This is a genomic window from Rhizobacter sp. (genome assembly GCF_032229685.1).
Classification (GTDB): domain Bacteria; phylum Pseudomonadota; class Gammaproteobacteria; order Burkholderiales; family Burkholderiaceae_C; genus LMDS01.
This window is the reverse complement of sequence record NZ_JAVTWP010000028.1, coordinates 1-52,432: the sequence shown is the minus strand read 5'-3', so window position 1 is coordinate 52,432 and position 52,432 is coordinate 1. Positions and strand designations below refer to the sequence as shown.

The window sequence follows — 52,432 nt, the reverse complement described above, 5'->3', positions numbered from 1 at the left end:
GCGCTGGTGCTGATGATCGACATCGACCACTTCAAGAAGGTCAACGACACCCACGGTCACCCGGCCGGTGACCTGGTGCTCAAGGCCGTGGGCCAGGCGCTGCAGGAATGCATCCGGCCGATGGACACGGTGGCACGTTTCGGTGGCGAAGAGTTCGCGATGATCCTGCCCAATTGCCCGCCGTCGTTCGGGCTCACCGTGGCCGAACGTGTGCGCCTGAAGGTGGCGGCGCGCAAGGTCGACATCGCCCCCGGCCAGCAGGTCAGCGTCACGGTGAGCATCGGCGGCGCTTTTGCCCCGCAGTGGGTGCGCTCGTCGGCGCCGCTGTGGGTCGAGCGTGCCGACCAGCAGCTCTACCGTGCCAAGGCCGAAGGCCGTGACCGCGCCTGCCTCGAGCAGCCGACCGTTTCCCACGTGAGTGCCGAAGAGAAGGGCTTGCTCTTCGGCACCTCGAAGTTTCAGGACCTCGAATGAGCCAGCCCGTGCCTCCGACCGAACCGGCCGTGGCCGACGCCGCGCCCGGCGTGGCCCGCCGCGCCCGCATCATGGCCATCACCAGCGGCAAGGGCGGTGTCGGCAAGACCTTCGTTTCCGCCAACCTCGCGGCCGCCCTGGCGCAGCGTGGCAAGCGGGTGCTGGTGCTCGACGCCGACCTCGGCCTGGCCAACCTCGACGTGGTGCTGAACCTGTTCCCCAAGGTCACGCTGCACGACGTGTTCACCGGCAAGAACACGCTCGAAGAGGCGATCCTGCCGGCGCCGGGCGGTTTCTCGGTGCTGCTCGCCGGCTCGGGCCTCGTCGAATACTCGCGCCTCACGCCCGAGATCCGCGAGCAGTTGCTGCAGATCATCGACACCGTGGCGCCGCGCTTCGACCACATCGTGCTCGACACCGGCGCCGGCATTTCCGACGTGGTGCTCTACGCTGTCTCGCTGGCCGACGACGTGCTCGTGGTCGCCACGCCCGAGCCCACGTCGATGACCGATGCCTACGCGCTGATCAAGGTGCTGGCCACGCAGCAGAAGCGCCAGGAGATCCGCCTCGTGGTCAACCAGGTCGGGCGTGCCGGCGAAGGCCGTGTCATCCGCGGGCAACTGCAACTCGTGGTCGACCGCTTCGTCACACCGCTGCTGCCACCCGGCACGCTCGCACCGCGCCTTGAACTCGTCGGCGAAGTGCCGCTCGACCCGGCGGTGCGCGAAGCCGTGAAGAAGCGCCAGCTGTTGCTCGAGCTCATGCCCGGCAGCAGCGCTTCGCAAGGCGTCGAAGCGATCGCAGCGCGGATCGACGTGTGAGGGCGCGCCGGTGATCACCGAACCGCTCAAGGGCCCGCCGGCCCTGCCTTACGACCGCGTCGGCGGCGAAGCTGCGGTCCGCGCGCTCGTCGATCGTTTCTACGACCTGATGGACCTCGACCCGGCCTACCGCGACATCCGCCGGCTGCACCCCGATTCGCTCGACGCTTCGCGCGACAAGTTCTTCTGGTTCCTGTGCGGCTGGCTCGGCGGGCCGCAGCACTACACCGATCGTTTCGGCCACCCGATGCTGCGGGCGCGCCACATGCCCTACAGCATCGGCATCCTCGAGCGCGACCAGTGGCTCGCGTGCATGCGCACGGCCATGCACGAAGTGAAGCTCGACCCGGCGTTCGCCGAACAGCTCGAGGCCTCGTTCTTCAAGACCGCCGACTGGATGCGCAACCGCGGCGTTTGAGCCGCAGGCCGGCGGCTTCGTTCAGGCGCGCCGGCCGTTCGCAGCGGCGCCGTGCACGCCGGTCTGGCCACGCAGCAGCACCATCAGCGCACCGTGGCCACCGTCGGCAGCGCGGGCCTGCGCAAAAGCCACCACCTCGTTCTTCTGCACCAGCCAGCTGCGCACCTTGGCCTTGAGCACCGGCTCGCGCCCGGGTGAACCGTGGCCCTTGCCGTGGACGACGCGCACGCAGCGCAGCCCGGCGTGGTGGGCTTCGCGCAGAAAGGCGGCGAGGCGTTCACGCGCTTCGTCGCGGCGCAGGCCGTGCAGGTCGAGCTGGGCCTGGATCGCCCACACCCCGCGCCGCAGCTTGCGCACGACCTCGGGCCCGATGCCGCGGCGGCGGAACGACAGCGCCTCGTCGGTCTCGAGCAGCGTTTCGACATCGAACTCGTCGGAGATCGCCTCGACCATCACCGCGGCTTCGTCGCGCAGGCGCTGGCGCGGGATCGGCGACGGGCGAACGGCCGACGACGGCGCGCGGCTCGGCTTCTTGAGCGGCGCCACCTCGCCCACGCTCAAGGCGAACAGGTTGCGTTCGCGGGCTTCACGCGCTGCGCGCTCCTGTTCGCGCGCCTGCAGTTCTGCCGCCTCCCGCGCGGCGAGCTGCAGCGCGCGCTTGAGCGGGCCGAGTTCGTCGAGGGCGCGCGCTTTCATCGGCGGCTCACAACAGGCCACGTTCGGCGAAAGAGATCACCTCGTGGTGGCCGACCACCAGGTGGTCGAGCACACGCACGTCGACCAGCGCCAGCGCACTCTTCAGCGTCTGGGTCAGCAGCTCGTCGGCGCGCGACGGCTCGGCCGCGCCCGAAGGGTGGTTGTGCGCGAAGATCACGGCCGAGGCCTGCAGCTCGAGCGCGCGCTTGACCACCTCGCGCGGGTACACCGCGGCCTGGGTCAGCGTGCCGCGGAACATCTCTTCGAGCTTGATCAGACGTGTCTGCGCATCGAGGAACAGCACCGCGAACACCTCGTGGCCGAGCGCCCCGAGCTGCAGTTGCAGGTAGGTCTTCACCTTGCCCGGCGAGTCGAACACCGGGCGCTGGTTCAGCTCGCGCGTGAGCGCGCGTCGCGCCAGCTCGAGCACCGCGGCGATCTCGGCACGTTTGGCCGGGCCCAGGCCCTTGATGCCTTTCAGCTCGTTCGGCCCCGCATGCAGCAGGCCTTGCAGGCCGCCGAAATGGTCGAGCATCTGCTGCGCCAGCTGCAACACCGACACACCCTTCATGCCGGTGCGCAGCAGCAGGGCGACCAGTTCGGCGTCGGCCAGCGAGGCCGGCCCGTGGGTGAGCAGCTTTTCGCGCGGGCGGGCGTCGGCGGGAATGTCCTTGAGCACCATGGTGGCCTTGCAGAAAGGCGCGTTCACGCCTGCTCGTAAAATCAGCGCCAGTCTAGGGCACCGCAGCGTGCACTCAAGGAAACCGCTTGAACCAAGTCGAACCCGGGTCTTTCCTGACCCTGCACTACCGCCTCGCCGGGCCTGACGGCGACGATCTCGTCAACACCTTCAACGACAAGCCCGCCACGCTCTCGATGGGCACGGGCGAGCTCGCGCCGGCGATGGAAAGGCGTTTGCTCGGCCTGCCGGAAGGCGCGCACGAGTCCTTCGAGCTCGAAGCGGGCGAGGCCTTCGGAGAGCGCAACCCCGACATGCTGCAGCGCGTGAAGCGCTCGCTGCTCGACGAACTGGGCGACCCCGACGAGCGCTACAGCGTGGGCGACGTGGTGCAGTTCCCCACACCCGACGGCAAATCGGCCTACGCCGGCGTGCTCCGCGAGATCGACGGCGACGTGATGGTGTTCGACTTCAACCACCCGCTGGCCGGGCGGCCGGTGACGTTCGAAGTCAAGCTGATCGGGGTGTTGTCATGAATGCCGATCTCGAAGAGATCGTGCTCGCCGAGCCGCGTGGTTTCTGCGCTGGTGTCGACCGTGCGATCGAGATCGTCGAACGTGCGCTCACGCGCTTCGGCGCGCCGATCTACGTGCGCCACGAGATCGTGCACAACACCTACGTGGTCAACGACCTGAAGGCCAAGGGCGCGATCTTCATCGAAGACCTGGCCGAGGTGCCGCCCGGGGCCACGCTGGTGTTCAGCGCCCACGGCGTGTCGCAGGCGGTGCGTGCCGAAGCGGCGCAGCGCGGCTTCAGCGTGTTCGACGCCACCTGCCCGCTCGTGACCAAGGTGCACGTGGAGGTGGCGAAGCTGCACAAGCAGGGCTACGACTTCATCATGATCGGTCACAAGGGCCACCCCGAGGTCGAAGGCACGATGGGCCAGTTGAACGAGGGCATCTACCTCGTCGAAGACGTGGCTGATGTCGAGCGGGTGCAGGTGGTGCAGAGCGACAAGCTCGCCGTGGTCACGCAGACCACCTTGTCGGTGGACGACGCGGCCGCCATTCTCGCGGCCGTGAAACAGCGCTTTCCGAAGGTGCGCGAGCCCAAGCAGCAAGACATCTGCTACGCCACCCAGAACCGGCAAGACGCGGTGAAGATCCTCGCGCCCAAGGTCGACGTGGTGATCGTGGTCGGCAGCCCGACCAGCTCCAACAGCAACCGGCTGCGAGAGCTGGCGCAGCGCCTGGGCACCGAGGCCTTCATGGTCGACGGCCCCGACGACCTGCGCGCCGAGTGGTTCGAAGGCAAGCGCAGCGTGGGGCTCACCGCCGGCGCCTCGGCGCCGCACATTCTGGTGCAGCAGGTGATCGAGCGGCTGCGCGCGCTGGGCGCGGTGGCGGTGCGCAGCATTCCTGGCGTGGAAGAGACGATCAACTTCCCGCTGCCGCTCGGCCTGGGTGACAAGTCGATGGCCGAAGCCGCGGCCGACAAGGCCTGAGCAACTCGCTCAGCGCCGCGCGCGCGGGTGGAAGGTGATGGCTTGCGGAGCCGCCGGGTTCGCGGCGGGCTTTTTCTCGGAGCGGTCGCAACCATCGCAGCCGCAGCCCGATACGGCTTGCACCACTTTCTGCAAACGTGCTTCGAGCCAGTGCGGCCTATGCGGCAGGCGCAGCAGGGCCGAGGCCATCGAGCGCCGCGCCGCCGAGGGCATCAGCGTCCAGATGGCGTAGACGCTGCAGGCGCCGACGAGCAAGGCAACGATCAAAGTCTGCATCGCCTCAGCCTCCGAAAAACAGCGTGAGCCGGTAGGTGGCGAACGCCGCCACGTAGGCCAGAACGAACAGGTAGGTGGCCATCGCCACCGGGTAACGCCAGGAGTTGGTCTCGCGCTTCACGACCGCCAGCGTCGAGATGCATTGCGGCGCGAACACGTACCAGGCGAGCAGTGAATAGGCGGTGGCCAGCGACCAGCCCTTGGCGATCACCGGCGACAGTGCATCGGCCACTTCGCCGCCGGCGGCCGACATCGAATACACCGTGCCGAGCGCACCCACCGCCACTTCACGCGCCGCGAGCCCCGGCACGAGCGCGATCGAGATCTGCCAGTTGAATCCGATCGGTGCGAACAGGTGCTGCAGCGCCTGGCCGAGCCAGCCGGCGAAGCTGTACTGGATCGCGGGGCCCGTCGCCCCGTCGGGCGGCCCGGGGTAGGTCGACAGGAACCACAGAATGACCATCAGCGAAAAGATGATGCCGCCCACACGCGCCATGAAGATGCGCGCACGCTCCCACAGCCCGAGCAGCAGGTTGCGCAGCCCGGGCACGCGGTAGGGCGGGAGCTCGAGCATCAGCGGCTGGTAGCGGCTCTTCATCCACACCCGCTTGAAGACCCAGGCGACCGCCATCGCTGAGACCACGCCGGCCACGTACAGGCCGAACAGCGTGAGCCCGCGCAGGTTGAAGATGCCGACGCTGCGCTCGGGCACAAAAGCGCCGATCAGCAACGCGTAGACCGGCAGGCGCGCCGAGCAGGTCATGAGCGGCGCGACCATGATCGTGGCCAGCCGGTCTTTCCAGTTGGCGATCGTGCGGGTGGCCATCACGCCGGGAATGGCGCAGGCAAAACTCGACAGCAGTGGAATGAAGGCGCGGCCCGAGAGGCCGACCTTGCCCATCAGGTTGTCGAGCAGGAAGGCGGCGCGCGGCAGGTAGCCAGAATCTTCGAGCAGCAGGATGAAGAAGAACAAGATCAGGATCTGCGGCAGGAACACGATCACGCCGCCCACGCCGGCGATCACGCCGTCGACGAGCAGGCTGCGCAACGGGCCGTCGGCCATGTGCGCGGTGACCCATTCGCCGGCCGCGGCCATCGTTTCCTTGATCGCGTCCATCGGCACGTTGGCCCACGAGAACACGGCCTGGAAGATCAGGAACAGCACGGCGGCCAGGATCACGAGACCCCACACCGGGTGCATCACGACCGCGTCGAGGCGGTGATGAAAGCGCTGGAACTGTGCCGCCCCGGGCGCGGCCAGTGCAAGGATGCGCCGCACCTCGCGTTGCAGCTCGGCCGACGAACTCGCTTCGGCGCTCGGCCGGGCGGGCAGGGCCGCAGGCAGCGGCGCGCCGTTGAGCTGGCGCTCGAGCAGCGCGAGCAGCCCGACGTGGCCGTCGTGCTTGACCGCGATGGTCTCGACCACCGGGCAGCCGAGTTCGGCCGCGAGCTTGTCGACATCGATCGCCAGGCCCTGTGAGCGTGCCACGTCGGCCATGTTGAGCGCGACCAGCATCGGGCGGCCGAGCTTCTTCAGTTCGAGCACGAGGCGCAGGTTCATGCGCAGGTTGGTCGCATCGACGACCGCCACGATCGCGTCGGGCGCGGCCTCACCCACGCGTCGGCCCTCGATCACTTCGAGCGTGACCTGTTCGTCGGGCGTGGCCGGCGACAGGCTGTAGGCGCCCGGCAGGTCGACCACCGAAACCGTCTGGCCGTTGCGCAAGCGCGCCAGGCCGACCTTGCGCTCGACCGTCACGCCGGCGTAGTTGGCGACCTTCTGGCGCGCGCCGGTCAGCAGGTTGAAGAGCGCGGTCTTGCCGCAATTCGGGTTGCCGACCAGCGCCACGCTCCACACGGCGGCGTGGTTCGGCGAATTCAGCGCGGTGCTCATCAGGCAACCTCCGTGCTGCGCACTGCGGTGTATGAGCCCTTCGGGCGGCCGTACGGGCTCATGACAGTTGCACTTCGATGCACTGCGCTTCGAGCAAGCGAAGGCCGAACAGCGTTTCGCCGATCAGCACCGCGAGCGGCTCGCGCCCGCCCGGGCCGCGGCGCAACAGTTGCAAAGGTTCGCCCGGAATGAAGCCGAGTTCGCCGAGTCGGCGCAGCGCCACCGCGTCGATGTCGGGCGACGCCGCGATCACACGCAGCACGGTGGCGTGCGCGCCGAGGGGCAATTCGTTGAGCAAGGTCATGGGGCAGGATCACGCCGCACAGGGCGCCGGGTCTTGAGCAATGTCAATGAGAATGATAATTGGTCTTGATTGAGCCTGCGATGAGTGGGTTTGCGCCATCAATGAGATTGATTCTCAGTCATAATTTGCCGGCTGGCAGGTGTGCGTCTCTCCATGCCGCGGCAGAATGGGGTGTCAAAAGGGTTGGCGAGGGGTCGTTGCAAGACGGTTGCCGCCGAACCCGCGCCACCGTCGAAACCACCAGGAGCACACCATGAAGGGTGACGCCAAAGTCATCGAGCACTTGAATGCTCAGCTGAAAAACGAACTGACCGCGATCAACCAGTACTTCGTGCACTACCGCATGCTCAAGCACTGGGGCTTCGACAAGTTGGCGAAGAAGGAATACGAAGAGTCGATCGGCGAAATGAAGCACGCCGACAAGCTGATGGAACGCATCTTCACGCTCGACGGCCTGCCGAACCTGCAGGACCTGGGCAAGTTGATGGTCGGAGAGAACGTGCCTGAACTGCTGCAGTGCGACCTGGGGTCTGAAACCGGCGCGCAGGCCACGATCAAGGCGGGGATCGCGCATTGCGAGTCGGTGCGTGACTATGTGTCGCGAGACCTGCTGCAAGGCATATTGGATGACACCGAAGAGCACATCGATTTTCTGGAAACCCAGATCGATCTCGTCGGCAAGGTCGGCCTGGAGAACTACCTGCAATCGCAGATGGGGAGCCCGAGCTGAGGTGTGAAGGCAGTGTGATTCCGGGGCGCTGGAGTTGTCATGATCGTTTGTGTTTGCCGCCGTGTTTCCGACCACCAGATCCGCCAGGCGGCGGCTGAGGGCGCGGTCAGTCTCGAATGCCTGCAATTCGAACTCGGCGTGGCCACGCAGTGCGGCCGCTGCGCCGATTGCGCGTCGCACGTGCTGTGCGACGCACGCGCCGCCAAGATGCAGGCGCATGTCGCGCAGCCGCAGCACCACGTGAGCCTCGGCCTGCACCCGCAGATCGCCTGAACGGCAGCGCGCAGGGCCGGCCCGCGCCGCTGCCTACAATTCGGGCTTCTCCAGCACCCTGCGGGGCCCGCATCGGCGGCCTGACCCATGCTCGACATCACTCTGCTGCGCAAGGACCTTGCGCAAGTCATCCAGCGGCTCGAAACGCGCAAGTCGCCGCAGCCGTTTCTCGACGTGGCGCGTTTCACTGCGCTCGAGTCGGAGCGCAAGACGATCCAGACCCGCACCGAAGAACTGCAGGCGCAGCGCAACAGCGCTTCCAAGCTGATCGGCCACCTGAAGGCCAAGGGCGAAGACAGTGCGGCGGCCATGGCGCAAGTGGCCGGCATCGCCGACGCGCTGAAGGCATCGGCCGAGCGGCTCGAGGTGATCCAGACCGAACTGCAGACCATGCTGATGGCGGTGCCCAACCTGCCCGACGCGAGCGTGCCGGTCGGTGCCGATGAACACGCCAACGTCGAGGTGCGGCGCTGGGGCACGGCCCCCGCATTTGCGTTCACGCCGAAAGACCATGTGGACCTCGGCGCGCCGCTCGGCCTGGACTTCGACACCGGCGCCAGGCTCTCCGGCTCTCGCTTCAGCTTTCTGCGCGGCCCGGTAGCGCGGCTGCACCGTGCGCTCGCGCAGTTCATGCTCGACGTGCAGACGCAGGAGCACGGCTACACCGAGTGCTACACGCCCTACATCGTGAACCGCGACGTGCTCGAAGGCACCGGCCAGCTGCCCAAGTTCAAGGAAGACATGTTCTGGGTCTCGCGCGGGGGTGCCGACGCCGGGCAGCAAGAGCAGTACCTGATCTCGACTTCCGAGATCTCGCTGACCAACACCGTGCGCGAACAGCTTCTCGCGGCGAGCGACCTGCCGATCAAGCTGACCGCGCACAGCCCGTGTTTCCGCTCCGAAGCCGGCAGCGCCGGGCGCGACACGCGCGGGCTGATCCGCCAGCACCAGTTCGACAAGGTCGAGATGGTGCAGATCGTGGCGCCCGATCAAAGTGACGCCGCGCTCGAGCAGATGGTTGGCCACGCCGAAGCCATATTGCAGAAGCTCGGCCTGCCCTACCGCGTGGTGCTGCTCAGCAGCGGCGACATGGGTTTTGGTGCGATCAAGACCTACGACCTCGAAGTGTGGGTGCCGGCGCAGAACACCTACCGCGAGATCAGCTCGTGCTCGAACTGCGAGGCCTTCCAGGCGCGCCGCATGCAGGCGCGCTACAAGAACGCGCAAGGCAAGAACGAGTTCGTGCACACGCTCAACGGCTCGGGGCTCGCCGTGGGGCGCACACTCGTGGCCGTGCTCGAGAACGGCCAGAACGCCGACGGCTCGATCACCATTCCTGAAGCCTTGCGGCCCTACCTGGGTGGCGCTGCGGTGCTGAAGGGCGAGGGCCGCGGCGCGTGAGATAGAATGCGCGGCTCGGCACAGACCCGCCGACGCAGTGGCCCGTGTCAACGGCCCGCTGCACTGCAGATACCGGAGAGGTGGCAGAGTGGTCGAATGTACCTGACTCGAAATCAGGCGAACCGCAAGGTTCCGAGGGTTCGAATCCCTCCCTCTCCTCCAGTATTTGTCAGACCGCTCAGGGCAGCAGGTGCCGCGTGAAATACGCCGCGGTCTTGCGGTCCACCTCCGGCAACACCCCGCGATCGAACCCGGGCGGGTCGTTCAGCATGTCGCCCAGCAGCCCCGTGAAACCCGGTGGCAGCGGTGACAGCAAGGCGCCGTGGCCGGCGTTGGGCAGGTCGGCGATGTGTTCGCAGTTCGTGCAGGCCTTCAACACCCGGTCGCTGTGAAAGCGCGGCACCAGCCAGCGGTCTTGCGCCAGAGTGATCAGGCCGAGCGGCACCGGCGGCGCGGTGAGCGTGTCCAGGTCGAAGTCGGCCGCGAACGGCGCACCGGCCACCACGGCCACCACGCGCGGGTCGGTGTGCGCCTGCGGGCGCTTGTCATCGAACTTGAAGCCGATCACCAGGCGCGCGACCCACTTTTTCAGGCCGTCGAGCGGCCCGCCGGTCAGCCGCGTGATCAGGCCGACACACGACTGGAAGTCTTCTTCCAGGTGCGCCTCGCAGTGCTGCCTGAACCGCTCTGGTGACCAGCGCCCACCGGCCAGGCTGAGGGCCGTGTGGCCACCCGCCGAAAAGCCGTAGACCCCGACCTTGTCGAGGCTCAGCAGGCCGGCGAAGCGCGTGTCGCGCCCGACGGCGTCGATCGCGCGCGACACTTCGGCCGGGCGCTGCGCCCAGCTTTCTGGGCCGGGGCGGCTGTCGTCCAGGTAGTTGTCGCCGCGGTGTTGCGGCATCGCCACCACGAAGCCGGCCTCCACCAGGGCGCGAGCCAGATCGGCATGCACCCAGGGCGCGGCGCCCGAGCCGTGCGAGATCACCACCAGCCGGCCGTTGCCTCGCGCCGGCGTGCCCTGCGGTGCCACGCTCAGCGTCACGAACCCGCGTTTGACCGGCTGCGCCGCGCTGCCCGAAGGGTAGTAGAGGGTCACCGGCCCGTCCTCGGCCGTCGCCGCGATCTCGCTCATGCCCATGCTGGCGTGAGCCCAGCCCGACAGCAGTGCCAGCATCACGCCGGCCAGCGTGCGGCGCCGTGCGGCGAGAGACGAAAACCTGAATGCGTTCATCAAAGTTGCTCCTCGACGAAGGCGAAGGCCTCCGGTGAGGTGCACGATGCCGAGTGGCCACCGCAGCGTCTCGCCGAAGCCTGCAAATGCAGGCCCGGCGCTGGCCGATTTCAGGAATCGGCCAGATGTTGCCTGCGAAACTCTGTCGGCGTGAGGCCGGTGGCGGTCTTGAACGCGCGGTTGAACGGGCCGATCGACTGGAACCCGGCGTCGAGCGCGATCGTGAGCACCGGCAGCCCGCCGCGCGCCGGGTCGGCCAGCGCGGTGCGCGCTTCGTCGAGCCGAAAGCCGTTGACGTAGGCGTTGAAGTTGCGGTGGCCCAGCCGCCGGTTGATCAGGCGGCGCACACGGTACTCGGGCGCCCCCAGGCGCGCGGCAAGGCTGGCCAGGCTCATGTTCTCGGCGCGGTAGGCGCGTTCCTGGGCCATCAGGCGTTGCAAGGCTTCGGCGAGGCGATCTTCGGCCGGGTCGGGCGGCGCTGTGGCCGCGTTCCCGAGATCCGTTGCAGCCGGCTCCGGCGGGGTTTCGCCCGGGCCGCTGCCAGTTGGTTCCAGCCCCGGCGCGGGCGGGAACAGGTCGGTGCCGGCCAGGCGCAGCAACGGGTAGGCCGACGCGGCCACGATCACCAGCAGAAGGGCCACGTCGATCGTGGCGGTCGCGCTCGAAAGCCTGCCTTGTGGCGAACCCAGCCGCGCAACGAGCATCACGAGCGTGTAGACCACGCCGGTCACGACGATGAAGACCCGCAGGCGGCGCCGCCCCTCGACGAGATCGGCGCGCCATTGCGACGCTGCTGCCAGCGCGGCCAGCACCGCGAAGAGCAAGGGCACGCTGCGCTGCAGGCCCATCGTGACCGGCGCCAGCACCGAGCCACTGCCCGCCGCCACGGCGCAGTTGAAGCCGCTCAGCCCTGCCACCGCCAGCCAGGCCAGCCCCTGCACCGGCCGGAACTCGAAGTCGTCGTCGAAAAGCGCCTGCGCGAAGACCCAGAACAACACCGCGTTGGCGACCGACACCCCCACCAGCGGCGCCTGCCACAGGCCCGGCACCCGCGCTTCGAAGAGCGGCGTGGAGCTCACGACCTGCACGCACAAGCCGAGCGTCATCGCCACGCCGGCCAGCGCCGCCGGCAGGCGCGGGCGGTCGCGCAGCAGCACGGCGGCCAGCAACAGCAGCAAGGCCACCAGCGTGCCACGCAACGCGGCGTCGACGAGGCTCAGGACAACAGGGTCGTGCATGCAGTTTCCGCAGAGTCGGCCCGCGGATTCTCGCGCAGCGATCAGCGGGCGCCAGGCTCGGCACACGCCCGGCCTTCACAGTTCTTTACCCCTCAGCCAAGCCGGCTTCACTGCCCGCAGCGAGCATCGCTGCATGGGCTCACGCCCCGGTCGTACCAAGGAGTGCACGATGTCGAAGTTGAAGTTGAAGTTTCTGTCGGTTCCGGCGCGAGGCGCCGGGGTCTTGCTGCGCTGGATGATGGTCAGCGTGCTCGTCGTCGCGGCTGCTGCGGTGGCGGTGTCGGCCGAAGCGCAGGAGCGCCCGCACGGCCCGCGCGGCGGCGAAGGCGGCCCGGGCATGATGATGATGTTCGGCGGCCCGCCCGCGCACATGGCCCGGCGCATCGACCACATGCTGGACGGCCTGAACGCGAGCGACGCGCAGCGCACCCAGATCAAGCAGATCGCCACGGCCGCCGCCACCGACCTGCAAGGCCAGCGCGAAGCCGCCAAGGGCCTGCATGAACGCAGCCTGCAGATCTTCACCGCGCCGACGGTCGACGCCACCGCCGCCGAGTCGGTGCGCGCACAAATGCAGGCTTTGCACGACCAGACCAGCCGCCGCACCCTGCAGGCCATGCTCGACATCAGCAGGGTGCTCACGCCCGAGCAGCGCGCGAAGATCGGCGAGCGCATGAAGCAGCGCAGCGCGAAGATGCAGGAACGCATGGACCGCATGCAGCGCGAGCGGCCGAAGCCATGATCGGCGCCCGGGCTATGCTTGGCAGCACGAGCGCGCTGGCGGCCATGGTGCTGCAAAGCGGCACTTTCCCTCACCAGTCCACGCCGAACACCCAACGCATGACTGCCCGCTTGCTGCTGATCGACGACGACGCCCGCCTCTCGGCGATGGTGGGCGACTACCTTCGCGGTTCCGGCTTCGACGTCGAAACCGCCGGCTCGCTCGAAACCGGCCGCGAGCGCCTGGCGGCTGAAAACTTCGACGCCCTGGTGCTCGACCTGATGCTGCCCGACGGCGACGGCCTCGACCTGTGCCGCGAGCTGCGCGCCGAAGCGCGCACCCGCCACCTGCCGCTGCTGATGCTCACAGCGCGCGGCGAGCCGATGGACCGCATCGTCGGCCTCGAGCTCGGTGCCGACGACTACCTGCCCAAACCCTTCGAGCCGCGTGAGTTGCTCGCGCGCGTGAAAGCGCTGCTGCGGCGCGCCACACCGCAGCCGGCGGCCGACGACGTGCTGCGTTTCGGCCGCCTCGAGGTCGATCTCGGTGCCCGCGTGGCGCGCCTCGGCGGTGTGGTCTGCGACCTCACCGGCCACCAGTTCGACCTGCTCGTCGTGCTGGCGCAGAGCCCCGGGCGTGTGCTCTCGCGCGACCAGATCATGGACTCGCTCAAGGGCCACCCGCTCGAAGCCTTCGACCGTTCCATCGACGTGCATATCTCGCGCATCCGTGCCGTGATCGAAGACGACCCGAAGCTGCCGCGACGGGTGCTCACCGTACGGGGTGCGGGTTATGTCTTCGCGCGCAAGCAAGACGCCGACGAGGCCGCCGCCTGAGTGTGCGGGGCTCAAACTGAGAGGCGGGCGCTCGGGCGCACGCCTGCGCTGATACTTGCGCCATGAAGAGCCTCTACCTGCGCATCTACGCCACCGTGGTGGTGTTCCTGTTGCTGTTCGCGCTCGCGTCGGGTTGGCTCTTTCAACGCCACATCGACCAGGAGCGCGAGCGGGCCGAGTCGGTGCAGACCGATCGCATGGGCGCCTGGGCCGAGCTGATCCAGCGCTCGCTGCCCGGCACCAGCGCCAGCCCCGACGAGCAGGCCGCAGCCTTGCGCGACTGGTCGCTGCGCCTGCGCCTGCCGCTGGCGCTCGACAGCCCGCAGGGCGAGCGCATCGGCGCATCGGAATCGTTCACGCGCCGCGCTGCCGAAGGCACGGTGCGCCCGCTGGCGCTGCGCCTCGAAGACGGCCGCACGCTGTGGATCATGCGGCCGGGCCTGCTGCGCCAGGGCGGTCAGCGGCTCGGCCCCGGCGGGCCGCCACCCGGCGTGCGTTTCGGCGGTGGCGAGCCGCCCCCGCTGGGCCTGCCGTTCGTGCCGCCGAGCTGGCAACGCGGCGTCGGCCTGATCGCGCTGCTGGGGGTCTTGTTCCTGGCCGTGGCCGCCGGCGCGTTCCCGGTGGTGCGCCGCCTCACGCGCCGGCTCGAAGCGCTCAAGCAGGGCGTCGAGAAGTTCGGAGCCGGGCAACTCGGCCACCGTGTCGAGGTGAGCGGCCGTGACGAAGTGGCGGCGGTCGCGTCGAGCTTCAACGTGGCCGCGGCCAAGGTCGAAACCTTGGTGCGCTCGCACCAGTCCCTGCTCGCCAACGCGAGCCACGAACTGCGCTCGCCGCTGGCGCGCATGAAGATGGCCGTGTCGATGCTCGACGATGCCAGCCCGGCGCAGCGTGACAAGCTCAAACGCGAAATCGACACCAACGTGGCCGAACTCGACGCGCTGGTCGAAGAAGTGCTGCTCGCCAGCCGGCTCGACGGCCCGCAGACGCTCGACCCGAACGAGCGTGTCGACCTGCTCGCCGTGGCGGCCGAAGAAGCGTCGCGTGTCGATGCCCAACTCGACGGCACGGCGCTCGTGGTCGCCGGCGACGAAAGGCTGCTCCGCCGTGCGCTGCGCAACCTGCTCGAGAACGCGCGCCGTTATGGCGGCCGCGAGGTGAACGTGGTCACCGAAGCGCACGCCGGGCGCGCACTGGTGCGGGTGTGCGACCGTGGCCCCGGCGTGCCGGAAGCGATGCGCGAACGCATCTTCGAATCGTTCTTCCGCCTGCCCGGCCACGCCGAGCAGGCCGGCGGCGTGGGCTTGGGGCTCAGCCTCGTCAAGCAGATCGCCGAACGACACGGCGGCAGCGTGCGTTGCGAGGCACGCGAAGGGGGCGGCAGTTGTTTCGTGCTGTCGTTGCCGCTCGCGGCCTGACGGGCCTCAGCCCGCAGCGCTGACCGGCGCGCTGCGCTGGTGCGAGCGGCGCAGCATCCACGCCAGGAACGCGCTCATGCCGGCGCCGGCGATCACCAGCCCGAGCGTGGCGGCCGACCAGAAGCCGAGCGCACCGCGCAACGCGACCGGCACCACACCGCTGCCGTCGAACGCGAGCGCATAACCGCCGCCCAGGCCCACGCCCCAGATCGCCACCGCGTAGATCACCAGCGGCACGGTCGCCACGCGGTAGGCCCGCAACACGAAGGCCGCGACCGTTTGCGCCGCGTCGGCAATGTGGAACACCGCCACCCACGCGAGCAAGGGCAAGGCCGCGCCGATGATGACGGCGTCGTGTGTGTACAGGCGCAGGATGTGTTCGCGCAACAGGTAGACCGCCGCGCCCATCGTCGCTGCGATCAATACGCCGGCTTCCAGGCCGTGCCAGCCGAGGCGCCGCGCGTCGGCCGCGTCACCGGCACCGATGCGCTGCGCCACCAGCGTGCTCGACGCGTTGGCGATCGCCAGCGGCATCATGAACATCAGCGACACCAGGTTGACCGCGATCTGGTGCCCGGCCACCGGCGTGGCGCCGATACGCGAAATGAAGAACGCCATGAAGGTGAAGCCGGTCACCTCGATCGCGATCGACAGGCCCATCGGCACGCCCAGGCGCAGCAGGTTGACCAGGCTGGCGCGCTGCGGCGGCGAGAGCCGCGCCGAGAATTCGAAACGGGCGTAGAACGGGTCGCGCTTGAGCAACTGCCAGGCGACCGCCATCTGCCCGAGCATCACGAGGGCCGTGGCCATGCCGCAGCCGGGCGCGCCAAGCGCGTCGAGCTGCAGCGTGCCCAGCGGCGTGGGCAGCGTGAAGCCGAACACGAGCAATGCCGTCAGCGGCAGCTTGACGCACAAGGCCACGAGCTGCAGCGCCATCACCACCTTGGGCCGCGAGACCGCGGTGTTGAAACCACGGAACGCGGTGAACAGCAGGGCAGGGGGCAAGGCGAACGCCAGCGCGCCGAGGTAGCCGCGCACCTTCTCGGCCACCTCGGGCGAGGCGCGCGCGAGGCTCAGAAAAGGCTGCGGGAACAGCAGCAGCGTGCAGCCCAGCACCGACAAGCCGAGTGCCAGCCACATCGCCTGGTGCAGCTGCTGCCCGCACTCGCGCAGCTTGCCGGCACCGAACAGCTGGCCGGCGATCGGGCCCACGGCCAGCACCACGCCCATCAAGCCGACGAAGACCGAGATGTAGGCCGAACCGCCGATCGCCAGAGCCGCGAGGTCGAGCGCGGAATGGCGCGCCAGCAGGATCGTGTCGATGGTCGAGAACGCCAGCACCGCGAGCTGGCCCACGAACACCGGCCAGGCCAGCGGCGCGATGCGGCGCGCGCTGTGCCACAGGCTGCTTCGCGTCACGCTGAAGCCACCGGCGGTGCGGTTGTTTGATCAGACCGTTCGTGTGCCCGTTCGGCGTACTTGTTGAAGCGCCAGGCGGTGGCTTCCATCGTGATGCGGCGCCAGGTGCTGCGCTTTTGCGCCGGTGTCATCTCGGTCCAGTGCTGTACCTCTTCGAAGGTGCGGCCGCAGCCCTTGCAGATGTTGTCGCCCTGGCTCGTGGAGCAGATCGCGATGCAGGGCGCGTCGGGTGTGCTGGCGTACCAGGCGAGCCAGGCCGCCAGCGCTTTCGGCGGCACGGCGTCTTCGGCCACTTCGGTCTCGTGGTAGTACACGAGCAGCGCGTACACGGTGGCCAGTGCGCGCACTTCGGCGCAGGCGGTGATGCCGTCGGGCGAGGGCGAGCGCTCGCGCCACCAGTTGATGGCGGCTTCGATGTCGGTGATGTGCAAGGCGGTCATGGGCGGGGCAAGCGGGCGCCAAGGATAACGCCGCCGGCGATGGCCGCAGAAGCGGCCACGACGGCAGACTTTGATACCCTGTGCCGGAGTTTTTCACCCACTCCGCGAGGCCCGCATGCTGCTGCTCAAACCCGGTTGTGAATGTTGCGACAAGGACCTGCCGCCCGGCACCGCCGACGCCCGCATCTGCTCGTTCGAATGCACCTTCTGTGTGGCGTGTGCCGAAGGCGTGCTGGCCGGCACCTGCCCGAACTGCGGCGGCGAGCTGTTGCCGCGCCCGCGCCGCCCGGCCGCCAAGCTGGCCGCCAACCCGGCGTCGACGCAGCGGGTCTTCAAACCCGCCGGGTGTGCGAAGCTCGCCCCATCGGCGGGTCTGCAGACCGTGCCCTGAACCTGTGCCCTGGAGACCCTGGAATGTCTGTCGCAATGATGAAGTGGTCGGCCGTCGGTGCCGTGCTGGTGCTGCTCGCCGCGTGTGCGACACCGCCGCGGCCCGAGCCCATGGTCGACCGCTACGGCGTGAACGTGACGGCCGATCACGCCGGCAGCAAGATCACGCTCGAGCCGGGCCAGGAACTCGTGGTGCGCCTCACGACGCTCGCGAGCCCCACCTCGGAGTGGACGCTCGTCGACTTCAAGCCGGGCGTGCTGACGGGCGAGACAGCGCCGAAGTTCGAGCGAGACATCGAAACGAGCAACCCGGTGCAGGCGGTCGGCAACGAGGTCTGGCGCTTCCGCCCGGCGGCTGCCGGCACGGTGACGCTGAAGTTCGACTACCGGCGCATGCGCACGCTCGACCCGGCCACGCAGACCGTGAGCTACACGGTCACGGTGCGCTAGGGCCGGGGCACATCGTCGGGGGGCACGCGTGATCTCCGACCTGACCCTGCGGCTGGCGCGCGAGACCGACGCGCTGGCCATCGCGCAGATGTCGCGCGACCAGATCGAGCGTGGCCTCGGCTGGAGCTGGACCACGCAGCGTGTGCTGCGCAGCATCGTCGACGCCGAGACCAACGTGGTCGTGGCGGTCGCTGCCGGCAAGCTGTGCGGTTTTGCGATCATGCGGTACCGCGACGACGAAGCCCATTTGCTGCTGCTGGCGGTGGCGCCGGGCGCGCGGCGCCAGGGCATCGGGCGCGCGCTCGTGGCCTGGCTGGAGCAGGCGGCATTGACAGCCGGTGTCGGCCAGGTGTGGCTCGAAGCGCGCCAGGGCAACGCTTCAGCGCGGGCGTTCTATCGCCAGCTGGGCTACCGCGAGATCCAGGTCTTGCCCGGTTATTACCAAGGCCGCGAGGCCTGCGTGCGCATCGCGCGCGACCTGTGGCTGGAACACTGGGAAATCGATTGAAGCGCCGGCGCTTCGCGCGCCAGCCAGAGCTTCAGGCCTGGAGCGAACTGCCGAGCGGGCTTCGATCGGCGGCGCCGAAGGTCGAGTACACCGCCGCGCTGTCACGCGGCAGCAAAACGTCGATCGCCCGGTCGAGCGCCGCCGTGGCGCGGGCCAGCGACTCGCGCTGAGCGGCGACCTGGCCGCTGGCGCTGGCCAGGCGCAAGCGCAGCGCCACGGGCACGCTGCCCGCGTTCGCGGCGCGTGTGAAGTGTTCGACGGCCCGCGCCAGAGCGCGGTGCAGTTCGGTCGCGTGCAGGTCGATGCCGGCGCTGTCGCGCGCGTGCAATGCCGAGCCCAGCGCCGACAGCCGCCCTTCGACGGCGGCCAGGGCAGCTTCCAGCTCGGGGCTGGGCAGGGAAGAGTGAGTGACCGGGGTGAGCATCGGCGGCGCGCGTCCGTGTTGGTCTGAAGGGGTGCCCGTGCGAAGCGGGCGGGAACAGCAAGCGGGGCCGCAGCGCAGCCCGCGCGTCATTTCTTGACCAGCAGCTCCTGCGCGTTGGTGATCAGCTTGTCGGCGATCACTCCGGCGTCGATCTTGAACGTGCCGTCGTCGATGGCCTTGCTGATGCGGGCCACCTTCTCGGCGTCGAATTCGGTGCTCGAACCACCCGCGACCAGGCTGGCGGCTCCGCTCGACAACGCGATCTTCGCGCTGGCTTCGGCCGTGCCCGGAATCGCGGTCGAGGCCTGGGCCTTGGCGGCGTCGTTGGCGGGTGCAGGGCTGTTCGCCGCGGGCAACGCTGCCGTTTTGTCTGGGTTGTGGCCGATCTTCATGGTGCTCTCCAAAGCGTCCGGGAGGGGCCCGGACCTTTCAACATGCACTGTGTATCGGTGCGGGCCAGACCGACTTTAGGCTTTTCTTGAGCCACCGCACGACCGAATGCAAATTTCACAGCGCCAGCTCCACCCGGCGCTCGCCGACGGCCTGGCCCGTGAGCACACGCCCACTTTCAGTTCGCACTCGCACGGGCTGTCCCTCGATGCCGTTGTTCAGGGCCTGGCCTTCGCCCGACACGCTGAACCCTGCACCCTGCGCCAACACCGTCACGGTTTCGCCCGCGGCGAACCACTGGCGCGCCTTCAGGTGTGACTGGCGCAGGCTCTGGCCGGGCTTGAGCGCCTGGGTCAAAGTGCGTCCCACGGCCATCCGAAGGTCGGTGACGGCCGGTGTGTTGGTTTCGGCCAGGTCGACTTCGCCTGTAGTCAGTTGGCCTTCATTCAACACGCTGCCACCGGCAATAGGGCCGGTCACGACCAGCCCCGGGCCGAAGGCCTTCACGGTGACCGGCAGGTAGACGTTCCAGCGGCTCGTGCCTTCGGTGCAGCGCAGCCCGATGCGAGCCTTGCCCCACAGCCGCATGCCGTCGGGAAGATAAGGCTCCACACGCGCGCAAGGCGCGAGGCGCAGGCGCGGGTCGAGCTGGCCCACACTCACTTCGAGGCGCGGCGCACCGGTGCCGGTGGCGGGCTGGCCCTGGGCGGCGAGCTGGCGAATCTGTTGCGCCAGGCCCGCGTCGATCGGGTTCGGCGAGTCGCTGCCGGCCTCTTGCGCGGCCACCAGCGTTGCGGTCAGCACGAGCAGGGCAGCGCCGAGCGCGCGCACGGAGGCACCGAACAGTCGAGGGAATGCGGGCAGGTTCTGCATGGCTGCCAATGTAGTTGCGGCAAGTCCAGCGCAAGGCCCGGAATTGGCTGCCCTTTGGGCCGCTGTTCGCGCTTATGTTTTCCGGGGCGCTGCCCACAATCCCGTCACATCGCCCATGGGCTCTTGCCTCGGGCACCACCGCAAAGGGCAGCCATGCTCAACCGACTGACCGAATCGCTCGACTTCCAGGCCCAGGCGCTCAGCCTGCGCTCGGAGCGCCAGCGCCTGATCGCCAGCAACATCGCCAACGCCGACACGCCGGGTTATGTGGCCCGCGACATCAACTTCGCGCAGGCGCTGCGTGAAGCCACCGGCAGCGGCGCACCGGCCGGCCTGATGCGCACGAGCCAGCCCGGGCACATCGGCGGCGGCAGTGCCAGCGGCGGCCGCACCACGAGCACGCTGAATTTCGCCGCGCCGAGCCAGACCAACCTCGACCGCAACACCGTCGACATGGACCGCGAACGCGCCAGCTTCGCCGACAACTCGGTCAAGTACGAAGCCACGCTGCGTTTCATCAACGGCAACGTGCGCACCACGCTCAGCGCCATCAGCGGCCAAGCGTAAGGAGATTTGAATGTCGATGATGAACATCTTCAATGTGTCGGGCAGTGCCGCCAGCGCGCAGAGCCAGCGGCTCAACGTGGTGGCCAGCAACCTGGCCAACGCCGACACCGTGGCCGGCCCCGACGGGCAGGCCTACAAGGCGCGCCAGGTCACGTTCCAGACCGAGCTGATGGGCGCGACCGGCAACGACGCTTCGAGCGCCGGCGTGCGCGTGAGCACCATCAGCGAAGACCAGACCGCCGGTCGGCGTGTGCACGACCCCAAGCACCCGGCCGCCGACGCCGAAGGCTACGTGACCTACAGCAACGTGAACGCGGTGGAAGAGATGGTCAACATGATCTCGGCCTCGCGCTCGTACCAGAACAACGTCGACGTCATGAACACGGCCAAGAGCCTGCTGCTCAAGACCTTGCAGATGGGTCAATGAGCATGGCAGCAGTCAACAATGTTTACGGCGGCTCGGCGAACAACGCGCCGGGTTCGGTCACCAACCCGTCGGACGCCGGCAGCCAGGACCGCTTTCTGAAGCTGCTCGTCACGCAGCTGAAGAACCAGGACCCGCTGAGCCCGATGGACAACGCGCAGCTCACGAGCCAGATCGCGCAGATCAACACCGTGACCGGCATCGCCACGCTCAACACCAGCGTGCAGGGGCTGTCGAGCCAGTTCCTGCAGATGCAGTCGCTGCAGGGTGCCACGCTGCTCGGCAAGGACGTGATCGTCGCCGGCAACCGGCTCGACATCACCGAAGGCGTGGCCCAGGGCGGATTCGAGCTGACGGCCGCGGCCGACGCCGTGAAGGTCGAGATCATGAACCCCGCCGGCAAGGTGCTCGACACCATGAACCTCGGCGCGCAGCGCACCGGCATGCACAGCTTCGACTGGCCCGCCGGCACTTACGACGGCACGAGCAAGCTCACCTTCCGCGTGACCGCGACGAGCGGCGCCAACACCCTGACCACCACCGCGCTGATGCGCGACAAGGTCACCGCCGTGAGCACCTCGGGCAACGACCTGGTGCTCGAACTGGAAAGCGGCGCGTCGGTCGCGTATTCGAGCGTCAAGGCGATCAACTGATATCCGCCCGCAGTCGCCCGCAGTAGCCGTTCACCCCCAACACTCCCCCACCAAGGAACACCCATGAGCTTCCAGCAAGGCCTGTCCGGTCTGAACGCCGCGAGCAAGAACCTCGAAGTGATCGGCAACAACGTTGCCAATGCCAACACCATCGGCGCCAAGGCCTCGCGGGCCGAGTTCGCCGACATGTACGCCAGTGCCATCGGCGGTGGCGGCGGCACCAGCATCGGTATCGGCGTGAACCTGAGTGCGGTGACGCAGCAGTTCACGCAGGGCAACATCACCAGCACCGAGAACCCGCTCGACGTGGCGATCAACGGCAACGGCTTCTTCCAGGTCACGAACGGTTCGCAGACGCTCTACACCCGCAACGGCCAGTTCCAGGCCGACCGCAACGGCAACATCATCAACAGCGCCGGCATGAAGCTGATCGGCTACCCGGCCAACGCGCAGGGCGTGATCCAGCCCGGCGCGGCCGTGCCGCTGCAGCTGCCGACCTCGGGCGTGCAGCCCAACCCGACCGGCCAGAACGTGGTCGAGATGAATCTCGATGCGCGCAAGGCCGTGACCGTGGCCGCCGCGGCGCCGCTGATCGACTTTGCCAACGCCAACACGTACAACGACGCGACGTCGGTGACGGTGTTCGACGCCAAGGGCCAGGACGTGGCGCTGACCTACTACTTCCAGAAGACCGCGACCGACACCTGGAACGTGTTCGCCACCGCCAACGGCACGCCGGTGAGCGTGGACGGCGCCGGCAACCCGCTGCCGGTAACGACGATCAACTTCCCCGGCAACGGCGGCACCCCCACCTCGCCGACGGGCACGGTGAACATCGACATCCCGACCACGACCAACGCCGCCGGCTCCGCCACGCTGGCGATCACGGGCGTGTCGCTCGACCTGACCGGCGCAACGCAGTTCGGCTCGCCGTTCGGCGTGACGCGCATGACGCAGGACGGCTACGCCGCCGGCCAGCTCTCGGGCGTGTCGATCGAAGACAACGGCGTGGTCACCGCGACCTACTCGAACGGCCAGTCCAAGCCGGCTGGGCAGATCGAGCTCGCCACCTTCCGCAACGTGCAGGGCCTGAGCCCGCTCGGTGGCAACCTGTGGGCGCGCAGCTTCGCTTCGGGCGATCCGACGGTGGGTGCTTCGGGCACCGCCAACTTCGGTGCGCTGCAGTCGGGTTCGCTCGAAGAGTCGAACAGCGACCTGACCGGTGAGCTCGTCAACATGATCACCGCGCAACGTGTCTACCAGGCCAACGCGCAGACCATCAAGACGCAAGACCAGATCCTTCAAACACTTGTGAATCTGCGCTGATCGCTTGACCCACTGAAAGGCCGCCATGGACCGCATGATCTATTTGTCGATGTCGGGCGCGAAGGCGACCATGCAGCGGCAGGACACGCTGGCCAACAACCTGGCCAACGTGTCGACCCCCGGCTTTCGCGCCGAGCTGCAGGCCTTTCGTGCCGTGCCGGTGCAAGGCAGCGGCGCGAGCACGCGCGTCTATGCGCTGGAGACGACCACCGGCTACGACGCCTCGCAAGGCCCGGTCACCGGCACCGGCCGCAACCTCGACGTGGCCGTCAAGGGCAACAGCTGGCTGACCGTGCAGGCGCTCGACGGCACCGAGGCCTACACGCGCGGCGGTTCGCTCGAACTCTCGAACGACGGCACGCTCACCACACGAGGCGGCCTGCCGGTGATGGGTGATGGCGGTCCGCTGCAGGTGCCGGCGAATTCCTCCGTCAGCATCGGCGCCGACGGCACCGTGAGCGCCAAGGGCGCCGACGGCCGCAGCACCGCGGTCGGCAAGCTCAAGCTCGTGACGCCCGACGCGGCGCTCACGCGCGGCGAAGACGGCCTGTTCCGCGCCGCCAGCGGCGACCTCTCGGCCGACGACACGGCCCGTGTGCAGGAAGGTGCGCTCGAAGGCTCGAACGTGAGCCCGGTCGAGACCATGGTCGCCATGATCTCCGCGGCGCGCCAGTTTGAAGCGCAGATGAAGATGCTGCAGACCGCCGAAGCGAATGAGAAGGCCGCTGCGCAGTTGTTGACGATGACCTGATCAGCGGCGCGCCGGCGCGGGTGGCTGCACCCGCTTGCGGCGCACGGCCACCGGCCTGCGCGACACGGGCCCGTCGCTGGCCGCCACCGCCGCGTGGCGCAGCCCCTCGAGTGCCGGCGTGATGACCGCCGCGTCAGCGCCATCGGCGAACACCGCATAGGCGGGGTAGAGAAATTCGGGCGCACCGGGGATCCGGTGCAACCGGCCGCTCTCGAGGTGGGCACGAACCACCGCGAGGCGGAAGTAGCCCGAACCCCCTGCCGCCAGCACGTACTCACGACCGAGCGGGCCGAGGCCGGCCATCACGCCCACGTTGCCGAGCTCGGGGAACGCCAGGCTGTGCTGGGCCGCGAATTCCGGCCCCCAGTCCACGTACACATAGTCGGCCGGGGTGGGCTTGCGCACGCCCTTGCGTGTGCTCACGAGCACCAGCTTTTCCTCGATCAGCAATTCGATGCGCAGACCGGGCCGCTGCTGCGGTGCATAGACCACGGCGATGTCGAGCATGCCCGAGGCCACACGGTCGACCAGGTCGGCCGGGAAGCCCACCTCGGTGCGCAGCGCGAGCTCGGGCGCTTCGGTTCGCATCCACAACAGCCAGTCGAGCAGCAGCGGGTCCCACAGGCTCTGCTCGCAGCCCACGGTGAGCACCGACCGCCGGCCTGGCGGAACGGCGACATGGTGCCGTGCGCGCTCCCACACCTGCACCAGCATCGATGCGTAGCGCACGAACTGCTCGCCGGCCGGCGTGAGCGAGGCGCCGGCCTTGTTGCGCACGAACAGCCGCGCGCCGACCTGCTCTTCGAGCGCCCGCACCCGCGCGCTCACGGCGGTCTGCGTCACGTGCACACGTTCGGCGGCGCGCACGAAGCTGCCCGTGGCAACGATGTCGAGGAAGGTGCGGGCCAGCGTGATGTCCATGGGGTTCGGGCGGTGTCGGCCTTGAATGCAATATTGTTGCATTCAAATGGCAATAAAACTCGCTTTACTTGCTGATCGCCAGCGCCGAAGATTTGTTCGACGGATTCGCACAGGGCGACCTTCGTACAGGAGTGAAGTGATGAGAGAACATGTCGTGAACACGGGCCTGGGCCAGGCGTCGTTGTGGAGCAACCTCAAGTCGTGGTGGTCACCGGTGTCGGGTGCGGTGCGTCATGTCGCGGCAGACCCCTGGTCGCCGAACCCGGCCGACGCCGCGATCCGCAAGACCTTGCTCGGCCGCATGGCGGGGCAGGCCTGGTGGCACCCGCTGGTCTCGAACGTGGTGGTCATTCGCGGCGCCGTGATCTACCAGGGCCTGTACTACGGCAACGACGACAAGCTGGCCGCGCGCCGGGCCGTGCAGGGCATCCCCGGGGTTCGCGAGGTGCGAGACGCCCGCGTTCGTGCCAGCGCATAGACGGCCACGGCCGGCCAAGGAGGAGTCGCCATGTTCACTGCCCGAACCGACACATGCCATGTCTGCGCCAGCTACGCCGGCCGCGCCATCGACGTCGACGTGCTGAAAGACATGGCCTGCGAGGGCAGCCACATCGTGGTCAGCATCGGTGCCGAGCCCACGGGTGCGGGCCCGCAGACGGTCGAATACATGACCGACCATGCGAATGTCGACGAAGCCCTCGAGGCCGGGTTGGAGATTGCGCGCGAGGTCATCGACCAGAGCCGGCGGCCGCAGCGCGGGCGCGCGCCCTCGTGATCGGCGGTGGCGAGCGCGCCAGTGCAATCGATCACGATCCGGCCCATTGCATCGGCATGACGTGAATTTGTGCGCCAACTTCGCGGCCCACCGCGAATGGCTGCCCCCCTAAGCTGCGGCGCGTTGCACGGGGCCCGGCATGTTGCTTTCGGCCCGCGCGCAAGCGCCACCGCCGAAAGGGTCTGCCATGAAAAAGAGTCTCGCCAGCCTGGTGTTCGCCATGGTCGCCGCGCAGCCCGCGCTGGCGCAAGACATCGTGGTCGGCCAATCGGTCGCGCTCAGCGGCTCGAACGCCGACATCGGCCGAGACATGCGCGATGGTGCGCTCGCCGTGTTTGCCAAGGTCAACGCCAGCAACGTGCTCGGCCGCAAGGTGCAGCTGGTGACGCTCGACAACGCCAACAACCGCCAGCGCGCCACCGAGAACACCCAACTGCTGCTCGGCCAGCACGCGGCGATGGTGCTGTTCGGCTACAACTCGGCGACCAACAGCCTCGACTCGCTGCCGCTCGTGGCGCAGAACAACATGCTGTTCTTCGCGCCCTTCAGCGGTGCCACCAAGCTGCGTGGCCACCCCAACGTGTACACGCTGCGCGCTTCGTACAAGGACGAAGCCGCCAAGGTCGTCGAAGCCAAGCGGGCGGTCGGCGCCGACAAGGCCGTGGTGCTCTACTACGACGACGAAGTCGGCCGCAGCAATTTCGAAGCCGTGGTCGCGGCGTTCGCCGACGCCGGGGTCGCCAAGCCGGGCGGTGTGGCCGTGAAACGCGGCGCCAAGCTCGAGCAGGCGTCGATCGACGCGATCGGCAAAGACGCTCCGCACTACGTGCTGGCCACCACGCAATACAGCGTGGTGAGCGACTACCTCAAGGCCGCCGGCGAAAAGGGCAGCCCCGTGCCGGTGGCCGCGCTCTCGTTCGTGAACCCCGACGAGCTGGCCGAGTCGGTCGGCCCGCTGGCGCGCGGCACGGTCGTCTCGCAGGTGATGCCTTCACCCCGCGCTTCGAACCAGGTCTCGATGCCGCTCGTGAAAGAGTGCGCCGAAGCGCTGCAGGCGCTCAACGGCTCGAAGCTGAACTACACCTCGCTCGAGTCTTGCATTGCCGCCAAGGCGCTGGTGGTTGCGCTGAAGAAGGCCGGCCCCAAACCCACGCGTGAGAGTGTGCTCGCGGCGATGAGCACGCTCGGCCGGGTCGACCTCGGCGGCTTTGCGCTCAACTACACACCCGGCAGCCACAACGGCAGCAGCTGGGTCGAGCTCACGATCCTGTCGCGCGGCAATCGTTTCGTGCAGTAACGCAAGCGACAAATCTTGCGGCCCCGGACTTCGGCAACTTTTCACTCCGCAGCGAACACATCGAGCGCCGACCGTGTGCAGGTGTGCGCTTGTGCCACCCGGCCGGTCGGCCCGCCTCGTAGAGTGAAGCTAACCACATGAAGTAGTGGTGTGCGGCGCAGCAGCAACGGCGCCTTCCGTCCCCTACCGACAACCGACCGGAGAAACCTGCCATGAACAAGTTCAATGCCTTCTGCGTCGCGGCCGCACTGGCCGCTTCTTTCGTTTCGCTGGGCCCGGTGGCCGTGGCCGCAGAACGTGCTGCCGCACCTGCCAACAAGGTCAGCGGCGAAAAGATCGACAGCGGCCTGGGTGACTTGCCGCACTACAGCCAATGGGCCAAGCCGGCCAACAAGGTGAGCGGCGAAAAGGTCGACAGCGGCCTGGGTGATCTGCCGCACTACAGCCAGTGGGCCGATCCGACGGGCAAGAACCCGTCGCAGCGCCAGTCGGTGCAGGTTTCTCAGGCCCGGTGATCCGGCGCGCGGCCGAGCCACGCCAGCAACGCCTGGTTGAACGGCTCGGGCCGCCGGCTCATCACCCAGTGCCCGGTCTCGAACGCGAGCACCTGGCAACCCGGCCGCTGCGCCAAGGCATCGGCCCAGTCCGGTGAATGGAACATGAAGGGCTTCTTCGTTCCGTAAACGTAGAGCATCGGGCAGGCCGGCACGAAGCCCGCTGCCTCAGGCTGCGCCGCACCACCGGTCCATTGCCGGTGGTACGGGTAGTTCATCTGCGAACCGATGAACGCCGGGTCGGAAGGGCAGTGCAGTGCACGTGCCATCCACCGCGTCATCCACTCGCCCGCGCGGCCACCGAGCCACCACGCGATCGCGAGCCAGCCCTGGTAGGCCGCGATCATCAGCTTGTCGACGAAGCGCAGCGAGCGCAGGTGCGCGCGCGAACCCGCGTCGCCGATGTCGACGCCCACGATCTTCGCGACCAGTTCGGGGTGCTGCGCCGCGAAGGCGTAGCCGAACACACAACCCCAGTCGTGCAGCAGCAGCGTGACACGCTGGCCCGGGCAGGTTTGTTCGACGATGGCCTTGAACGTGGCGACCAGCTCCTCACTGGCCCACGAGCGCCGCAGCGTGCCCGGCTCGAAACCCGGCAACGTGAAGCGAATGCAGCGGTGGTCGTTGCGCAAGGCCTGCACGGTGGCGTCCCACAGCCGGTGCGTGTCGGGCCAGCCGTGGATCATCACGATGCTCTGCGCGCCTTCACCTTCGATGAAGACCTCGACGCCGCCAATGCGGCGCGCTGCCGTCACGCAGCCGGCCGCTCGCCGAGCGCGATGTCGAGCATCATCTCGTTGGCCAGGCCCTCGAGCTTGCCGCGCAGCGCGTCGGAAGACAGCGCCTGCGGCACCAGCAGGTGCGCCAGCACCTTGAAGGTGGGTTTGCCCGGCCCCTTGCCGCCCGCGATTTCGGTGTGGATGTGTTCGATGCTGATGCCGCTCTCGGCCAGGATGCGCGTGAGGTTGCTGACGATGCCGAGCCGGTCTTCGCCCACCAGTTCGAGGTCGACACCACGCAGCCCGGGCGGCGCGCCGGCGCCGTCGCTCTTGGCGATCACGAGCCGCAGGCCCGACGATTCGAGCCCCTTGAGCGCGGTGGCCAGCGCATCGGCGTTTTCGCGCGGCACCTCGAAGTGCACCATGCCCGCGAACTCGCCCGCCAGGTTGGCCAGACGGCTCGCGGCCCAGCTGGCGCCGAAACGCTGCGCGCGGTCGGACAGAAGGCTCACGATGCCCGGCCGGTCGGGGCCCATCACGGTGACGACGAGCGAGGTGGTGGTCTGCGGCGCGTCTTCGGTCAGCACGACCGAGCGGCGGATCATCGGCGCCTTGGTGGCGAAGCGCTGGTCTTGCGTGTGCGCCGGCACCGTGCCGTGCACGCTGGCATGGCGCACCACCTGGCCCAGCAAGGCCAGGCCCATCGGCGCAAGCGCCCGTTCCCACAGCTCGCGCGCGGTTTCGCCCTTGGCCACGAAGCACCAGTCTTGCGCGGCCACGGCGCCGGCGTCCCAGCCGTCGGCCAGGTGGTAGACCGAACCACCGGCGACCGCGTCGCCTTCGAGGATCGTCCACTCCACCGCGGCAATGCCACGGTGCCGCGGCAGCAGCGAAGGGTGGTAGCCCACACCGCCGAGCCGCGAGCGCGCCAATGCTTCGTTGCTCACGCGCGCATGCGTGTGCGCGGCGAGGATGAGCTCGGTGCCTTCGGGGATGGCCTCACCCGGCACGATCTTCGGGTTGGCCATCACATGCACGTCGAGCCCCGCCGCGCGGCCGGCGATGGCCAGGCGGTCATCGGCCGCCGGCACCACGATGCGGGTGAACTCGGCAATGCCTTCCTTGAGTAGCGCTTCCAACACCGTGGCCCCGAAGTAGCGGGAACCCACCAAGACGCACTTCATCGAGAGACTCCTGAATGAAAACAGCCGGACGGACGACGGGCTATTCTGGCCGAGGCTGCGGCGCCTCGCCGCGTTGCCGGTAGGCGCCTGCCACGGCGCGGAATGTCGGCACGGCCTGGATCAGTTGCTCGCGATCGGCAGCGTCGGTCAACTCGGCGGCGTCGGCCAGCTCGCCGGCGCAAAACTGGACATCGGCGAACAGGGCGTCGAGCATCGGAGCCGCCCGCGCATCGCCCGCGCTCGCCAGCACTTGCTGGCAGGTCCAGCGCACATCGAGGTGCGTGCCCGGGTCTTCACTCGGATTCGCTGCCACGTAGGCCAGCACCCCTTCCACTTCCGGCAGCGCCGTGCCCATGTCGCCGAGGTGGGCCTGGCACAAGCCTACCGAAGCTCGCGCCTCGAAGACCTTGTGCACGAGCCCCAGTGTCTCGAACGCGGCACCCGACTGGCCGAACCAGTGCTGCGCCTTCACTGCGTCCTGCAGCGCCAGGTGCGATGTGCCCAGGGTGAACATCACGAAGGCCTCGAAGTACCGATCGCCGACGGCACGGGTGATCTCCAGCGCCTGCTCGCGCCAACGCACCGCCGCGGCATGGTCGTCACGCCCCTGTGCGGCACGCCCCAGTATCCCGAAGGCCTTGCCCACCATCGCGCGCAGGCCGGCGGGTTGAGCCAGCTCGCGGATGGTTTGCGCGCAGGCGGAAGCTTCGTCCCAGCGGCCCAGGTATTCGGCGAGCGTCGCCAGATGCAGAAGCGCAGAGATCTGCATCATGGAGGACGCAAGTTCTTCGCCGCGCGACAACACCGCACGCAGCGTTTCGCGCGCCACCGCGAACCGGCCGAGTGCGATCGAGACCTGCGCCGATCGGGCCATCAGCTGCGCCTCGGTGACGGCGCGCAGGTTGTCGGCACCCGGCTCGAGCCTGGCCGCCCACCGCAGCCCGATCTCGACATGCTCGAGCGCGCCCGCATGGTCGCGGTCCAGATGCTTCAGGTAGGCCAGCTCGTTCTGCGACATGGCCGCGGGGTGAGCCGCTTCGCAGCGCTCGGCCAGCTCGAAACTCTGTCGTGCCAGCCGGCCTGCAGCGGCGAAGTCGCCAAGCCGGTCGGCCAGAAGGGACTCGCTGAACCACAGGCGCGCCCGGTCTGCTTCGGCGGGGTGCCGGTAGAGCAGGGCCGCCATTTCCGCGTGCAGCCGGCCCTGGCCTTCCCGGTCGGCCACGGTATCGGTGATGACGGCCAGGCGATGCAGCAGGTTGAAGCGGCGGGGTGGGTCTGATTCACCGAGCAAGACCACCGCGCGGCGCAGCAGTGACGTGGCCGCCGCATTCGAGTAGCGCTTCTGAGCCTCCTTGCCGGCCTGCTCGAAGCAGTCGACCGCGAGTGCCGTGTCACCAGCCCGTTCGGCGTGCTCGCCGGTCATGGCCAGAAACTCTGCGCCGCGCCCCTTGGTGCGCTCGGCGAGCCAGCGCGCCGCGGCGCCGTGGCCCAGGACGCGCTCGGCCTTGAGCAGCGTGTCGTAGGTGACCTGGTGCAGCAGGTGGTGGTCGAACTGGCGCTCGGTGGTGCCTTCGAAGTCGCTCGCCTCGTGCGCACGTACGAAAGCGGCGCGCTCGAGCGCGGGAAGGGCTCGCGTCGCCTTGTCGTCCAGTGACTGAAGCGCATCGTCCCAGAACACATGCCCGATCACGCTGGCCTGGCGGGCGGCGAGGCGTTCGTGCGCGGGCAAGGCGTCGAGTCGGGCCTGCAGCAGGCCGACCAGCGTGCCCGGTAGTTGCAGGTTCTGCAGCCGCTCGCCCTGCATGCGCCAGTGCGTTCCATCCACGGCAATCACGCCGTCGTCGATCAGGCGGCGCACCAGTTCTTCCATGTAGTACGGGTTGCCTTCTGCGCGGCCGACGATGAGCTCGGACAAGGCCTGCGGCACCTCGTCCATGCGCTGCAGCAGCGCGCGCAAAAGTTCGTCGCTCTGCGCCTCGGGCAGCGCCGGCAGAGGCACGACCGCCTCTGCCGCGGCCCAATCGGGCCGGCGTGTCAGCAGCTCGGGGCGGCCACTCATGATCAGCGCCAGCGGCAGCTCGGCGGCGTGCGCCAGCCAGTCTTGCAGCAGGTCGAGCGAGCCGTCGTCGGCCCAGTGCAGGTCTTCCACGATCAACACCGGCAACACCTCGCCTCGGGTTGCGAGCGCTTGCAGCCAGGCGCGCAGGGCGGCGAACGCCTGGTCACGCAGCGAGCGCGGGTCGAGGCCACGCACGTGCGGGCTGTCACCGAAGTCCAGGCCCGACAACTGGCCGATGAGTTGGGCGCGGCGCTCGCCGTATTCGTCGAACCACGGGCTCAGCCCTTCGACCACCTTGTGCCGGGCCACTTCGGCGCTGTCGGTGTCGGCCACGTCGAACTGCGTGGCCAGCAGCGCGCGCACCAGGCCCCAGGGGCGCAGCATGCCGTCGGGCTGCGAGCGCAGCATCACCACCTTGCAGCCTTGGAGGCCCGCCACCAGTTCGCGCAGCAGCCGGCTCTTGCCCAGCCCGGCGTCACCCACGAGCGTGAACGCCTGCAGTTGCCGGGTCTCGCGTGCACGCGCCACCGCGCCCAGCAGGCGCTGCAGTTCGGCATCGCGGCCCACCATCGGGGTGCTCAGGCCTTGCACGCCGCGTTCGATGCCGGAGTGCCGGCGGTCGAGCGCCGCGCGCACCAGGTGGGTCTGCAAGGGCGCAGCGATGCCCTTGACCTGCAGCGGCGGCTGAACCTCCATGTCGAACAGGCCACGCACCTGGTTCCAGGTGTCGTGGCTGATGCGCAAGGCACCCGGCGGCGCGCTCTGTTCCATGCGCGCCGCGATGTTCACGGCCGTGCCGACCGCGCTGTTGTCGGCCTCGACGCCGGCACCGAGCACCACGTCGCCGGTGTGCACGCCCACGCGCAGCGCAAAGTCGGCCACGCCATGCAGACGCAGCGCCTCGCCAGCCAGTTCGCGCCCGGCGTTCAGGATTGCCAGACCGGCACGCACCGCCCGTTCGGCGTCGTCTTCGCGCGCCCGCTCCATGCCGAACGCGGCCTTGATGCCGTCGCCGGTGAAACGCAGCACGCGGCCTTGGTGGTCTTCGATGCAGCGGGCCATGCGCTGGAAAGTGGCATCGAGAAACTGCAGCCGGTCTTCGGCGTCGGCTGCCTGGGCGTTTGCGGTCGAACCGACGGCGTCGGCGAACAGCACCGTCACCTGGCGCCGTTGCAGGCCGGCCAGCCGTGCGCGCAGCGGCGCCACGGCCAGCTCGAGCACCGCGTCGCCGAGCGTGGCGCGCTGCGCTTCGAGCGCCGCGATGGCGGCGCGCAAGTCTTCGATGTCTTTGTCCTGCATGTGGGGTTGTGCCGTGCGAGACGAGGGTTCAGGCCGGCGCCTGCTGATCGCCGCGCCGCTGGTAGGCGGCCACGACGCCGCGAAAATCGGTCAGCGTCTGGATCAGGCGCTCGCGGTCGGCGGGGCCGGTGAGGTCGGCGGCGCTGGCCTGCACGTCGGCGTGCAGTTGTTCGAGCAAGGGGGCGGCGCGGGCATCGCCCAGCGCTTCGAGCACCTGCTGGCAGATCCAGCGCGGGTGGATCTTCTTGGCGGGATGAAACGCCGCGAGTTCGCCGTCGAGCCGGTCGAGCAATGCGTGCACCGCCGGCCGGGCCACTTCGGGCCGGCCGAGCAGAAGCTCGCAGCGCGCGGCATGCGCCGCGACCGCAATGGCCGACAGCGGATCGGACAAGCTCTGGTGCAAGGCCTGCGCCTCGGCACAACAGCGCGAGGCGGTCTCTGCGTCGCCTTGTCTCAGGTGCAGGTCGGCCAGGGGCTGGAGCGTGTACGCAACGAGGCGCCGGTCGCCGATGGCGCGAAGGATCGTCAGGCTGTCTTCGTACCAGCGGATCGCCGTGGCGTGGTCGCCCTGCGCCGCGGCACTTCTGCCCAGCGAAGCCAGCGCCCAGCCCACGCCACTCTGCACCCCCGCAGCGAGCGTGACCGTGTGCATGCGCTCGGCCCACGCACGCGACTCGTCCCACTGCCCGACGGAGGCCGCGATGTCGGTCAGCGCGCTCAGTGCGTTGATCTGCAGGCGCGGCGCGCCCAGTGCCTCGCCACGCGACACCACTGCGGTGAGCGCGCTGCGCGCTTCGTCGAAACGGCAACACCGTATGGCGATCTTCCCCTGCAGGGTCAGCAACTGGGCTTCGACCTTGGCCCGGTTGCGCTCGGCCGGCACTTTGGCGGCCCATTCCATGCCGATCTCGATGTGCCGGGCCGTGACGCTCTCGTCGGCTTCGGCCCGCATGGACAACCACGCCAACTGGCATTGCGACTCTGCGGCCGATTCGGCGGCGCCGCAGCGCTCGGCCTGTTCGAAGGTCTGCTGGGCGAGCCGCACCGAACCGGCCATGTCGCCGAGGTGGTCGGCCAGCAAGGCCATGGCCATGGACAAGCGGGCTTGGCAGGCGCCGTCGGGTTCGCGCTCGAGCAGCGTGGCCATTTCGGCATGCAGCGCTTTCTGGGTGGCGCGCTCGCCCGCGGCGTCGGCGATTCTTTCGAGCCGCGCCAGCAGATCGAAGCGGCGCAGTGGCTGCGAGGCCCCCAGCAGGCCCAGCGCTCGCCGTGTCCACGACACCGCCGCAGTGTTCGCAAAACGCGCTTTCGCTTCTTCGCCGGCCTGCTCGAAGCAGTCGACGGCGAGAGCCACCTCGCCAGCGCGCTCGGCGTGCTCGCCGGTCATCGCCAGAAACTCTGCGCCGCGCCCCTTGGTGCGCTCGGCGAGCCAGCGCGCCGCGGCGCCGTGGCCCAGGACGCGCTCGGCCTTGAGCAGCGTGTCGTAGGTGACCTGGTGCAGCAGGTGGTGGTCGAACTGGCGCTCGGTGGTGCCTTCGAAGTCGCTCGCCTCGTGCGCACGTACGAAAGCGGCGCGCTCGAGCGCGGGAAGGGCTCGCGTCGCCTTGTCGTCCAGTGACTGAAGCGCATCGTCCCAGAACACATGCCCGATCACGCTGGCCTGGCGGGCGGCGAGGCGTTCGTGCGCGGGCAATGCGTCGAGTCGCGCCTGCAACAAACCGACCAGCGTGCCCGGCAAGCGCACGCCCTGCAGGCGTTCCGCGTGAGTCGTCCAGTGGGGCTCGCCGACCATGATGACCGCGTCATCGATGAGCCGGCGCACCAGCTCTTCCATGTAGTACGGGTTGCCTTCGGCCTGGCCGACGATGAGCGCTGTGAGCTGGGCTGGCACCTCTGCCATGCGCTGCAACAAGGCCCGCGCCAACTCGTCGCTCTGAGCTGCGGCCAGTGCGGCCAGCGGCACCAGCGTGTCTGGCGCGCCCCAGCCGGGCCGGCGCTGCAGCAGCGCCGGCCGGCCGGTCATGATCAGCGCCATCGGCAGCTCGGCGGCATGCGCCAGCCAGTCTTGCAGCAGATCGAGCGAGCCGTCGTCGGCCCAGTGCAGGTCTTCGACGAGCAGCAGCGGCAGCGCCCCTTGCGTCGCCACGGCACGAAGGTAGCCACGCACGGCAGCGAAGGCCTGGTCGCGCAGCGCGCGCGGGTCGAGGCCCTGCACGTGCGGGCTGTCGCCGAAGTCCAGCCCCGACAGCTGCCCGATGAGTTGGGCCTGCCGTGCGCCACGCTCTGCGAACCACGGGCTCAGACCCTCGACCACCTTGTGGCGAGCCGACGCTGCGCTGTCGGTGTCGGCCACGCCGAACTGCACGGCCAGCAGGCTTCGCAACATGCCCCAGGGCCGCAACATGCCGTCGGGTTGCGAGCGCACGGCGATCACCTCGCAGCCCTTCGAGCCCGCCACCAGTTCGCGCAGCATGCGGCTCTTGCCGAGGCCCGCTTCGCCCACGAGCGTGAACGCCTGCAACTGCTGCGTTTCGCGTGCACGTGCCACCGCGCCCAGCAGGCGCTGCAGTTCGGCATCGCGGCCCACCATCGGGGTGCTCAGGCCTTGCACGCCGCGTTCGACACCAGCGACGTGGCGGTCGAGCGCCGCGCGCACCAGGTAGGTCTGCAGGGGCGCGTCCACACCTTTGACCATCAGCGGTGGCTGGGGCTCGATCGTGAACAGGCCGCGCACCTGGTTCCAGGTGTCGTGGCTGATGCGCAGCGTGCCGGGCGGCGCGCTCTGTTCCATGCGTGCGGCGATGTTCACGGCCGCGCCGCCGGCGCTGTTGTCGGCCTCGACGCCCGCACCGAGCGCCACGTCGCCGGTGTGCACGCCCACCCGCACCGCGAAGTCGGCGACGCCGCTCAGGCGCAGCGCTTCGTCGGCCTGCTCGCGCCCGGCTTGCAGGATGGCGAGGCCGGCACGCACCGCGCGCTCGGCATCGTCTTCGCGCGACGCGTCCATGCCGAACGCGGCCTTCACGCCGTTGCCGTTGAAGCGCAGCACCCGGCCCTGGTGCGCCAGCACGATCTCGGCCATGCGCCGCAGAGAGCGGCCCATCGTGTCGTCGGCCTCCGGGTCTTGCGCCACCGCGGCGGAGCCGACCACGTCGGCGAAGAGCACGGTGATCTGGCGCCGCTTCAGTCCGGCGGGCGGCAGCAGGCCGGCAAGGCGCGCGCGCAGCGGAGCCACGGCCAGCTCGAGCACGGCGTCGCCCAGTGTGTCGCGCTGTCCTTCCAGCGCCGCGATGGCGGCGCGCAGCGACTCGATCTCGGTGTCATTCATGCCGTACTGCGTGCATGGGTGGGTGTGCAGCCGAGTCTAGGGCTTGGGATAGACGTGCCCGACCATGGTGGGCATCGGCTGCCGCGCGAGTTGCGCCCAGGCCGTCAACTGATCCTGCGTGGTGTCCCAGTCGCGGCCGAACAGCGCCGGGCCGTGCAGGTACATCCACAAGGCCATTTCGGCCGAGGGCGCGTGCCCGGCATCGGCCAGGCGGATGAAGCGCCCATAGGCCTCGGGGAAGCGCGCCTGGCGGAACGAGGCCACGGCATTGGCGTGCAGGCGTTCGCTGACGCTCGGGGCCGGCTGCGCGAACGCAGCAGGCGCATGGCTGGCCAGCACAAGCAAGCCAGCAGAAATCCATTTGAAGGCGGTGGTCGACATGAGGTGATCTCCTGAACGGGTGGGGGTGCTGCCATCGGCGTGGCCTGGTGCAGGGCTGAAGGCATGTTCACGCATGAACGCGCACGCCGGCACGGCGAGTTCAATAGTGAACAGGCGGCCCGCGCGCGCCGCTACAGTCGCTGCATGGAACGCGCCCCAGGCGCGCCGACGAGCAAGGGCAGCAAGGGTGGAACAAGCAGACGAGATCCTGGCCGAGCTGGCCAAGCTGGGCGAGACGCGCACCTGGGAGCCCGGTGCCGCCGTCGTCACCGAAGGCGACGAGGCCGACTGCATGTACATCGTGCACGCCGGTGAACTGCGCGCGGTGGTGGCCGGCGAAGGCGGGCGCAACGTGGAGCTGAACACGCTCGGCGCGGGAGATGTCTTCGGCGAGCTGATGCTGAGCGGCGCGCGACGGGCTGCCACCGTGGAGGTGACGCAACGCGCGCAGCTCACCCGCGTGACGCGGGCCGAAGTCGAGCGTGTGCTGGCTTCGCGCCCCGACCTCGCCTTTCACCTGATCCAGCGCATGGTGCAGCGCGTGCGCACGCTCACGCACACCGTGAGCCGCCTGGCCTCGGTCGACGTTTACGGCCGCTTGGTCGGCCTGTTCGAGGCGCTCGCGGTCGACGTGGAGGGGCAGCGTTTCGTGCCCGGGCCGCTGAGCCAGGCGCGCATCGCCGAGCGGCTGGGCGCATCGCGCGCGATGGTCAACCGCCTGCTGCAAGACCTGACGCGGGGTGGCTACATCGAGGTTTCGCGCGGCCGCATCGTGCTGCTGCGCGAGCTGCCGCGGCGCTGGTGAGGCGTCCGCGAGGCGCCAGAAAGTCAGCTGACCAGCGCCGCGAGGTTGAGCGTGTGCGAGCGGCCCAGCCAGAGCGCAGAGTCGCGGTGGTCACGCAACGCGTCGCCAGTGTTGGGGTGCACGAACACGTCAAGTGCGCCATGGTTCAACGCGAGCCAGCCCACCACGTGGGCGAAGTGCCCCGCCGCGAACGCGAGCTGGTAGCTCCACATCGGGTGCGGGCCGACGGGCTTCTCGTGAAAGCGGCCCATCTCGATCCGGCCTGCCAACGCTGTTTCGATGATGGCCCGCAGGGCCCGGGCCGCATCGCGGCTGGTGGCGCCGAAGTACACGTGGGCATGCCAGCTGCTGATGGTGGAAGGGTCGAGGGTTGGCATGGCTGCTCCTTGGTGCAAGCGCCGACGCCAGGGGCGGGCGGCGGGCGGCGGGCGGGAAGCACAGACTTCGGGTTCGGGATGGCCCGGTGTTGTGCCCATCGTGGTGACGTTTTCGGTCAGTTTGAGTGCGTGGGGTGAGTGTGGCAAGTTGGATCGAGTCTGAATGCCCACCGAACGGCAGCGTTCGAACGTGAGCGGGCCGTCCACCTTCGCATCCGGCGTCGGCCTGCTGACGTTCATTCCCGACAGAACCTCAACCCCGAGGCCACTGGCTTGAGCGAACGCAGGTACGCGATCAGCGCCCCATCTTGGCATCACCGATGTTCTTGTCGAACCCGAAGGCCCTTGGCGGCCGGTACGGCTTGCCGTTGCGGTCGACGCCTTCGCGCCGGTCGCTGCAGTCGTCGCGCCGGTACGCTTTCTGCACGGTCGGGTCGAACGCTGCGGCGACCGGTCAGGCTGCAGCGCCAACGGCGCGCCGTCCGGCAAAGTCCGTCCAGCGGCGCGCCTCGAAGTCGTAGAGCTTGCAGTGCCGCGCGGTCTCGGCATACCACCGCCACGAGAAAGGCTGCACCACGATCGCGCCCGCCAGCCGGGTCTCGAGCAACGCCTGCGCGCGCTTCAACCGGTACAGCGGCACGCTCATGTCGACGTGGTGCGCGGTGTGCTCCATGATGTGGTGCAACAGCGTGCCCATCGCCGACCTGAACGTCAGGTGCACGGTGGTCGAGACGAACGGTTGCGAGGCCGACCAGGCCGCCTTGTCCTCGTACCATGCGACGCCCGGGTGCGTGTGGTGCACGTAGACGACGAAGCCGATCATGCCGTTCCAGACGATGAACGGCAGCACGAAGCCCACCGCCAGCAGCCACGCGACCGACTGGCCGGTCGCGGCGGCCGCGGCAACGAGCGCCGCAATCCACGCGAGCGCGAACGCCGAGACCAGCACGCAGTCCCACATGAAGACGGCACGCCGTGTCGGCATCGTCGCGCGGCTCGGAAAGAACATGCGCCGCCACCAGATCTCGACCAGGTAGTACAGCCACGGCGCCCAGCCGCTTCGGTAGACGCGCTCGAGCCCGCGCCGCCAGCGCGGCATCGCGCGAAACTCGGCCAGCGACAGCGGCTGCCAGACGAAGTCGAAGCCGCGCAGGTTGGTGTAGCCGTGGTGGACGACGTTGTGCCCCACCTCCCACAGGCTGTAGGGCGTCAGCGATGGCAGGAACACGAGGCGCCCGAGCCAGCGGTTCAGGCCTCGGTGCGGCGTGAAGCTCTGGTGGCAGGCGTCGTGGCCGAGGATGAACAGACGGCTGATCACGAGCCCGGCGGCGACGCCCGCGATCGCCTGCAGCGGCACGCTGCGCGCCAGGACTGCAGAGGCGAGGCAGGCCGCGAACAGGAGCACGTCCGCCACCACGAGGGCGAGTGCGAGCGCCGTGCTGCGCGCCGCGAGCGGCGCGAGCCACGACCGGATGACTTTGCGGTGCGGGATTGCCATCGGCTTCAGAAGCGCCATCCGATGCCGACGCCGAGCAGCCACGGGTCGACCTTGAAGGTGCCGACCTGGGTGCCCGCCGAACTCACGTCGGTGCGGATCTGCACCTTCTTCACGTCGACGTTGAAGTACGTGTTCTTCATGAACTCGTAGTCGAATCCAGCCTGCAGCGCGAGGCCGAAGCTGTTCTTGCTCAGGCTCGGCTGCAGCGCCGTCTGCACCGCCGGATCGAATCTCACGCTCGAAAAGCGCGTGTAGTTCAGCCCCGCGCCGACATAGGGCTTGAACGTGCCCAGCGTCGTGAGGTGGTACTGCGCGGTGAGCGTTGGCGGCAGGTGCTTCAGCGAGCCGATGTCGGTGCCGCCCGAGCGGATCGTCTGCTTCTGCGGGTAGGTCAGCACCAGCTCGACGGCCCAGTTCGGCGTGACGAAGTACGAGAAGTCGATCTCGGGGATCACCTTGTCGTTGATCGACAGATCGAGCCCGGTCGAATCGTTGTTGGCGCTGCGCAGATCGACAGCGCGCACGCGCACCAGCCAGGGCGCGTCCTGCGCCTGCGAGGCGAGCGGCAACGCTGCGCCGGCCGCCAATGCCAGGGCCATCGCGGCGCGATGGAAACGGGGGGTTCTCATGATCGGATCCTGTCGTGTGTTGACGAATGCTTGTTGACGACAGCGATTTCAGCGCGGCGCGCAGGCGCGCATGTTGCGCCGCGTCAAAGGTTGGTCGCGTGTGTCGCGCCTTCGACATATGACGGAGATCAAGGACGGCGGGTGCCTGCCCATTGCACGATGCGTCGACCCGACAATTGAAGGATCGATCCGATGAACCGACTGACATGGTCCGATGCGCTTTCGCTGAGTCTGCCGGAGATGGACGAGACGCACCGCGAGTTCGTCGAGATGCTCGCCGCGGTGAGCGACGCGCCCGACGACCGGCTGCTCGCCGCATGGGCCGCGCTGGTCGATCACACCGACCGGCACTTCGCGCAGGAGGACGAGTGGATGCGCCAGGCGCGCTTTGCCTCTGGCAACTGCCATTCGACGCAGCACAAGGTCGTGTTGGTCGTGATGCGCGAAGGGCTCGCCCTTGGCACCCAGGGCCGGCTCGATCCGATACGGCAGATGGCGAGCGAACTGGTGGACTGGTTTCCGAAGCACGCGCAAACGATGGATGCCGCACTCGCGCTGCACCTGCGCGGCATCGGATTCGATGCCGCCACCGGAGCCCTCGCCCGACCCGGTCTCCTGCCCGCGCAACCGATCACCGGCTGCGGGTCGGCCTCCTGCTCGCCGGCGGTCGCTGCGAGCGAGCTCCAGGGCGCCTGAGCCTGCGCTCTCGCGCCGGCAGCTCGCTTGAGCCGGGGGCGTCAGGCGATCCGTGCGTCGCCACGTGTTCCCGACCGAACGTCACCCTGAAGATCAACGCGCACCCGAGCTTTCTCGCCCGGCCGGCGGTGGGGTCCACCATCGTCAAGTCACCTGGCGCCAATACGGCTTCGCGGCCGTCCAGCTTCACACGCCAACGACTTTCTGTGTTGCCGAGCAGGTAAAAAGAAACTGTCGCGGCTGTGGGCGATGCCACGCGAGGTGCGCGCAACTTGCCCTGGATGGTGAGTTTGGGCGTCATGGTGTGTCGGTCAAGTTCTCAGAACCGCACGGAGGCGCCGAGCCCCCAGGCGAGACGGGGCGTCTCGTGGGTCAGGCCGCGAGCGAGCGACAGATCGAATTGCAACGTGTCGTTGACGAGGTGCGTGATGCCGGTGTCGAAGGTCACGACCGACCCGCCGTTCGCCGTCAAGGCGAGTTGCTGGCCGGCCAGTTCGACATAGCTGCGCCAGGCCGGTGTCCAGGCCTTGCCCACGGTGATGGCCAGGATGCCGGCGGCAAAGCGTTTGCCGGCCTCGTTGTTGCTGGCCGCGATGCCTGGCATCACGCCCACGGACAGGTCGTTCGGCAGGTCCCATTCGGCGACGAAGCGCAGCGACGGCCTCCAGCCCTGCGCGCGAAACGGCGCGCTGCCGGTGTCGCCATCGAGGTGGAAGAGCCAGGCCATGCCGGGCAGGCCCTTCGCTTCATCGCCGTCGGCCATGTGCCACTTGAGGCCGATCGATGCGTCGGCCCAGCCGCGTTTGCGAGTCTGCAAGCCGCTCGAATCTTCGGCGCGCGAAGTCGTTCGCCCATCGGTGTCGATGCGAAATTCCAGCGACTCACTGACGCCAAAGCGCAACAGCGTCGGTGAGGTGCGGGTCCGGGACTTGGCGCCTTCGGCCGTGTCGCGCTCCGACTGGACGCCGAACTCGATTTGAAACCGTCCCGGGCCGACAACATCGCTCGATTCGACGAAGTCCGGCCGGTCGGTCGAGATGGCATCGGCGGCGAACGCGTCGCTTTGCAAGAGCGACAAAAGAAGGGCGGTTGCCGGCAGGCGGATTGGGATTGAGCGCAAGGAAAGACTCCAGAGCAGTGAACCGTGGAGACCATCTCCGTGCGCTGTTTATCTGCCTGGCTCCCTTCGACTTGAGCGAGATCTCGCACGGGCCGATCCAGGCGACTGAACATCCTGCGCGTCGAAGCAGACCACAACGGCAAGCCGCCACCCGCAAAGCATCTCAACCCGAACGCCGACGGCAACCCCATCAAAAGAAAAGAAGCCCCCCAACCCCGCTCTTTTCAACGCATCCACCCCGCCACCGGCCCGACATCATCGGCACCATTGACCGGAGCCCCACCATGATGCGTTCCCTGTGGATTTCGAAGACCGGCATGGAGGCCCAGCAGACCCAGCTGGACACCATCGCCCACAACCTGGCCAACGCCTCGACCAACGGCTACAAGCGTTCGCATGCCGTGTTCGAAGACCTGATGTACCAGAACCTGCGCCAGGCCGGCGCCAACAGCAGCGACCAGACCACGCTGCCCACCGGCTTGCAGGTGGGCCTGGGCACCCGCGCCGTGGCCACCTCGCGCAGCTTCAGCCAGGGCAACCTGCAGCAGAGCAGTGGCCCGCTCGACGTGGCGGTGAGCGGCCAGGGCTTCTTCGAGATCCAAATGCCCGACGGCACCACCGGCTTCACGCGCGACGGCTCGTTCCAGGTCAACGCCACCGGCCAGCTCGTCACCAACAACGGCTACACCGTGCAGCCCGGCATCACCATCCCGGCCACCGCGCAAAGCGTGACGATCGGCTCCGACGGCACCGTGAGCGTGGTGTTGCCGGGCCAGGCCGCGCCGCAGAGCGTGGGCCGCCTCACGCTCACCAGTTTCATCAACCCGGCCGGGCTCGACCCGAAAGGGCAGAACATCTACACCGAGACCGCGGCCTCGGGCACGCCCAACACCGGCACGGCCGGGCAGAACGGGCTGGGCCTGATCCAGCAGGGGTTTGTCGAGACCTCGAACGTCAATGTGGTCGAAGAGCTGGTGGGCATGATCCAGACGCAGCGTGCCTACGAGTTGAATTCGAAGGCGATCAAGACCTCCGACGAAATGTTGCAGCGCCTGTCGCAGATCTGATGAGGTCGATGATGATCATGATGATGAACCACAACAGTCACCGCTTCACCCTGCTCGTGTGCGCGCTGGCCCTGGCTGGCTGCGAGATCCTCAACGCCCGCCCGCCGGTCGACATCGCGCAGCCCACGTCGGCGCGGCCGGCGCCCGTGGTGGCCCAGCCCGCTCCGAACAACGGTTCGATCTTTCAGTCGGGCCAGTACCGCCCGCTGTTCGAAGACCACCGCGCGCGGCTGGTGGGCGACATGATCACGGTGCAGATCGTCGAGAAAGTCAGCGCCACGCAGAAGAGCACGAGCTCCATCGACAAGAGCGGTGGCCTGTCGGGCGGCATCACCGCGCTGCCGGGCATTTCGGCGAACTCGTTCACGCCGGCGCGCGCCAGCGTGGGCGCCAACGCGAGCAACACTTTCGCCGGCAAGGGCAGCACCGAGAACAGCAACGACTTCTCGGGCACGATCACCGCCACCGTGGTCGAAGTGCTGCCCAACGGCCACCTCATCATCGCCGGCGAAAAGCAGATCGGCGTGAACCACAACGTCGACGTGCTGCGCTTTTCGGGGCAGGTCGACCCACGCGCCATCGTCAGCGGCAACAGCGTGCCCTCGGCGCAGATCGCCAACGTGCGCATCGAGCAGCGCGGCCGCGGCGCCCAGGCCGACGCGCAGGGAATTGGCTGGTTGGGGCGCTTCTTTTTGAGCGTTCTGCCGGTTTAAGTCTCTTCAGAATCGGGAACATCAACGGATGCTCCCACCATGCTCACCCCCTTTTCCGACCCCTCGGCCAGTGCCACCGACAAGCTGATCCGCGCACTCATCGTGCTCGCCACGCTGATGGCCAGTGCCGCGCTGTGGTGGCCGGCACCGGCCCACGCCATGCGCCTGAAAGAAGTGGCCAGCGTGCAGGGTGTGCGCACCAACCAGTTGATCGGCTACGGCCTGGTCGTCGGCCTCGACGGCACAGGCGACCAGACCACCTCGGCCCCGTTCACGCAGCAAAGCCTGAACGCGCTGCTGCAGCAAATGGGCGTGAGCCTGCCGCCAGGCACCAGCATGCAGCTCAAGAACGTGGCGGCGGTGATGGTCACCGCACAGTTGCCACCCTTCGCGCAGCCGGGCCAGCAGATCGACGTGAACGTCTCGTCGCTCGGCAATTCCAAGTCGCTGCGCGGCGGCATGCTGATCGCCACGCCGCTGAAAGGCGCCGACGGCCAGATCTATGCGCTGGCCCAGGGCAACCTGATCGTCGGCGGCGCGGGCGCTTCGGCCGCCGGCTCGAAGGTGCAGATCAACCACCTGAGCGCGGGCCGCGTGCCCGAAGGCGCCACGGTCGAGCGTGCGGTGCCCACGCCGCTCAACCAGGGCGACACGCTGCAGCTCGACCTCAATTCCAGCGACTACAACACCGCCCGCGAAGTGGCCCGCATCATCAACAAGAAGATGGGCGACGGCACGGCGCAGGCGCTCGACGGCCGGGTGGTGCGCGTGCGCATGCCCGAAGGCTCCGACGCGCGGGTGAGCTTTCTCGCCGAGATCGAGAACCTGCCGATCGAGCTGGCTGCGGCCAGCGCCAAGATCGTCATCAACGCACGCACCGGCTCGGTGGTCGTGAACCAGAACGTCACGCTCAACGCCTGCGCGGTGGCGCACGGCAGCCTGTCGGTCACGATCAGCACCTCGCCCGTCATCAGCCAGCCCGGCGCCTTGTCGGGCGGCGGCACGGTGGCGAAAGAAAAGGCCGACATCACGATCAAGCAGGACCCCGGCTCGCTGATCCAATTGCCCGCCGGCACCAAGCTCGCCGACGTGGTGAAAGCGCTCAACTCGCTCGGCGCCACGCCGCAAGACCTGCTGGCGATCCTGCAGGCAATGAAGACGGCGGGCGCCTTGAACGCCGAGATCGAGGTCATCTGACATGGGCATCTCGCGCTTGCTACCCAGCGGCATGGACGCCAGCGCCTCGCTCGACGCGCTGCGCGACCCGGCGGCCAATGCGCTGAAAGCGCGCGCCGCCAGCGACCCGAAGGCGGCCATCAAGATGGCCGCCAAGCAGTTCGAGGCGCTCTTCATGCAGCAGCTGATGAAGAGCATGCGCGAAGCGACCATGTCGTCGGGCATGCTCGACAACGCCGGCACGCAGATGGGCACCGAGATGCTCGACACCCAGTTCGCGAACCAGATGACCGGCCTGAAAGGCGGGCTGAGCGAGGTGATCATGCGCCAGCTCGAACGCCAGATGAACGGTGCCCCGGCGCCAGCGCTGGCCGTGCCCGCGGCGGGCGCTGCCGGTGCGCCGCAGCGCAGCGAGCCGGCCGCGGCCGACAAGCTCAGCAGCGCGCAGAGCGAGTTCGTGCGCGCCCACACGCAAGCGGCCAGAGCCGCCGAAGCGGAAACCGGCATCCCGGCCACCTTCATGGTGGCGCAGGCGGCGCACGAGTCGGGCTGGGGAAAGCAGCAGATCCGCAACGCCGATGGTTCGAGCGCGAACAACCTGTTCGGCATCAAGGCCGGCCCCGGCTGGAAGGGCGCCACCACCTCGATCACCACCACCGAAGTGGTCGACGGCCAGGCCCGCAAGGTGGTCGCGAAGTTTCGTGCCTACGCGAACGCCGAAGCCTCGTTCAAGGACTACGCGCAGCTGATGAAAGACAACCCGCGATACGCCGCCGTGGTGGCCGCCGGCAACAACGCCGACGGCTTTGCGCAAGGCCTGCAACGGGCCGGCTACGCCACCGACCCGGCCTACGCCGACAAGCTCACGCGCGTGATCAACACCACCTTGCGGCTGCAACGGGCGAGTGCCTGAAGCGGCTGACGAACAGATTCAACATCCATGAGTGGACTTCTTTCGGTCGGCAAGTCGGCGATGTTCGCGAACTACGCGGCCTTGCAGACCACCGGCAACAACATCGCCAACGCCAACACCGCGGGTTATTCGCGCCAGAGCGTGCAGCTGGCCGACGCGGCAGGGCAGTTCACGGGCGCGGGCTTCTTCGGCAAGGGCGTGAACGTGGTGACGGTGCAGCGCGCCTACAACGAGCTGCTGACGACCCAGGCCGGCGCCGCCAATTCGGTGGCCGCCGCCGACAGCGCGCGGCTCGACAAGCTGAAGCAGCTCGAAGGCGTGTTCCCGATCGGCAGCAACGGCCTCGGCGCCGCAGCGGGCAACCTGCTCAATTCTTTTGTCGACATCTCGAGCAACCCCACCGATTCTTCGGCGCGCCAGGTGGCACTGAGCGCAGCGCAGGAACTGGCCTCGCGCTTTCGCAACGCCGGCGAACAGCTCACTTCGCTGCAGGGCGGCGTGATGCTCGACATGCGCTCGGCCGTCACCGCCGTCAATTCGCTGGCGCAGCAGGTGGGCCGGCTCAACGAACAGATCAGCGCGCTCAAGGGCACCGGCCAGCCGCCGAACAACCTGCTCGACGAGCGCGACCGCGTCATCAGCGACATCGGCAAGCTCATCAACGTGACCACGCAGCCGGCCGAAGACGGCAGCCTCGGCGTGTTCATCGGCGCCGGCCAGAACCTGGTGCTCGGCAACGTGGTGAACTCGCTGAAGGTCGTGGCCGACACCTTCGACCCGGCCAAGGCGCAGGTGGCGCTGCGCGACGGCGCAAGCGACCGCATGATCCCGGCGTCGTCGTTCTCCGGCGGCACGATCTCGGGCCTGCTGCGCTTTCAGAACGAAGACCTGAGCGAGGCCACGCGCCTGCTTGGCCAGATGGCCACCGCGGTGAGCGGTGCGCTGAACAAACAACAGTCGCTCGGGCTCGACCTGGGGCAGCCGGCTGGCCGCGGCGCGCCGATCCTGGCGACCAGCGATGCGCGTGTCTTGGCATCAACGGCCAATGCCGGCAACGCCCAGGTGAGCGCGTCCGTGAACGACCCCGCACAGGTGCAGGCCAGCGACTACGAGCTGCTGTTCGACGGCGCCAACTACAGCATCACACGCCAGCCCGAGGGCCAGGCCGTGACCGGCAGCCCGTTCACGCCGGCGCTGCTCGCGGCCGGCGTCAACATCGACGGCTTGACGATCCGCTTGAACGCTGGCACCGCGCAGACGGGCGACCGTTTTCTCGTGCAGCCGGCGGCCACCGCGGCGCAGAACATGCGGCTCGTGTTGACCGACCCGCGCGGCCTGGCGGCAGCGTCACCTTTCACCGGCAGTGCCGGTGTCGACAACCGCGGCACCGCCACGGTCGCTTCGGTGTTGGCCACGGGCGCAGCGAACGTGCCCAATCTTTCGGCCGACTTCGTGTTCACTTCGGACACCGGCAACTACAACTGGACGCTCGACGACGGCACGACCGTGACCACCGGCACCGGCACCTGGACGGCAGGGTCGCCGATGACGCTCGGCGGGTTTGCGATGAGCCTCGACGGCGTGCCTCGCAGCGGCGACACGCTGCGCGTGGCCTCGACCGTCTCGCCGGCCGGCAACAACGGCAACGCGCTGGCGTTCGTGAAGCTCGGCGAGACCGCGCTCGTCGGCCGCAGCGCCACGCAGACCGGCATGAACATCACCGACGCCTACGCCAGCGCGCTGGCGAGCGTGGGCGTGCGGGTGCAGGGCGGCAGCATGGCAGCAAAGATCTCGTCGGTGCTGGCCGACGACGCCGAAACGGCACGCTCGAACGAGGTCGGCGTGAACCTCGACGAAGAAGCGGCGCGGCTGATCCAGTTCCAGCAGAGTTACCAGGCCGCGGCCAAGATCCTGCAGGTCGCGCAGACCATCTTCCAGACCCTGTTGCAGACCGGCGGCGCCTGACGCGCGCGGCCGTAGGACGCCCTGAGCAGAGAGATTCATCACCATGCGCATCAGCACTTCCAACGCGTACAACCAGTCGATCGACGCGCTGCAGGACCGGCAGGCCGCGCTCATCAAGGCCAACGAGCAGATGACCACGGGGAAGCGCGTGAACCGCGCCGGCGACGACCCGGCCGCGGCCGCGCGCGCCGAACGTGCACTCGCCAGCGAAGCCCGAATCACCGCTAGCCAGCGCGCCGTGGACGCGAGCAACAACGCCGTCACCCTGACCGAAGGTGCGCTGGGCGACGCCGAAGGGCTGCTGCAGCAGGCGCGCGAGCACCTCGTGGCGGCCGGCAACGCCACCTACAACGACGCCAACCGCGCGATCCTGGCCGACCACCTGAGCGCGATCCGCAACCAGCTGTTCGCGGTGGCGAACCGCGACGACGGTGCCGGCAACCACCTGTTCGCCGGCCAGGCCGTCGACCAGCGGCCTTTCGTCGATGCCGGCGGCGGCGTGCAGTACCAGGGCGGCGAAGGTGCGGCATTGGCCGGCTCCGGCGAAACGCTGCCGCTCAGCATGGACGGGCAGGGCCCGTGGATGCGTGCGCGCACCGGCAACGGTGTGTTCGAGACCCGACCCACCACCGCCACCGGCACCGCGTGGATCGACAGCGGGCGTGTCACCAACCCGAGCGCGCTCACCTCGTCGACCTACAGCATCCAGTTCAGCGTGGCCGCCGGCGTGACCACCTATTCGGTGCTGAAAGACGGCCTGGCCACGGCGCAGACCAACGTGGCCTTCACGCCAGGCCAGTCGCAGGCGATCCAGGTCGACGGCATGAGCGCCAGCATCACCGGCGCGCCGGCCAACGGCGACGCATTCGAGCTGCGCCCGGCGAGCAGCAGCCTGAGCGTGTTCGATGCGCTCGACCAGGCCATCGCCGACCTGAAGACACCTTCGCGCAGCGCCACCCAGATCGCGCAGAGCAATTCCAGCAACCTGTCGAACCTCGACGCCGTGCTCGGGCAGATCCAGGGCGGGCGGGCGCAGATGGGCACGGCGATGAACCGCGTCGAGGCCGTGACCGGGCGCCTGGCGTCGCAGAAGCTCGCCGCCACGACGGAACGCACGAATGCCGAGTCGCTCGACCTGACCGAGGCGATTTCGGACTTCAAGAACCAGGAGACCGGCTACGATGCAGCGCTGAAAGCGTATGCGATGGTGCAGCGCCTGTCGCTGTTCAACTACGTGAACGGCTGAGCCAACCTCCAACCACCGGGGAACGTTCTTGAGTGACCCTGCCATCCTGGGCCAGATCGCCCTCGGCTACTCGCCCTTCATCGACCGCAACCGTGCGGTCTCGGCCACCCGCCTCACGGTGTTCCCGTTGCGCCCCGACGCCGAGCTCGACGTGGCGCAACTGCTGCACGCGGTGGGCAGCGTCTGGCCGGCCAGTGGAGCACGGGTCTCGCTCAACATCGTCAGCGAAAGCCTGCTGCAGGAACTGCTGAAGTCTCAGCCCTCGGCCAACCTGATGGTCGAGGTGCCGGCCTTCATGGCCGCCGACCCGGCGAATTCGCAGGCCATCACCACGCTGCACGCGAGCGGCAGCACGCTGCTGATCAAGGGCCGGCCGCTGAAAGAATTGCCGCGCGAAGTGCTGCCTTGTTTCAAGTACTCGATCATCGACCTGTCCGACGAACGCCGGGTTCCCGACAGCAGTGCGCCGCCGGGCGTGACCCGCAGCATCCTGCACGTGCAATCGGGTGTGCGCACGATCGCCGACATGGAGACGAGCTTCGCGCGCGGCGCCGAAGCGGTGCTCGGCTGGCCCATCGACGACGCCGTGGTCACGAGCGGCAAGGCCGCTGCCGGCGGCAAGCAGGTGGCCGCGCCGGGCATGCAGGTGATCATGGAACTGATCCACCGCGTCGACAAGGAAGAGCCGATCGAAAAGCTCGAGAACACGCTCAAGCGCGACCCGCCACTCGCTTTCAAGCTGCTGCGCTACATCAACTCGCCGGCCTTCGGCCTGCGGGTCGAGATCAGCTCGTTCCGTCACGCGATCATGATGCTGGGCTACAAGCGCCTGAAGCGCTGGCTCGCACTCTTGCTGGCGACCGCGAGCAAAGAGGTCAACCTGAAGCCGGTGATGTTCGCGGCGGTGCGCCGCGGCCTGCTGATGGAAGAACTGGCGCGTGGCACGGGCGATGAAGAAACCCGCAACGAGGTCTTCATCTGCGGGGTGTTCTCGCTGCTCGACCGCATGTTCCAGCAGCCCTTCGAAGAACTGCTCAGCACGATCCCTGTGCCCGAGCGCGTTTACCAGGCACTGGTCGAACACGCCGGACCCTACGAGCCCTACATGAACGTGGTGCGTGCGATCGAAAGCGAATCGCTGTTCGACTTCCGCGAGGCCGCCGACAATCTGATGATGAGCGTGAGTGAAATCAACCGTGCCCAGCTGCGGGCACTGATGGCGGCCAGCGAGATCGAGTGACACCTGCGCAGACGTGGTCGAGCGCGCCGGGTTGGCGCGACTTCTTCGACCTGCTGTCGGACGCCGTCGTGGTGTTCGACCCGCAGGCGCGCGTGGTCATGCTCAACACCGCGGCACTGCGGCTCCTGCCCTGCGAGGCCGGCGCGTCGCTCGACCAGCTGAAGCCAGCGTTGGGCAGCGCCGCGACCCAGTGGCTCAAGCGCTCGGCGATGGGTTCTTTCCCTGGCACGGCCGCGCCGCTGGCGCGCCTGGCCGACGGCCGCAGCGCCACGATGGCCTGGCGCCGGCTCGATGCCCAACATTCGGTGCTGCGCCTGTCGCCCACGGTGGCACCTGCCACCGAGCCCGCGCCGGGCGTGCCCAACGTGGCCAGCGTGCGTGAGGCGCTCGCGCTGTTCTGGGAGTCGCCTTTTCCCGCGTCGCTGCAAGGCCCCGACTTTCGCCTGATCGACGTGAACCAGGCGATGCTCGACTACACGGGCTTTGCGCGCGAGCAGATGATCGGGCAAGACCCGCAGGCGCTGATGCCGCCCGAAGACCAGGAGGCTTACGCGGCGCGGCGCGAGCGCCTGCAGGCCAGCCCGGTCGACGTGAACGAGCCCGGCCTGAAAGACGCCCGCCTGTTCGACGCCAGCGGTCGCGAGCGGCGCTACCGCGTGGCGCGGCGCACCTTGCGCGGCGACGATGGCCGGCCGCTGTACCTGGCGGTGCTGCAAGACGCGACCGCTGAACACCTGGCGAGCGAGCGTGCCGACCGCTCGCTGCGCGAGCTCGACGACTGGTTCGACCTGAGCCCGGTGGGCATGGTGCTGTTCGACGGCAGCGGCCTGCTGCTGCGCACCAACCCGGCCTTCGACACGCTGGCCGGCGCGGTGCCGGTGGCACTGGCCGAGGCACCCGCCGGCCTGCAGCAACTGCTGGCCTGGGACGAAGGCGGTGTGTCGGCGCAACTGCTCGCGGGGCCGACCGCCCTGCAGCGCCAGGGTTCATTGAAGGCGGGTCGTGGCGCGCCGCGCTTGTTGCGCTCGGTCGTGCGCGGCTACAACACCTCGGGCGGCCAACGCCGCTACATGGCGGTGGTCGAAGACCGCAGCGTCGAAGAAGAACGCGACCTGGCGCAAATGCAGATCGGCGCGCTGATGGACACGGCCGGTGTGGGCCTGGCCACGTTCCAGGACTCGGGCTGGGTGCCGCAGGGGCGCGCCCCGCGCAGCGAACACGCCGGCTCGGCGGCGCTCGAGTCGATCGGGCGCGACATCGTGGCGGCCGAGTCGCTGCCCGAGTTCGAGAAACTCCAGATCGCCTTGCGCCGGGCCCAGCGGGCCGAAGTGCGCTACGCGATCGACCACCCCGAGCTCGGCCGGCGCTGGCTGCTCACGCGGGTGGAGCCGGCCACGCTCGCGTCGGGCAAACGCACCACCTCGGTCGTCACGCTCGACATCACCGAACAGCACCAGAGCCAGCTGCGCGGCGAACAGCTGCTGCACGAGCTGAGCACGATTCTCGAGAGCACGACCGCCGGCATCGCCTACCTTCGGGGCGACGCGCTGCAACGCTGCAACCGGCGCTTCGAGCTGATGCTCGGCTGGCCCGAAGGCGCGGCGCTCGGGCTCGGGGTGCAGGCGCTGTTCGCCCGCAACACGCAGGCCGCGCGCATCGCTGCCGATGCCGCGGCCGCGCTGGCCGAGAGCCCGATCTTCGAGACGGAATTCGACGTGCCCGCTGCCGGCGCCGACATGCCGCCGCGCTGGTACTCGCTCTCGTTGCGGCGCACCGTGGCAGCCGATGGCGAAACCGAGACCGTCGCGGTGCTGTCCGACGTGACGCGGCTCAAGACCCAGCAGAGCGAGCTGGAGATCCTGGCGCGCGACCGCGAACTGATGTTCAGCCTCTCGGGCGTGGGCATCGCTTTCATCCGCGGCCGCCGCATCCAGCGCGCCAACCAGGCGCTGGCCCACCTCGCCGGCTGCACGGTCGAGGAGCTGTCGATGCTCGACATCGCCGCGTTGTTCGCCGACCGCGTCGACTTCGAGCATTTCTGGCCCCAGGAAGAAGCCGAACTGCGCCAGCATGGCCGCTGGACCGGTGAGCGCCAACTGCGCCTGCGCGACGGCCGTCTGCGCTGGGTGCAGGTGAGCAAGCGGCTGGTCACGCAAGGCGACGTGGCCGGCGGCATCATCGCTTCGTACGTCGACGTCGACGCGCGCCACCGCGCCGAGCGCGCCGTGGCCTTGCAGGCCGACCGCACCCGCTCGATCCTCGACTCGGCGCTGGTCGGCATCGTGACCGTCGGACCGCAGGGCATCGAGTGGATGAACCGCTCGGCGCGGCGCATGTTCGCCGGCGAGCTGGCCGACTTCGTGAACCTGCCGATCTCGACCGTGGCGACACCCGAGCCCGACCACCCGTTCCGCCGCACGCAGTACCTGACCGAGCTCGTCGAAGGCCAGGCGCAGACCTTCGAGTGCCGCGTGCTGGCGCGCGACGGGCGCGAGTTCTGGGTCGTGGGCAACGCGGTCTCGACCGAACGCGAATCCACCGGCCGGCAGCTCACCTACGCCTTGCTCGACATCGAACGCCGGCGCCTCGCCGAAGCGCGGGTGACCGAAGCGCAGGCTTCGCTGCAACGCATCATCGAGGCGGCTCCGCTGGCGATCACGCTGTACGACGCGCACACGCTGAAGATCGTGCAGATCAACGAGGTGGCGGCGCGTGCCACCGGCCACACGCCGCCACAACTCATCGGCGCCGCGCCCGAAGACATCGTGACCCCCGAGTTCGCGCAGGCGCTGCGGCGTGACATGGGCCACGCACTCGGCTCCACCGAGGTGACCACGCGCGAATACCCGGTGCTGATCGACGGCGAAGACACGGTCTGGGACGCGCGTTACCTGCCGCTGGCCGCCGGCCCGGGCCGTGCGCCCGACCAGCTGCTGCTGGTGGC

At 68.7% G+C, this 52,432-nt stretch carries 56 protein-coding genes and 1 tRNA gene; 34 read left to right on the top strand and 23 right to left on the bottom strand.

All coding sequences use genetic code 11. The features are described from left to right. The 3 genes from AC30PD_RS10670 to AC30PD_RS10660 all read left to right on the top strand — a co-directional run. On the top strand, positions 1–474 hold a 474-nt coding region (locus AC30PD_RS10670), incomplete at its 5' end, for a GGDEF domain-containing protein (protein ID WP_489535642.1). Continuing rightward, positions 471–1,295, top strand: a complete 825-nt coding sequence (locus AC30PD_RS10665) for a MinD/ParA family protein (protein ID WP_489535641.1) — start codon at positions 471–473, stop codon at positions 1,293–1,295. The genes AC30PD_RS10670 and AC30PD_RS10665, both read left to right, overlap by 4 nt. A gap of 13 nt (positions 1,296–1,308) precedes the next feature. Beyond that, entirely contained in the window at positions 1,309–1,713 is a 405-nt protein-coding gene (locus tag AC30PD_RS10660) for a group II truncated hemoglobin (protein ID WP_489535644.1), read from the top strand. Positions 1,714–1,734: 21 nt separating this feature from the next. Here the strand turns inward: AC30PD_RS10660 and AC30PD_RS10655 are convergent, their stop codons facing one another. Both AC30PD_RS10655 and radC read right to left on the bottom strand, forming a co-directional pair. Continuing rightward, a complete protein-coding gene (locus tag AC30PD_RS10655; RefSeq protein WP_489535640.1) occupies positions 1,735–2,409 on the bottom strand; it encodes a Smr/MutS family protein in 675 nt (224 codons plus the stop codon). A gap of 7 nt (positions 2,410–2,416) precedes the next feature. Then, positions 2,417–3,091 (bottom strand): RadC family protein, encoded by a 675-nt coding sequence (gene radC / locus AC30PD_RS10650; RefSeq protein WP_489535643.1) that lies wholly within the window; start codon positions 3,089–3,091, stop codon positions 2,417–2,419. 86 nt (positions 3,092–3,177) lie between these two features. Between radC and AC30PD_RS10645 the strand changes: the two genes are divergently transcribed. Next, on the top strand, positions 3,178–3,624 hold the full coding sequence (locus AC30PD_RS10645; RefSeq protein ID WP_489535639.1) for an FKBP-type peptidyl-prolyl cis-trans isomerase: 447 nt from the start codon (positions 3,178–3,180) through the stop codon (positions 3,622–3,624). After that, positions 3,621–4,592, top strand: a complete 972-nt coding sequence (gene ispH / locus AC30PD_RS10640) for a 4-hydroxy-3-methylbut-2-enyl diphosphate reductase (protein ID WP_489535638.1) — start codon at positions 3,621–3,623, stop codon at positions 4,590–4,592. Before AC30PD_RS10645 ends, ispH begins: the two co-directional genes overlap by 4 nt. 9 nt (positions 4,593–4,601) lie before the next feature. Here ispH and AC30PD_RS10635 read toward each other — a convergent pair whose 3' ends face one another. The 3 genes from AC30PD_RS10635 to AC30PD_RS10625 are packed head-to-tail and all read right to left on the bottom strand — an operon-like array spanning position 4,602 to position 7,066. After that, entirely contained in the window at positions 4,602–4,868 is a 267-nt protein-coding gene (locus AC30PD_RS10635; RefSeq protein WP_489535637.1) for a DUF6587 family protein, read from the bottom strand. Between the two features lie 4 nt (positions 4,869–4,872). Beyond that, on the bottom strand, positions 4,873–6,762 hold the full coding sequence (gene feoB / locus AC30PD_RS10630; protein WP_489535636.1) for a ferrous iron transporter B: 1,890 nt from the start codon (positions 6,760–6,762) through the stop codon (positions 4,873–4,875). A 58-nt stretch (positions 6,763–6,820) separates the two neighbouring features. Next, positions 6,821–7,066 (bottom strand): FeoA family protein, encoded by a 246-nt coding sequence (locus AC30PD_RS10625; protein ID WP_489535635.1) that lies wholly within the window; start codon positions 7,064–7,066, stop codon positions 6,821–6,823. A 253-nt stretch (positions 7,067–7,319) separates the two neighbouring features. Here AC30PD_RS10625 and bfr point away from each other — a divergent pair, with 253 nt between their 5' ends. The 4 genes from bfr to AC30PD_RS10605 all read left to right on the top strand — a co-directional run bounded on the left by bfr (position 7,320) and on the right by AC30PD_RS10605 (position 9,632). Beyond that, positions 7,320–7,796 carry a bacterioferritin gene (gene bfr / locus AC30PD_RS10620; protein WP_489535634.1) on the top strand — a complete coding sequence of 159 codons (477 nt, stop codon included), beginning with the start codon at positions 7,320–7,322 and terminating at the stop codon, positions 7,794–7,796. A gap of 39 nt (positions 7,797–7,835) precedes the next feature. Next, the gene (locus AC30PD_RS10615) at positions 7,836–8,069 is read left to right on the top strand and encodes a (2Fe-2S)-binding protein (protein ID WP_489535633.1); all 234 of its coding nucleotides are present in this window, start codon (positions 7,836–7,838) and stop codon (positions 8,067–8,069) included. A gap of 87 nt (positions 8,070–8,156) precedes the next feature. Continuing rightward, the gene (serS, locus tag AC30PD_RS10610) at positions 8,157–9,470 is read left to right on the top strand and encodes a serine--tRNA ligase (RefSeq protein ID WP_489535632.1); all 1,314 of its coding nucleotides are present in this window, start codon (positions 8,157–8,159) and stop codon (positions 9,468–9,470) included. A 74-nt stretch (positions 9,471–9,544) separates the two neighbouring features. Continuing rightward, a tRNA-Ser gene (locus AC30PD_RS10605) sits at positions 9,545–9,632 on the top strand. Positions 9,633–9,648: 16 nt separating this feature from the next. Here the strand turns inward: AC30PD_RS10605 and AC30PD_RS10600 are convergent. Then, positions 9,649–10,701, bottom strand: coding sequence for an alpha/beta hydrolase family protein (locus AC30PD_RS10600; RefSeq protein WP_489535631.1), 1,053 nt, complete (start codon positions 10,699–10,701; stop codon positions 9,649–9,651). Positions 10,702–10,811: 110 nt separating this feature from the next. Beyond that, positions 10,812–11,939, bottom strand: coding sequence for a helix-turn-helix domain-containing protein (locus AC30PD_RS10595; RefSeq protein ID WP_489535630.1), 1,128 nt, complete (start codon positions 11,937–11,939; stop codon positions 10,812–10,814). Between the two features lie 169 nt (positions 11,940–12,108). Here AC30PD_RS10595 and AC30PD_RS10590 point away from each other — a divergent pair, with 169 nt between their 5' ends. The 3 genes from AC30PD_RS10590 (at position 12,109) to AC30PD_RS10580 (ending at position 14,911) form a co-directional block, all read left to right on the top strand. Then, positions 12,109–12,681 (top strand): Spy/CpxP family protein refolding chaperone, encoded by a 573-nt coding sequence (locus AC30PD_RS10590; RefSeq protein WP_489535629.1) that lies wholly within the window; start codon positions 12,109–12,111, stop codon positions 12,679–12,681. Between the two features lie 98 nt (positions 12,682–12,779). Next, on the top strand, positions 12,780–13,496 hold the full coding sequence (locus AC30PD_RS10585) for a response regulator (RefSeq protein ID WP_489535628.1): 717 nt from the start codon (positions 12,780–12,782) through the stop codon (positions 13,494–13,496). A 62-nt stretch (positions 13,497–13,558) separates the two neighbouring features. Further along, a complete protein-coding gene (locus AC30PD_RS10580; RefSeq protein ID WP_489535627.1) occupies positions 13,559–14,911 on the top strand; it encodes a sensor histidine kinase in 1,353 nt (450 codons plus the stop codon). Positions 14,912–14,917: 6 nt separating this feature from the next. Here the strand turns inward: AC30PD_RS10580 and AC30PD_RS10575 are convergent, their stop codons facing one another. Both AC30PD_RS10575 and AC30PD_RS10570 read right to left on the bottom strand, forming a co-directional pair. Then, a complete protein-coding gene (locus AC30PD_RS10575) occupies positions 14,918–16,330 on the bottom strand; it encodes an MATE family efflux transporter (protein ID WP_489535626.1) in 1,413 nt (470 codons plus the stop codon). Beyond that, positions 16,327–16,770, bottom strand: a complete 444-nt coding sequence (locus AC30PD_RS10570; RefSeq protein WP_489535625.1) for a DUF3717 domain-containing protein — start codon at positions 16,768–16,770, stop codon at positions 16,327–16,329. The genes AC30PD_RS10575 and AC30PD_RS10570 overlap by 4 nt, the downstream gene beginning before the upstream one ends. A 115-nt stretch (positions 16,771–16,885) precedes the next feature. Between AC30PD_RS10570 and AC30PD_RS10565 the strand changes: the two genes are divergently transcribed. Genes AC30PD_RS10565 through AC30PD_RS10555 form a run of 3 tightly spaced genes read left to right on the top strand, consistent with a single transcriptional unit; the run spans position 16,886 to position 18,118 of the window. Beyond that, the gene (locus AC30PD_RS10565) at positions 16,886–17,161 is read left to right on the top strand and encodes a DUF1272 domain-containing protein (RefSeq protein WP_489535624.1); all 276 of its coding nucleotides are present in this window, start codon (positions 16,886–16,888) and stop codon (positions 17,159–17,161) included. 23 nt (positions 17,162–17,184) lie between these two features. Next, positions 17,185–17,610: a protease inhibitor I42 family protein gene (locus tag AC30PD_RS10560; protein WP_489535623.1), complete on the top strand. Its 426-nt coding sequence runs from the start codon at positions 17,185–17,187 to the stop codon at positions 17,608–17,610. Positions 17,611–17,638: 28 nt separating this feature from the next. Then, positions 17,639–18,118 carry a GNAT family N-acetyltransferase gene (locus tag AC30PD_RS10555; RefSeq protein WP_489535622.1) on the top strand — a complete coding sequence of 160 codons (480 nt, stop codon included), beginning with the start codon at positions 17,639–17,641 and terminating at the stop codon, positions 18,116–18,118. 31 nt (positions 18,119–18,149) lie between these two features. On the opposite strand, the gene AC30PD_RS10550 is transcribed toward AC30PD_RS10555, so the two are convergent. The 3 genes from AC30PD_RS10550 to flgA form a co-directional block, all read right to left on the bottom strand. Then, positions 18,150–18,542, bottom strand: a complete 393-nt coding sequence (locus AC30PD_RS10550) for a hypothetical protein (RefSeq protein WP_489535621.1) — start codon at positions 18,540–18,542, stop codon at positions 18,150–18,152. An 86-nt stretch (positions 18,543–18,628) separates the two neighbouring features. Further along, positions 18,629–18,934, bottom strand: coding sequence for a flagellar biosynthesis anti-sigma factor FlgM (gene flgM, locus AC30PD_RS10545; RefSeq protein WP_489535620.1), 306 nt, complete (start codon positions 18,932–18,934; stop codon positions 18,629–18,631). Positions 18,935–19,049: 115 nt separating this feature from the next. After that, complete coding sequence (gene flgA, locus AC30PD_RS10540; RefSeq protein ID WP_489535619.1) at positions 19,050–19,805, bottom strand: flagellar basal body P-ring formation chaperone FlgA; 756 nt, start codon at positions 19,803–19,805, stop codon at positions 19,050–19,052. Between the two features lie 153 nt (positions 19,806–19,958). On the opposite strand from flgA, the gene flgB reads away from it, so the two are divergent. From flgB to flgF, 5 genes are all read left to right on the top strand, one after another. Continuing rightward, a complete protein-coding gene (gene flgB / locus AC30PD_RS10535; protein ID WP_489535618.1) occupies positions 19,959–20,372 on the top strand; it encodes a flagellar basal body rod protein FlgB in 414 nt (137 codons plus the stop codon). Between the two features lie 10 nt (positions 20,373–20,382). Continuing rightward, entirely contained in the window at positions 20,383–20,799 is a 417-nt protein-coding gene (gene flgC / locus AC30PD_RS10530) for a flagellar basal body rod protein FlgC (RefSeq protein ID WP_489535617.1), read from the top strand. A gap of 2 nt (positions 20,800–20,801) precedes the next feature. Next, positions 20,802–21,449, top strand: coding sequence for a flagellar hook assembly protein FlgD (locus AC30PD_RS10525; protein ID WP_489535616.1), 648 nt, complete (start codon positions 20,802–20,804; stop codon positions 21,447–21,449). A gap of 63 nt (positions 21,450–21,512) precedes the next feature. Continuing rightward, entirely contained in the window at positions 21,513–22,775 is a 1,263-nt protein-coding gene (gene flgE, locus AC30PD_RS10520; RefSeq protein WP_489535615.1) for a flagellar hook protein FlgE, read from the top strand. Positions 22,776–22,800: 25 nt separating this feature from the next. Next, complete coding sequence (gene flgF / locus AC30PD_RS10515; RefSeq protein ID WP_489535614.1) at positions 22,801–23,526, top strand: flagellar basal-body rod protein FlgF; 726 nt, start codon at positions 22,801–22,803, stop codon at positions 23,524–23,526. On the opposite strand, the gene AC30PD_RS10510 is transcribed toward flgF, so the two are convergent. Continuing rightward, positions 23,527–24,447 (bottom strand): LysR family transcriptional regulator, encoded by a 921-nt coding sequence (locus tag AC30PD_RS10510; protein WP_489535613.1) that lies wholly within the window; start codon positions 24,445–24,447, stop codon positions 23,527–23,529. Between the two features lie 139 nt (positions 24,448–24,586). On the opposite strand from AC30PD_RS10510, the gene AC30PD_RS10505 reads away from it, so the two are divergent. From AC30PD_RS10505 to AC30PD_RS10490, 4 genes are all read left to right on the top strand, one after another. Next, on the top strand, positions 24,587–24,925 hold the full coding sequence (locus tag AC30PD_RS10505; RefSeq protein ID WP_489535612.1) for a hypothetical protein: 339 nt from the start codon (positions 24,587–24,589) through the stop codon (positions 24,923–24,925). Positions 24,926–24,955: 30 nt separating this feature from the next. Then, complete coding sequence (locus AC30PD_RS10500; protein ID WP_489535611.1) at positions 24,956–25,222, top strand: hypothetical protein; 267 nt, start codon at positions 24,956–24,958, stop codon at positions 25,220–25,222. Between the two features lie 187 nt (positions 25,223–25,409). Further along, a complete protein-coding gene (locus tag AC30PD_RS10495) occupies positions 25,410–26,519 on the top strand; it encodes an ABC transporter substrate-binding protein (protein ID WP_489535610.1) in 1,110 nt (369 codons plus the stop codon). 212 nt (positions 26,520–26,731) lie between these two features. Continuing rightward, a complete protein-coding gene (locus tag AC30PD_RS10490) occupies positions 26,732–27,034 on the top strand; it encodes a hypothetical protein (protein ID WP_489535609.1) in 303 nt (100 codons plus the stop codon). On the opposite strand, the gene AC30PD_RS10485 is transcribed toward AC30PD_RS10490, so the two are convergent. From AC30PD_RS10485 to AC30PD_RS10465, 5 genes are read right to left on the bottom strand one after another with little or no spacing between them, the layout of a single operon-like run. After that, positions 27,022–27,828 (bottom strand): alpha/beta fold hydrolase, encoded by an 807-nt coding sequence (locus AC30PD_RS10485; protein ID WP_489535608.1) that lies wholly within the window; start codon positions 27,826–27,828, stop codon positions 27,022–27,024. The genes AC30PD_RS10490 and AC30PD_RS10485 overlap by 13 nt on opposite strands. Beyond that, complete coding sequence (locus tag AC30PD_RS10480) at positions 27,825–28,976, bottom strand: ACT domain-containing protein (protein ID WP_489535607.1); 1,152 nt, start codon at positions 28,974–28,976, stop codon at positions 27,825–27,827. Before AC30PD_RS10480 ends, AC30PD_RS10485 begins: the two co-directional genes overlap by 4 nt. Before the next feature lie 40 nt (positions 28,977–29,016). Continuing rightward, a complete protein-coding gene (locus tag AC30PD_RS10475; protein ID WP_489535606.1) occupies positions 29,017–32,334 on the bottom strand; it encodes an ATP-binding protein in 3,318 nt (1,105 codons plus the stop codon). A gap of 28 nt (positions 32,335–32,362) precedes the next feature. After that, complete coding sequence (locus AC30PD_RS10470; RefSeq protein WP_489535605.1) at positions 32,363–35,662, bottom strand: ATP-binding protein; 3,300 nt, start codon at positions 35,660–35,662, stop codon at positions 32,363–32,365. Between the two features lie 36 nt (positions 35,663–35,698). Continuing rightward, positions 35,699–36,043, bottom strand: a complete 345-nt coding sequence (locus AC30PD_RS10465) for a hypothetical protein (RefSeq protein WP_489535604.1) — start codon at positions 36,041–36,043, stop codon at positions 35,699–35,701. Positions 36,044–36,230: 187 nt separating this feature from the next. On the opposite strand from AC30PD_RS10465, the gene AC30PD_RS10460 reads away from it, so the two are divergent. Continuing rightward, complete coding sequence (locus AC30PD_RS10460) at positions 36,231–36,848, top strand: Crp/Fnr family transcriptional regulator (protein WP_489535603.1); 618 nt, start codon at positions 36,231–36,233, stop codon at positions 36,846–36,848. Positions 36,849–36,871: 23 nt separating this feature from the next. Here AC30PD_RS10460 and AC30PD_RS10455 read toward each other — a convergent pair whose 3' ends face one another. The 4 genes from AC30PD_RS10455 to AC30PD_RS10440 all read right to left on the bottom strand — a co-directional run bounded on the left by AC30PD_RS10455 (position 36,872) and on the right by AC30PD_RS10440 (position 39,352). Next, complete coding sequence (locus AC30PD_RS10455; RefSeq protein WP_489535602.1) at positions 36,872–37,225, bottom strand: DOPA 4,5-dioxygenase family protein; 354 nt, start codon at positions 37,223–37,225, stop codon at positions 36,872–36,874. Between the two features lie 295 nt (positions 37,226–37,520). Continuing rightward, entirely contained in the window at positions 37,521–37,652 is a 132-nt protein-coding gene (locus tag AC30PD_RS10450) for a hypothetical protein (protein WP_489535601.1), read from the bottom strand. A gap of 27 nt (positions 37,653–37,679) precedes the next feature. Then, the gene (locus AC30PD_RS10445) at positions 37,680–38,723 is read right to left on the bottom strand and encodes a fatty acid desaturase (protein WP_489535600.1); all 1,044 of its coding nucleotides are present in this window, start codon (positions 38,721–38,723) and stop codon (positions 37,680–37,682) included. A gap of 5 nt (positions 38,724–38,728) precedes the next feature. Beyond that, positions 38,729–39,352, bottom strand: coding sequence for an OmpW/AlkL family protein (locus AC30PD_RS10440; protein WP_489535599.1), 624 nt, complete (start codon positions 39,350–39,352; stop codon positions 38,729–38,731). Between the two features lie 192 nt (positions 39,353–39,544). On the opposite strand from AC30PD_RS10440, the gene AC30PD_RS10435 reads away from it, so the two are divergent. Continuing rightward, the gene (locus tag AC30PD_RS10435) at positions 39,545–40,048 is read left to right on the top strand and encodes a hemerythrin domain-containing protein (protein WP_489535598.1); all 504 of its coding nucleotides are present in this window, start codon (positions 39,545–39,547) and stop codon (positions 40,046–40,048) included. A gap of 319 nt (positions 40,049–40,367) precedes the next feature. Here AC30PD_RS10435 and AC30PD_RS10430 read toward each other — a convergent pair whose 3' ends face one another. After that, positions 40,368–41,117, bottom strand: a complete 750-nt coding sequence (locus tag AC30PD_RS10430) for a transporter (RefSeq protein ID WP_489535597.1) — start codon at positions 41,115–41,117, stop codon at positions 40,368–40,370. A 335-nt stretch (positions 41,118–41,452) separates the two neighbouring features. Here AC30PD_RS10430 and flgG point away from each other — a divergent pair, with 335 nt between their 5' ends. The 8 genes from flgG to AC30PD_RS10390 form a co-directional block, all read left to right on the top strand. Then, complete coding sequence (gene flgG / locus AC30PD_RS10425; protein WP_489535596.1) at positions 41,453–42,235, top strand: flagellar basal-body rod protein FlgG; 783 nt, start codon at positions 41,453–41,455, stop codon at positions 42,233–42,235. A gap of 8 nt (positions 42,236–42,243) precedes the next feature. Further along, the gene (locus AC30PD_RS10420; protein ID WP_489535595.1) at positions 42,244–42,948 is read left to right on the top strand and encodes a flagellar basal body L-ring protein FlgH; all 705 of its coding nucleotides are present in this window, start codon (positions 42,244–42,246) and stop codon (positions 42,946–42,948) included. A 39-nt stretch (positions 42,949–42,987) separates the two neighbouring features. Next, entirely contained in the window at positions 42,988–44,145 is a 1,158-nt protein-coding gene (locus AC30PD_RS10415) for a flagellar basal body P-ring protein FlgI (RefSeq protein WP_489535594.1), read from the top strand. A 31-nt stretch (positions 44,146–44,176) separates the two neighbouring features. Further along, positions 44,177–45,037, top strand: coding sequence for a flagellar assembly peptidoglycan hydrolase FlgJ (gene flgJ, locus AC30PD_RS10410; RefSeq protein ID WP_489535593.1), 861 nt, complete (start codon positions 44,177–44,179; stop codon positions 45,035–45,037). A 27-nt stretch (positions 45,038–45,064) separates the two neighbouring features. Then, a complete protein-coding gene (gene flgK, locus AC30PD_RS10405; RefSeq protein WP_489535592.1) occupies positions 45,065–47,002 on the top strand; it encodes a flagellar hook-associated protein FlgK in 1,938 nt (645 codons plus the stop codon). Between the two features lie 43 nt (positions 47,003–47,045). Beyond that, positions 47,046–48,248 (top strand): flagellar hook-associated protein FlgL, encoded by a 1,203-nt coding sequence (gene flgL, locus AC30PD_RS10400; protein ID WP_489535591.1) that lies wholly within the window; start codon positions 47,046–47,048, stop codon positions 48,246–48,248. Positions 48,249–48,276: 28 nt separating this feature from the next. Beyond that, positions 48,277–49,488, top strand: coding sequence for an EAL and HDOD domain-containing protein (locus tag AC30PD_RS10395; protein ID WP_489535590.1), 1,212 nt, complete (start codon positions 48,277–48,279; stop codon positions 49,486–49,488). Next, positions 49,485–52,432, top strand: a 2,948-nt coding sequence (locus AC30PD_RS10390; RefSeq protein WP_489535589.1) for a PAS domain S-box protein, incomplete at its 3' end; no start/stop codon positions are given. The genes AC30PD_RS10395 and AC30PD_RS10390, both read left to right, overlap by 4 nt.

What these genes read in the sequence shown, in the direction of transcription:
- AC30PD_RS10500 (WP_489535611.1), top strand. Translation starts at nt 24,956, where the DNA reads ATGTTCACTGCCCGAACCGACACATGCCATGTCTGCGCCAGCTACGCC.
- AC30PD_RS10490 (WP_489535609.1), top strand. Translation starts at nt 26,732, where the DNA reads ATGAACAAGTTCAATGCCTTCTGCGTCGCGGCCGCACTGGCCGCTTCT.
- flgM (WP_489535620.1), bottom strand. Translation starts at nt 18,934, where the DNA reads ATGAAGATCGGCCACAACCCAGACAAAACGGCAGCGTTGCCCGCGGCG.
- AC30PD_RS10565 (WP_489535624.1), top strand. Translation starts at nt 16,886, where the DNA reads ATGCTGCTGCTCAAACCCGGTTGTGAATGTTGCGACAAGGACCTGCCG.
- AC30PD_RS10580 (WP_489535627.1), top strand. Translation starts at nt 13,559, where the DNA reads ATGAAGAGCCTCTACCTGCGCATCTACGCCACCGTGGTGGTGTTCCTG.
- flgK (WP_489535592.1), top strand. Translation starts at nt 45,065, where the DNA reads ATGAGTGGACTTCTTTCGGTCGGCAAGTCGGCGATGTTCGCGAACTAC.
- ispH (WP_489535638.1), top strand. Translation starts at nt 3,621, where the DNA reads ATGAATGCCGATCTCGAAGAGATCGTGCTCGCCGAGCCGCGTGGTTTC.
- AC30PD_RS10420 (WP_489535595.1), top strand. Translation starts at nt 42,244, where the DNA reads ATGATGATCATGATGATGAACCACAACAGTCACCGCTTCACCCTGCTC.
- AC30PD_RS10475 (WP_489535606.1), bottom strand. Translation starts at nt 32,334, where the DNA reads ATGCAGGACAAAGACATCGAAGACTTGCGCGCCGCCATCGCGGCGCTC.
- AC30PD_RS10550 (WP_489535621.1), bottom strand. Translation starts at nt 18,542, where the DNA reads ATGCTCACCCCGGTCACTCACTCTTCCCTGCCCAGCCCCGAGCTGGAA.
- radC (WP_489535643.1), bottom strand. Translation starts at nt 3,091, where the DNA reads ATGGTGCTCAAGGACATTCCCGCCGACGCCCGCCCGCGCGAAAAGCTG.
- AC30PD_RS10635 (WP_489535637.1), bottom strand. Translation starts at nt 4,868, where the DNA reads ATGCAGACTTTGATCGTTGCCTTGCTCGTCGGCGCCTGCAGCGTCTAC.
- flgF (WP_489535614.1), top strand. Translation starts at nt 22,801, where the DNA reads ATGGACCGCATGATCTATTTGTCGATGTCGGGCGCGAAGGCGACCATG.
- AC30PD_RS10455 (WP_489535602.1), bottom strand. Translation starts at nt 37,225, where the DNA reads ATGCCAACCCTCGACCCTTCCACCATCAGCAGCTGGCATGCCCACGTG.
- AC30PD_RS10595 (WP_489535630.1), bottom strand. Translation starts at nt 11,939, where the DNA reads ATGCACGACCCTGTTGTCCTGAGCCTCGTCGACGCCGCGTTGCGTGGC.
- AC30PD_RS10445 (WP_489535600.1), bottom strand. Translation starts at nt 38,723, where the DNA reads ATGGCAATCCCGCACCGCAAAGTCATCCGGTCGTGGCTCGCGCCGCTC.
- feoB (WP_489535636.1), bottom strand. Translation starts at nt 6,762, where the DNA reads ATGAGCACCGCGCTGAATTCGCCGAACCACGCCGCCGTGTGGAGCGTG.
- flgC (WP_489535617.1), top strand. Translation starts at nt 20,383, where the DNA reads ATGTCGATGATGAACATCTTCAATGTGTCGGGCAGTGCCGCCAGCGCG.
- AC30PD_RS10470 (WP_489535605.1), bottom strand. Translation starts at nt 35,662, where the DNA reads ATGAATGACACCGAGATCGAGTCGCTGCGCGCCGCCATCGCGGCGCTG.
- flgE (WP_489535615.1), top strand. Translation starts at nt 21,513, where the DNA reads ATGAGCTTCCAGCAAGGCCTGTCCGGTCTGAACGCCGCGAGCAAGAAC.
- AC30PD_RS10465 (WP_489535604.1), bottom strand. Translation starts at nt 36,043, where the DNA reads ATGTCGACCACCGCCTTCAAATGGATTTCTGCTGGCTTGCTTGTGCTG.
- AC30PD_RS10625 (WP_489535635.1), bottom strand. Translation starts at nt 7,066, where the DNA reads ATGACCTTGCTCAACGAATTGCCCCTCGGCGCGCACGCCACCGTGCTG.
- AC30PD_RS10600 (WP_489535631.1), bottom strand. Translation starts at nt 10,701, where the DNA reads ATGAACGCATTCAGGTTTTCGTCTCTCGCCGCACGGCGCCGCACGCTG.
- AC30PD_RS10415 (WP_489535594.1), top strand. Translation starts at nt 42,988, where the DNA reads ATGCTCACCCCCTTTTCCGACCCCTCGGCCAGTGCCACCGACAAGCTG.
- AC30PD_RS10590 (WP_489535629.1), top strand. Translation starts at nt 12,109, where the DNA reads ATGTCGAAGTTGAAGTTGAAGTTTCTGTCGGTTCCGGCGCGAGGCGCC.
- AC30PD_RS10560 (WP_489535623.1), top strand. Translation starts at nt 17,185, where the DNA reads ATGTCTGTCGCAATGATGAAGTGGTCGGCCGTCGGTGCCGTGCTGGTG.
- flgL (WP_489535591.1), top strand. Translation starts at nt 47,046, where the DNA reads ATGCGCATCAGCACTTCCAACGCGTACAACCAGTCGATCGACGCGCTG.
- flgJ (WP_489535593.1), top strand. Translation starts at nt 44,177, where the DNA reads ATGGACGCCAGCGCCTCGCTCGACGCGCTGCGCGACCCGGCGGCCAAT.
- AC30PD_RS10435 (WP_489535598.1), top strand. Translation starts at nt 39,545, where the DNA reads ATGAACCGACTGACATGGTCCGATGCGCTTTCGCTGAGTCTGCCGGAG.
- bfr (WP_489535634.1), top strand. Translation starts at nt 7,320, where the DNA reads ATGAAGGGTGACGCCAAAGTCATCGAGCACTTGAATGCTCAGCTGAAA.
- AC30PD_RS10525 (WP_489535616.1), top strand. Translation starts at nt 20,802, where the DNA reads ATGGCAGCAGTCAACAATGTTTACGGCGGCTCGGCGAACAACGCGCCG.
- flgB (WP_489535618.1), top strand. Translation starts at nt 19,959, where the DNA reads ATGCTCAACCGACTGACCGAATCGCTCGACTTCCAGGCCCAGGCGCTC.
- serS (WP_489535632.1), top strand. Translation starts at nt 8,157, where the DNA reads ATGCTCGACATCACTCTGCTGCGCAAGGACCTTGCGCAAGTCATCCAG.
- flgA (WP_489535619.1), bottom strand. Translation starts at nt 19,805, where the DNA reads ATGCAGAACCTGCCCGCATTCCCTCGACTGTTCGGTGCCTCCGTGCGC.
- AC30PD_RS10480 (WP_489535607.1), bottom strand. Translation starts at nt 28,976, where the DNA reads ATGAAGTGCGTCTTGGTGGGTTCCCGCTACTTCGGGGCCACGGTGTTG.
- AC30PD_RS10510 (WP_489535613.1), bottom strand. Translation starts at nt 24,447, where the DNA reads ATGGACATCACGCTGGCCCGCACCTTCCTCGACATCGTTGCCACGGGC.
- AC30PD_RS10505 (WP_489535612.1), top strand. Translation starts at nt 24,587, where the DNA reads ATGAGAGAACATGTCGTGAACACGGGCCTGGGCCAGGCGTCGTTGTGG.
- AC30PD_RS10440 (WP_489535599.1), bottom strand. Translation starts at nt 39,352, where the DNA reads ATGAGAACCCCCCGTTTCCATCGCGCCGCGATGGCCCTGGCATTGGCG.
- AC30PD_RS10570 (WP_489535625.1), bottom strand. Translation starts at nt 16,770, where the DNA reads ATGACCGCCTTGCACATCACCGACATCGAAGCCGCCATCAACTGGTGG.
- AC30PD_RS10655 (WP_489535640.1), bottom strand. Translation starts at nt 2,409, where the DNA reads ATGAAAGCGCGCGCCCTCGACGAACTCGGCCCGCTCAAGCGCGCGCTG.
- AC30PD_RS10585 (WP_489535628.1), top strand. Translation starts at nt 12,780, where the DNA reads ATGACTGCCCGCTTGCTGCTGATCGACGACGACGCCCGCCTCTCGGCG.
- AC30PD_RS10495 (WP_489535610.1), top strand. Translation starts at nt 25,410, where the DNA reads ATGAAAAAGAGTCTCGCCAGCCTGGTGTTCGCCATGGTCGCCGCGCAG.
- AC30PD_RS10665 (WP_489535641.1), top strand. Translation starts at nt 471, where the DNA reads ATGAGCCAGCCCGTGCCTCCGACCGAACCGGCCGTGGCCGACGCCGCG.
- AC30PD_RS10615 (WP_489535633.1), top strand. Translation starts at nt 7,836, where the DNA reads ATGATCGTTTGTGTTTGCCGCCGTGTTTCCGACCACCAGATCCGCCAG.
- flgG (WP_489535596.1), top strand. Translation starts at nt 41,453, where the DNA reads ATGATGCGTTCCCTGTGGATTTCGAAGACCGGCATGGAGGCCCAGCAG.